Genomic DNA, 55,998 nt, shown 5'->3' with positions numbered 1-55,998 from the left:
TCAGGTCATGCGTCGCGCCCCCGGCCTCGACCTTCAGGGTCACGGTATCGCTTCCCCTGTCGACCGACACGATCCTGGCCCCGGTCAGGATTTTCATGCCCTGCTTTTCAAAGGCCTTGCGCGCCAGCCCGCTTATTTCCTCGTCCTCCACCGGCACGATGCGCTCGGCCACTTCCACGATGGTCACTTCGGAGCCCATGTTGCGATAGAAGGAGGCGAACTCCACCCCGATGGCGCCGGAACCGACCACGACCAGGCGTTTCGGCAGCGATGTCGGCACCATGGCCTCGCGATAGGACCAGATCAGCTTCTGGTCCGGCTCAAGCCCGGGCAGCACGCGCGCCCGCGCGCCCGTGGCGATGATGACATGCGGCGCCAGCACCGTCATGGCCTGTCCGCCCGTGGTCGGCGTGATTGTTACCTTGCGGTTGTCGCCATCGCGCCCGTCAAGGCGGGCAAAGCCGTTGATGACCGTGACCCTGTTCTTTTTGAGCAGGTGTCCCACCCCGGCCGAAAGCTGCGCCGATACGGCGCGTGAGCGTTTGACCACCTTTTCAAGGTCAAAGCGCACATTATCGGCGGCAAAGCCGAATTCCGTCAGGTTATGCAGCAGATGGTTGATTTCCGACGCGCGCAGCAGCGCCTTTGTCGGGATGCATCCCCAGTTCAGGCAGATGCCGCCCAGTTGCGCGGCCTCCACCACTGCGACTTTCAGGCCCAGCTGTCCCGCGCGGATCGCGCTGACATAACCGCCGGGACCGCCGCCAATGATGATGACGTCGAATTTGGTTCCATTCATGTCACGTCACCTCAGACCACGAGACTTAGCGGATTTTCCACGACGGAGCGGAAAACGGATACCCACTGCGCGGCAAGCGCGCCGTCCACCACGCGGTGATCCACCGACAGGGTGACCGTCATGACGGTCGCCGCGCGGATTTCACCATCGCGGACCACCGGACGTGCCTCCCCCGCGGCGATGGCGAGGATGGCCGCCTGTGGCGGGTTGATGATGGCCGAGAATGCCTTGACCCCCATCATCCCCATGTTGGAGATGGAGAAGGTACCCCCCTGGAATTCCTGTGGCTTGAGCTTGCCCGCCCGGGCGCGCTTGATCAGGTCGCGTGTCTCCGCGCTGATCTGGCCCAGGCTTTTCAGGTCGGCCTGCCGCACGATGGGCGTAATCAGCCCGTCGGGGATGGAGACGGCCATGGAGATGTCGATATCGTCATAGACAACCGTGACATCGTCGCCAAACGACACATTCACGTCCGGCACCCGGCGCAGCGTGACGGCCGCGGCCTTGATGAGCATGTCGTTGACCGAAATCTTGTACGCGCCGGCTCCTTCCGCAGGCGATGCCGCGTTGAGCTGTGACCGCAGGGCCAGAAGCGCATCCAGTTCCACATCCATTTCGACATAGAAATGTGGAATGGTCGATTTCGCCTCGCTCAGCCGACGCGCGATCACCTTGCGCATCGTCGAATTCGCAACCGTGTGATGCGCACTGTCGGCCGCGATCGGCGGGGTTGCGGCGGGGGGGGGCGTCGTGGGTTGCGCGGGGGCGGTTGCGGGGGCCGGCGCGGGCTGGCGTGCCGCCTCCTCCACATCTCGGCGGACGATGCGGCCGTTGGGACCGCTGCCCCTGAGGGTGGACAGGTCAATGCCCTTCTGGCTGGCGATGCGCCGCGCCAGGGGGGAGGCAAAGATGCGCTTCCCCTTCCCCTGCGAAGGTTCCGTCGATTTGCGGGGCGCCGCATGATCCGTCGTGGGGGGCGCAACGGTGGTGGCTGCCGCAGGTGCTTCTGGCCCTGAGGCGGCGGGCGGCGTGGCGGTAACCGCGTCCGGCACGGCCTCGCCCTGTGCGACCAGAATGGCGATCGGGGCGTTGACCTTGATGGCTTCCGTCCCTTCGGGCACGAGGATGCGCCCCATTATGCCTTCATCAACGGCCTCGACCTCCATCGTGGCCTTGTCGGTCTCGATTTCGGCGACGACATCGCCCGCGGCAACCGCCTCGCCTTCCTTTTTCAGCCAGCGCGCCAGCTTGCCTTCCGTCATGGTGGGGGACAGGGCCGGCATCAGGATATTTATGGACATCGCGTTGTTTCCTCAGACGATCTGGCGGACGGCATTGAGGATCCACTCGACATTCGGAAGTGCCAGTTTTTCGAGGTTGGCGGCGAAAGGCATCGGTACATCGGCCCCGGCCACGCGCACGGGTGGCGCGTCAAGATAATCGAACGCATGTTCGATGACCTGCATCGCGATTTCCGCCCCGATCCCGGCAAAGGGCCAGCCTTCCTCGACACAGACAAGGCGGCTGGTTTTCCGGACGCTGCTGACGATGGTTTCGGTATCGAGCGGGCGGATCGTGCGCAGGTTGATGACCTCCGCGCTGATGCCCTGTTCCGCCAGTTTCGCGGCGGCTTCCAGCGCCACGCCCACCATGATCGAGAAGGTGACGATGGTTACGTCCGTCCCTTCGCGTTCGATCCTGGCCTTACCGATCGGCAGGATGAATTCCTCGTCCACGGGACAGGGAAATTTCTGTCCATAGAGGATTTCGTTTTCAAGGAAGATGACCGGGTTGGGGTCACGGATCGCCGCGCGCAACAGGCCCTTGGCATCGGCGGCGGACCAGGGCGCGACAACTTTCAGGCCCGGCACATGTCCATACCAGCTTGCATAACACTGCGAATGCTGTGCGCCGACGCGTGCCGCCGCCCCGTTGGGGCCACGGAAAACGATGGGGCACGACATCTGGCCACCGGACATGTAACGGGTCTTGGCGGCGGAGTTGATGATCTGGTCAATGGCCTGCATGGCGAAATTCATCGTCATGAATTCCACGATCGGCTTCAGCCCCGTCAGGGCCGCGCCAACCGCCATGCCGGTAAAGCCCTGTTCGGTAATCGGGGTGTCGATGACCCGCTTTTCACCGAATTCATCCAAAAGGCCCTGTGAAACCTTGTAGGCGCCTTGGTACTGCGCGACTTCCTCGCCAATCAGGAAGACATCCTCGTCCCGGCGCAGTTCCGCGGCCATGGCATCGCGCAGGGCCTCGCGCACCGTAATTTCCTGTGTTTCACCCCAGTCCTTTTCCCCGACCGGCTGTGCCGCGGGCTGGGGCGGCGCTGCGGGGGCCGGCGTTGGCGCCGTCGCGACAGGTGCTGCTGGCGTTGCTGACGTGGACGGCGCGGGTTCGGCAGCCGGCGTGTCGATGGAATTACTTTCCTCATGCGGGGCCAGCAGGATGGCGATGGGGGTGTTGACGGCGATGTTCTCCGTCCCTTCGGGCACCAGGACCCGGCCGATGGTTCCCTCTTCCACCGCTTCGACTTCCATCGTGGCCTTGTCGGTTTCGATTTCGGCGATCACATCGCCGGGCGCCACGCTTTCCCCGGTATTTTTCAGCCAGCGGGCGAGCTTGCCTTCCGTCATCGTGGGAGACAGGGCAGGCATCAGTATCTGTATGGGCATCTCTGTTCAGCTTTCGACAAGCACATCGGTCCACAATTCGGACGGATCTGGTTCGGGGCTGGTCTGGGCGAAATCGCTGGCGTCCGTGACGATGGCCTTGACCTTCGCCTCGATGGATTTCAGTTCGTCTTCCGTCGTGCCCATCGCCAGCAGTTCCCGACGCACCCGGTCGATCGGGTCGTGGTTCTTGCGCATTTCGTCCACTTCGGAACGCTGGCGGTATTTTGCGGGATCGGACATGGAATGGCCGCGATAGCGATAGGTATCAACTTCCAGCAGCACCGGTCCCTTGCCCGCGCGGCAATGGGCGACGGCCTCGTGCGCGGCGCGGCGCACGGCCTCCACATCCATGCCATCGACGTGGAAACCGGGAATGCCCCAGGGTTCGCCATTGCGCCACAGTTCACGCGAGGCGGAGGCGCGTTCGACGCTCGTGCCCATGCCGTAACGGTTGTTTTCGATCACGAAGATGCAGGGCAGCTTGTGCAGCGCGGCGAGGTTGAAGCTTTCGTAAACCTGTCCCTGGTTGGACGCGCCTTCGCCGAAATAGGTGACCGCGACCTCGTCCGTGTTGCGGTATTTATTGGCAAAGGCCAGCCCGATACCCAGCGAGACCTGTGCGCCGACGATGCCATGACCGCCATAGAAATTCTTCTCGCGGGAGAACATGTGCATCGATCCCCCCTTGCCGTGGGAATATCCCCCCTCGCGTCCGGTCAGTTCCGCCATGACGCCGCGCGGGTTCATGCCGGCCGCCAGCATCTGCCCATGGTCGCGGTAGGAGGTGATGATCTTGTCACCGTCCTTGAGCTCCATCTGGATGCCGACCACGACAGCTTCCTGCCCTATGTAAAGGTGACAGAAACCGCCAATCAGTCCCATTCCATACAGCTGTCCGGCGCGTTCCTCGAAACGGCGGATCAGGACCATCTGGTAATAGGCCTCCTGAAGATCGGTCTGGGTCATGCCCTGACTGTTGCGACCGCCTATGTCGGAATCTTGTTTTTCACTCATTGAGCGTCCTTGCATTTTACATGACGTATCGACCGGGGACCGGACCGGATCAGGTGGTTGCCCGGATCAGGTCATTGCGCGGTAACCGGCTGTTGCGGTTCAGTTATCCGGATGGTGATGCTGCCCTTTCATAGGTTCCTGATGCACCGCCTGACTTGTGATGCAGGCAGATGTCACCGATTTCCATGTCACGATCGACAGCCTTGCACATGTCATAAAGTGTCAGCCCCGCGATACTAACGGCTGTCAGGGCTTCCATTTCCACGCCGGTCGGCCCGGTGGTCCGGACGCGTGCCGTAATCTCGATGCCGGACCTGTCGGATGCGGGCACAAGCTCCACCCTCACCGATGACAGCGCCAGCGGATGACACAGGGGGATCAGGTCCGATGTCCGTTTCGCTGCCATGATGCCTGCGATGCGCGCCGTCGCCAGCACGTCACCCTTGGGCGCCGTGCCCGAAAGGATCATGTCCAGCGTGGAGGCGCGCATGCGGATGCGCCCCCGCGCCACGGCCTCGCGACGGGTTTCGGCCTTGTCCGACACATCCACCATGATGGCGTTGCCCGTGGCGTCCAGATGGGAAAGACCGGCCTTCGTCATGCGGGCGTGGTTCCCAGCAGGGCATGCACCGCCTCTTCCAGGTTGTCGCTGCGCAGCAGGCTTTCACCGACCAGAAAGCCGCTTGCGCCCACGGCGTTCAGCTTCATGATGTCTTCATGCGTGCGGATCCCGCTTTCGGAGACGATGATACGATCAGGCGGCACCATCGGTGCAAGTTCCAGTGTGGTGTTCAGATCGGTCTTGAGCGTCTTGAGATTACGGTTGTTGATGCCGATCAGTGACGTATCAAGTGCCAGGGCGCGGTTCAGTTCATGCTCGTCATGCACTTCGACCAGTACATCCATATCAAGTCCGCGTGCGATATCGAGAAGTTCGGCTGCCTCGGCATCCGTCAGGATCGCCATGATCAGCAGGATGCAGTCCGCGCCGATCAGGCGGCTTTCATGGACCTGCCACGGATCGAGGATGAAATCCTTGCGCAGGATGGGCAGCTTGCACGCCTCCCGCACGCGGGTCAGATCTTCCGCGCTGCCATGGAAACACGACCCTTCCGTCAGGACCGAGATACAGGCCGCGCCCGCCTGTTCATACTGCTGGGCGATGACGGTGGGCTGATAGTCGGCACGCAGGATGCCCGCCGACGGGGACGCCTTCTTGATTTCGGCGATCAGGCCGATCTGGTGATCGGCGGTGCGCTGCTTGAGGGCCTGGCCGAACCCGCGCGGCGGGGTTGCGACCTCCCTGGCGCGGGCCGTGATTTCCTTCAGCGGCGTGATGGTTGCGCGTTGTGCGACATCTACCCGGGTACGGGCACAGATCCGGTCGAGCACATCGGGCAAATCATCGGCATCCAGGTCCGAGACAGAATCGGTCTGTTGCGGCATCATTGGCGTGTCGTTCATTTTTTACCCTGTGTTACTCTATTCTGGCCTGTCCGCCCGGTCTTCACGAACGGAGTGCAGCACGGCATGCGCCGCGCCATTGTCGAGAACGTTGGCGGCCAAGGCAACGTTCGCACGCAGGGCGACAATATCAATCCTGTCGTCCCGAATGATATTTCCACGTCCGGCGACATGCAGCGCCACCGCCGCATTGAACAGCACGGTATCGCGATAGGCACCATCCGCGCCCTGCAGCAGCGCGGCAAGGGCGCGGGCGTTATGTTCGGGGGAACCACCCGCAATGGCCTCGATCGGCGCGCAGGACAGGCCCGCGTCCGTCGGCGTCAGGACCAGATCGCGCACGACACCGCCGTCAAGGGCGCAGATCCGGTTTTCCCCCGCAAGGGTCAGTTCATCAACCCATCGGCCATCGCCACAGTTGCCGCTGACGCTCCAGACGCAGTGCGATCCTTCATCATGCAGGGTCTGGACAATCGGGCGCAGCCAGCGCGGATCGAATACGCCGATCATCTGCCGGCGTACCGCCCCCGGATTGCATAGCGGTCCCACCAGGTTGAAAATCGTCCTGAACCCCAGTTCCCGGCGCACGCCACCCACATGCCGCAGGGCAGGATGATGGTTGGGGGCGGCAAGGAACGCCACCCGCCGCGTCAGGACCTGCGTGCGGATATCGTCATGTTCCGTCGGGATGAGGACGCCGAGTTCCTGGAGCACGTCGGTCGCGCCGGAACGCGAGGACAATGCCCGGTTGCCATGCTTGACCACGGGAACGCCAAGCGCTGCCAGCACGAAGGCAACCGCAGTGGACACGTTGAAGGTACCAAGCCCGTCCCCGCCCGTGCCACAGACGTCGATGCATCCATCCGGAAGGTCGGCCACGCCGATCATGCGCGCCCTGATCGCCCTTACCGCCCCGCGCAGTTCGTCGGGCGTTTCGCCCTTCATGTGCAGGGCCGTGAGGAAGGAGGACAGGCGGATGTCGGAAAACTGCCCGTCCATGATCTGCCCGAAGACACATTCCGCCGCGTCATGGGACAGGTCATGTCCCGCCAGCAGGTCCTTCATCACGGTGCGGAAACTGCCAGCCACACGGGAGGACGGGCCTGAAGAATGTTCCATGGCGCGTCAGGCAGCCTTGCGGGGCGTGACGCCATTGCGCGCGATTGCCAGAAAATTGGACAGGATGTCATGCCCGTGTTCTGAGGCAATGCTTTCGGGATGGAACTGCACCCCGAATATCGGCAGGTCACGATGCCGCAGCCCCATGATCACGCCATCGGCCGTCCAGGCCGTGGGGACAAGCGTATCGGGCAACGTGTCGGGATCAACGGTCAGGCTGTGATAGCGCGTGGCGCGGAACGGGTCCGGCAGGCCCGCGAATATGTCTGTCCCGTTGTGCATGACGGGCGATACCTTGCCATGCATGGGCTGGGGCGCGCGTACGACCCTGCCCCCGAAAACCTGCCCGATCGACTGGTGCCCCAGGCAGACGCCAAACATCGGCACCTGTCCTGCCGCACGCGCGATCAGTTCGCAGCAGATCCCTGCCTCGTTCGGGGAACGTGGGCCGGGCGAAAACACGATGGCCTCCGGCTTCAGGGCCAGGGCCTCGTCAACGCTGATGGCATCGTTGCGCCGTACGTCGCAGCGTTCCCCAAGATCCCCCAGATAGTGGACAAGGTTGAAGGTAAAGCTGTCATAATTGTCGATCAGAAGGATCATGTCGATATCATGACCTTGTGGCGGGGCATGGTCAAATCCCTGTTCGGATGAACGGTAAAATAAATGTGTATATTTCCGTACAACATCTATTCATCCGTGTTTCCATCCCGGTCGCGCGTGGCAAAGCGGACCGCCTCCTCCGCCGCGCGGAACAGGGCGCGCGCCTTCTGGCGGGTTTCCTCGTATTCCGCTTCCGGCACGCTGTCGGCCACGACGCCACATCCGGCCTGCACATACATCTTCCCGTTCCTGACGACGGCCATGCGCAGGCCGATGCAGGTGTCCATCTGCCCTTCCGGCCCGAAATAGCCGATGCACCCGGCATAGGTCGCCCGTCGCGTGGGTTCGACCTCGTCAATGATTTCCATGGCCCGGATCTTGGGCGCGCCCGTCAGGGTGCCTGCGGGGAAACCCGCCATGAGGGCGTCAAGCCCCTCCAGCTCAGGGCGCAGCGTGCCCTCCACGTTGGAGGAGATATGCATGACGTGGCTGAACCGTTCGATGACGAACTGTTCCGTCACCCTGACCGAGCCGAGTTCGCACGCCTTTCCCACGTCATTGCGGCCAAGGTCGATCAGCATCAGATGTTCGGCCCGTTCCTTCGGGTCCGCCAGAAGATCCTGCTCCAGGGCAAGATCCTCGGCCGCCGTGCGTCCGCGTGGACGTGTCCCCGCCAGCGGGCGGACCGTCATCGTGCCATCGCGCAGGCGCACCAGGATTTCCGGCGAGGACCCCACGAGGCTGAACCCGTCGAGATCCAGATAAAACAGGAAGGGTGCGGGATTGATGCGGCGCAGGGCGCGATACAGCGCAAAGGGCGGCAGGGTGAAATCCGCCTCGAACCGCTGGCTGGGCACCACCTGGAACGCATCGCCGGCCGCGATGTAATCCTGGATGCGACGCACCATCGCGCAGAATTCGTCCCGCGTGAACGGGGATCGCGGGACCGGCGGCGCAAGCGGTGCCGCATGGCTCCGTGGCGCAGGCAGGGGCGTGGCCAGTGCGGCGCGCGCCTCCTGCAGCAGCTTCTGCCCCTTTTCCCGTATCGCCTCCGGCGACTGCGTGGCATCGGGCCGCAATGGCACGGCCAGCAGCAGTTCATCGCGCACGGTATCGAAAATGGCGAACAGGCCGGGCCGGATCATGATCCCTTCGGGCAGGTCCAGATCGTCGGGCGGAATGTCTGGCAGACGTTCGATCTGCCGGATCATGTCATAGCCCAGATAGCCGAAGACGCCGCCCGTCATGGGGGGCAGGTAATCCGGCAGTTCGATGCGGCTGGCATGAAGGATGTCGCGCAGGGAGTCCAGCGGGGGCCGGGACTGTGGCACGAATTCGTGCCGGTCGGCGGCCGGGTCGCTGCATATGCTGGCCCTGCCGTCATGGCAGCGCCAGATCAGGTCGGGAAGCAGCCCGATGACGGAATAGCGGCCCCGCGAAATCCCCCCCTCCACGCTTTCGAACAGGAAGGCATTGCGTCCGCCATTACCGCCCCCGTGCCGGGCGGCCAGTGACGACAGATGCAGGAACGCTGCAACCGGCGTCAGCAGGTCGGCGGGTTCGACCCGCCATGCGATCGTCGGTCGCCCCTGACGCAGGATCGCTAGCGCGTCCTCCCTGTCGGGGGCAGGCATGGCCTGAAACGAAGGAATGAACTGTGATGGGTCCGTGCTCACTGTCCTGCCTCTGGATTGCCCTTGCCGGAAACGGCCGACATGACCGCGTTGATGGCGCTTGGGTTGGGCTTGGGCTTTACCGTGGCCTGCAGGGCCATGGCATAGCTCATCTCCACATCATCGGCCACGGCCTGCGTCAGGCTGGCGCGGATACGGTCAAACAGCATGCGCTGCGTTGACGGATCGGGCCGCGAAATGTCCGTCAGGGTCGCGACGTAAAAGGCGCCATCGGCCTCGATCATCAGGCTCTGTCCCGGATGGTCAAGGCGGAATGCGATTTCCGCGACCTCGTGCGGGACATCGGGCGTATCATGGGTGCGCGAGAATTCGGCGCTGTGAACCAGATCGGCAATGGCGGGCTGGAGATGCGCCAGCCCTCCGCCATCCTGCGCCCGGTTGTAAAGGTCGGTGGCGGACTGGTCCGCGGCATGGCGCTGCGCATCCGCCATCCACGCATCGCGCACCTTGCCGGCGGACGCTTCATAGGACTGGGGCTGGGCTGGGGTGATGCCATCGACCATGACGGCGTACCACGTCCCTTCCGGCCCCTGGATCAGTTCGGGGCTGCCGCCCTTGGGCTGGGTGAAGATGCGTCCGGTGATGGCCTGCCTGACGGCGTCGCTGCCGGGGATAGGGGCAGGCGTGCCTTCTTGCGTCATGCCGTGGGCGTCGATGTTGCCGGACATGGCAGCTGCCCCGATGTCGGTCGGAATGGAATCCAGCCCGCCGCCGGCGATGGCGTCCTGAAGCTTCTGGACCCGATCGCCCATCTGCGCCTGCACCTGTTCGGCGACGGCCTGCGACTGCAGCGCGGGGCGCGCGGATTCAAAATCCGAAACATGCGCGGGCGTGACATGCGTGACGCGGAAGATCGCCCAGCCGCCATCGGTATGGACGGGGGGCTGGATCGCATCGGCCGGCGCCGCGAAAATCTTTCGTCCCAGATCCTGCGAAGGCACGGAGGCGATGCGGATGTCGTTCATTTCCACGCTGGCGCTGTCCCTGCCCGCGTCTTTCTGCATCGCATCCCAGTTCGCGCCCTGCTGCCATGTGTTCAGCAGTTCGCGGGCGCGGGCCTCGGTCGGGGCGGTGATGACCTGAACGGAGCGTGTCTCTGGCGTGTTGAACCGCTGTGACTGCTGTTCATACATATGACGCAGGTCGGCGTCCGGAATGGTGATTGAACGGGCCATCGTCTCGGGCGACAGCACCACGATTCGGGCATGCCGGTATTCCGGGGCCTGGAACAGCCACGGATGGTTGGCGTAAAAACGGTGCATCTGTGCGTCGGTGGGCGCGGCCGGCGTCTGCGATGCGAAGGGAACGCGCACGATGTCGACCCTGCGTGTCTGGGCCTCGAGGTCGAAGATGCGGCGCGTCAGGATGTCGGGCGCGGTCGCGCCGCTGCGAATCGGTTCCATCAGCGCCTTCGATGCCTGTTCCGCCCGGACAAGTTCGATCAGCCGCCCTTCCGTCATGCCGCTGTTGCGCAGCCTGTTGTTGAACAGGTCGCGGTCGAACTTGCCGTTCTTGTCCTGAAAGGCGGGAATGGCGAAGATTTCGGCGCGCACCGCGCTGTCGGGCACGAGCAGCCCGTGATTGCGCGCGGCCAGCGCCACTTCGGCCTGAAGGACAAGGCGCTGGAGGACCTGCTGAGCAATCTGTTCACGCGTGGTGGCGGGGATCTGTGATGGATCCTGCAGATGCATCTGCTGCGCGATCTGGGGCATTTCCGTGCGCAGCGCCTGTTCATAGGCGGGCACAAGGATGGGGTCTGGCCCAACGCGGGCCACGACATCGGCGCGTTCGGTGCCGATGTTCATCAGGACGTCGCCCACGCCCCATCCCACGAAAGTCAGGAAAAACAGCCCCACGACAATCCTGCCGACCCAGGAATCGACAAAAATACGGCACAAGAATGATAGCATGCAGACACCAGACCCAGACGAAAATCGGCAAGTAACGCAGCATGACCCATGCGCGCATGGCATGGATGGGCCACTTTTTCAGCAGCGGCACCATACGGCCCCCCCGGACATTTGACCAGAAGGCAGTTCGGCACGCCCCTGCCCCGCCGCATGGATGGCTTGCCATCCGTCGGGGGGGATGGTGTAGGCTGAAGGAAACAGGCTGCCGGTTCCCTGCGCCACCACGGGGTTGAGGATCGGTGGAATCGCAGTTTCAGTATGTGCATTACCGGAAAAAGCAGCAATGAAGCAGATAATCGTCGGCAACTGGAAAATGCATGGCATGACAGCCGACGCCGCCAAGGTGGCCGATGACATCGGCGCGGCCATGTCCGAGGACGTCTCCGGCGCGCAGGTGGTCGTCTGCCCGCCCTTCACGCAGCTTGCCCTGATCGGGCCGAAACTGCGCGAACATGGAATCGCGCTCGGCGCACAGGACTGCCATCAGGATCCCTGCGGGGCGCATACCGGTGACATCGCGGCCAGCATGCTGCGCGATCTGGGCGTCGAATACGTGATCCTGGGCCATTCCGAACGCAGGCGCGATCACAATGAACTCGACGAAATCGTGCGTGAAAAGGCGGTCGCGGCGGCGGCGGCCGGGCTGACCCCCATCGTGTGCGTGGGCGAAAATGCCGACCAGCGCGCGGCGGGAGATTCGCAGGAGACCGTGGGATGGCAGATCCAGGGATCCCTGCCGCAGGGTTTCACAGGGATCGTGGCCTATGAGCCGGTATGGGCGATCGGGTCGGGAACGGCGGCGTCCCAGCAGGATATCGCGGACATGACCCTGTTTATCCGCGAGGAACTGGTGCGGCAGTTCGGCGATGCTGGTAAAACCATAAAAATCCTTTATGGTGGGTCGGTCAACGGACGTAATGCCGCCGATATCCTGCCCATCGCCAATGTCGGTGGCGCGCTGGTCGGAAACGCCAGCCTGGCGGCGGATACGTTCATGCCGATCGTCCGCGCGGCGGTCGATATCTGATTTCATCCACCCCGTCCAAGGGGGGATAGCTGGGAACAAGTATGATCACGGTCCTTCTTTTGTTGCATCTGTTTGTCACGGTGGCACTGATCGGGACGATCCTGATCCAGCGCAGCGAGGGAGGCGGTCTTGGAATCGGAAGTTCCCAGGGGATGGGATCATTCATGTCTGGACGCGGCACCGCGACGCTGCTGACGCGTTCCACCGCGATCCTGGGCACCATTTTCATGGTGCTGTCGCTGACGCTGGCGATCATGAACCGTGGTGCCTCGTCCGGTGTGGGGCATGATATCCTTGCTCAGCCCCCTGCCCCTTCAGCTCCGGCTTCTTCGGCTCCGTCGGGTCATTGATCGCGTGACGGCCCGGTTCGCCCCATGTCGGGCGCCGGGCCGGATATTTTTTTGCCCATGATGCGTGATGGCGCCCATGATGGGCCTTTCATGTCGGGGCCAAGCAGTGTAGGAAGGCCTTCCATGACGCGGTTTGTATTCATCACCGGCGGCGTGGTGTCCTCCCTCGGCAAAGGCATTGCTTCTGCTGCCCTTGCCGCCCTCCTTCAGGCCCGTGGCTATCGGGTCCGGTTGCGCAAGCTCGATCCCTATCTCAATGTAGATCCCGGGACGATGAGTCCCTACCAGCACGGCGAGGTCTTCGTGACCGATGACGGTGCTGAGACCGATCTTGACTTGGGGCATTACGAGCGTTTTACCGGCGTGCCCGCGACCAAGGCCGACAATGCCACGACGGGCCAGATCTATTCCGATGTGATCGCGCGCGAACGGCGTGGCGAATATCTGGGCGCGACCGTGCAGGTCATTCCCCACATCACCAATGCGATCAAGGAAATGGTCGTCGCCGGGACCGAGGACGTTGATTTCGTCCTTGTCGAAATCGGTGGCACGGTGGGCGATATCGAAAGCCTGCCCTTCCTGGAATCCATCCGTCAGCTGCGCAACGATCTGGCGCCCGAACAGACGATGTTCATTCATCTGACGCTGCTGCCGTGGATCGCGGCGGCGGGTGAGCTCAAGACCAAGCCCACGCAGCATTCGGTCAAGGAACTGCAGAATGTCGGCATCCAGCCCCAGATGCTGGTCTGCCGTTCCGATCGCGAAATTCCGGCCAATGAGCGCCGCAAGATCGCCAGTTTCTGCAATGTGCGGCCAGAGGCGGTCATCGCGGCGCGCGATGTCGATACCATCTATGCCTGTCCCATTTCCTATCACGCGGAAGGCATGGATACGGAGGTGCTGCGTCATTTCGGCCTGCCCGCGGATGAGGAGCCGGACCTGTCGCGGTGGGAACATATCGTCGATGCCATCCGTCATCCCGAACGCGAAGTGACGATCACGGTCGTGGGCAAGTACACCGCCCTGCTCGACAGCTACAAATCCCTGATCGAGGCACTGCATCACGGGGGCATCGCCCATCGTGCTAAGGTCCGCCTGAACTGGGTCGAGGCCGAAGCGTTCGAAAAATCCGACGACAGCCTTCAGGCGCTGGCGCGGTCGGATGCCATCCTTGTGCCCGGTGGATTCGGGGAGCGCGGGTCCGAAGGCAAGATCCGCGCGGTGCGGTTCGCGCGTGAAAACAATATCCCGTTCCTGGGGATCTGTTTTGGCATGCAGATGGCGGTCATCGAATGCGCCCGCAACCTTGCCGGGCTGCCTGATGCCTCTTCGACCGAATTCGGTCCCACCGATGAACCGCTGGTCGGTCTGATGACGGAATGGGCGCGGGGCAACGAACTGCTGCGCCGGCGTGAAGGGGGCGAGCTTGGCGGGACGATGCGGCTTGGCTCCTACCCCGCCCATCTGGCGGAGGGATCGCGTGCCGCGGCCATCTATGGCAAGACGGATATCCGGGAGCGTCACCGCCATCGTTACGAGGTGAACGTTCATTACCGCGACCAGCTGGAAAAGACGGGACTGCGTTTTTCCGGCATGTCGCCCGACGGCATCCTGCCCGAAATCGTCGAATATCCCGATCATCCCTGGTTCATTGCGGTCCAGTACCATCCCGAACTGCTGTCGAAGCCGTTTGATCCGCACCCGCTGTTTTCAGGTCTGGTGGGCGCTGCGCTGGAACGCGGGGCACGCAAGTGAACCTGCAGCCCGAAAACCCGCAGGTGGATATCCGTGTCGGAGAGCTGGTGATTGGCAATGACAGGCCATTCGTCCTGATTGCCGGCCCCTGCCAGATCGAATCGGAGGCCCATGCGATGGAGACCGCCGATGCGATCCATGCCATCACGCATCGGCTGGGAATCGGGCTGATTTACAAAAGCTCGTTCGACAAGGCCAATCGCACCAGCCTGACGAGTGCGCGGGGAGTCGGGGCCGGCAAGGGTCTGGAAATCCTTGCCCGCGTGCGGGAGCGTTTCAGGATTCCCGTCCTGACCGATGTCCACCTTCCGGAGCAGTGCGCTCCCGCAGCCGAGGCGGTTGACGTCCTTCAGATTCCAGCATTCCTGTGCCGCCAGACCGACCTGCTTCTTGCTGCGGGGGAGACAGGGGCTGCCATCAATGTAAAAAAGGGGCAGTTCCTGGCGCCGTGGGACATGGCCCATGTCGCGGCCAAGATCGCCTCCACCGGCAACGAGCGCATCATGCTGTGCGAGCGTGGCACGTCGTTTGGCTACAACACGCTGGTCAATGACATGCGTGGCCTGCCGATCATGGCGCAGACCGGATTCCCGATTGTCTATGATGCGACCCATTCGGTGCAGCAGCCGGGCGGACTGGGAAGTTCATCGGGCGGTCAGCGGCAGTTCGCCCCAATCCTGAGCCGCGCTGCACTGGCGATCGGGGTCGCGGCCGTATTCATCGAAACGCACGAAGATCCGGACAATGCCCCCAGTGACGGGCCGAACATGATCCCGCTGTCGCAGATGGAGGCCCTGCTTGCCAATCTGCAGCGTTATGACCGTCTGACCAAGGAACGGGCCTGATCGCATCTGGCCCGGTTTATGTGAAAAGGCGGCCTGTCAGGCGGTGTATTTCCACGACAGCGCCATGACCGCGACCGCCAGCAGACAGACTTCCACCACGGTAATGACAATCCACTGCAGCGTCATGTAACCGCGTGGCATCGCCCCCCGGCGCCATGCCGCGCGCTCCACCGCCAGTGTGGCCGCGAATCCGGCCATAAGCATCATCAGTGCGGCCAGTTCATGAAACATTGCCACGCATAGCGAAAGCCAGCCGATCCCGGCAGGGACCGCGCCCAGCAGCAGCCGATAGCTGTTGATCTTTCCCGGCGTCTGGCCCGGAGTGATTATGGCGGGCGTATCCAGCGCCAGTCCCCAGTGAATGGCCCCCATGAAGGACAGCATCACCGCCGCGTAGCCGACGGTGACCTCCAGCATGCGGGGTGTCACCGTGGGGGAAAGGAAAATGATGGCGCAGGCACACCCGACAATGGGAATGAGGCTGGCGATGCCCATGACCATGGCCAGAAGGGGAAGACGTTTCACGACGGCATGCTCTCCTCGGTAGTTTGTATCTTATCGCACTCTGACATGTGACACGTCATATGTTTCTGGTATCGTTTCACGCACTGGGTATCGAGGGACGTCCGGTTTTTGATACCTCAATAAACTCTGGAAAAAGAGGAAACGAATAGCATGAGCGCCATTATCGACATCATCGCCCGCGAAATTCTCGACAGTCGCGGCAACCCGACCGTGGAAGTGGATGTGGAACTGGCCTCGGGCGCGAAGGGACGCGCGGCAGTGCCGTCCGGCGCGTCCACTGGCGCACATGAAGCGGTTGAGCTGCGCGATGGCGACAGGTCGCGTTTCGGCGGCAAGGGCGTGCTGAAGGCTGTCGGCAACGTTGAAAACGAGATCCTGGGTGCATTGCAGGGTGTCGAATCCAGCGATCAGGTTGCGATTGACGAGGCCATGATCGACCTGGACGGGACCCCGAACAAATCCCGTCTGGGCGCGAATGCCATCCTTGGCGTTTCCCTGGCGGTAGCCAAGGCGACGGCGGAGGAACTGCAGGTTCCGTTCTATCGGTATGTGGGGGGCGTTTATGCCCGCACGCTGCCGGTGCCGATGATGAACATCATCAATGGCGGGCAGCATGCGGACAATCCCATCGACATCCAGGAATTCATGATCCAGCCGATTGGCGCCCCGACCGTGACCGACGCGATCCGGATGGGATCGGAAATCTTCGCGCAGCTTAAAAAGAGCCTGTCGGGCGCCGGATACAACACCAATGTCGGTGACGAAGGCGGGTTCGCCCCTGCCCTGAAATCAGCGGACGAGGCCTTGGGATTCATCAGTCGCGCGGTGGAGGCGGCAGGCTACCGTCTGGGGGATGACATCACGTTCGCCCTCGATTGCGCCGCGACCGAATTCTATCACGATGGCCGCTATGACCTTAAGGGCGAAGGCAAGTCGCTGGATGCCGGTGGCATGATCGCCTATCTGGCCGACCTTGCCGCGCGTTATCCCATCATTTCCATCGAGGACGGCCTGGCTGAGGATGACTGGGAAGGATGGGCGGAACTGACCGCCAATCTGGGGGGAAAGCTGCAGCTGGTGGGTGATGACCTGTTCGTCACCAATCCCGATCGCCTGCGGCGCGGGATCAAGGCGGGGGTCGCCAATTCCCTGCTGGTGAAGGTCAACCAGATCGGCACCCTTAGCGAGACGCTGGAAGCCGCCCAAATGGCGCAGCATGCCGGTTATACCGCCGTCATGAGCCATCGTTCGGGGGAGACGGAGGATTCCACCATTGCCGATCTGGCGGTGGCGACGAACTGCGGGCAGATCAAGACGGGGTCCCTGTCGCGTTCCGACCGGACGGCAAAATATAACCAGCTGATCCGAATCGAAAACGAACTGGCAACCGCGGCCCGCTATGCCGGGCGGACAATCCTCAAGGGACACTGAAAGCGCCCGGGCATCGGCGACGTTCGTGGGCGGAAAGCTCTCGCGCGACGTCGCCGGTATCGGAAAAACACGGACACAGGGTCGTAATGCAGATCGGCAAGATTATCAGACGGGTCATGGGAAGCACCCTTCCCCCTGCCCTTTTCATCGGGCTTACGGCCTATTTCGGCTGGAACGTCATGCGTGGCGAACACGGGCTGCACAGTTACGCCGCGCAGCTTCGCCTGCTTGACGAGGCAAACAGCGCCCAGCGCGACGCCTATGCCGAACAGCAGGTCTGGCTGCGCCGCGTGCGCGGGATCAAGGAAAATACCCTTGACCGGGACCTGCTCGATGAACGGGCGCGTTCCATGCAGAACCTCGCCCGGCAGGATGAAATCGTGGTCCCCTATGGCCCGCATGACCGGCTGTACTGAGGTCGCGGGTCGGTGACGTATCCTGCCGTCCATGAAAAAACCCGGTCCAACCGAATGGACCGGGTTTTTTCATGCCGAATCAAATCGGGTCGTTATTTGATTTTCGCTTCACGGAAAGTCACGTGCTTGCGGGCAACGGGATCGTACTTGCGCATTTCCATCTTGCCGGTCTGGGCACGGGCGTTTTTCTTCGTGACGTAGAAATAGCCGGTATCCGCCGTGGAAACGAGCTTGATCTGAATGGTGTTGGTCTTTGCCATGATATCCTCAGCACTGCTCCGCCGCTGCTGGAACACTTGGGTGCAGCAGTGGTTCAAGTTTGGCGGAAAATGCGCATACAAGAGGCTGAGGTCAAGCTTTTAGTCCCGATATTCGTCTTCAAAATCCCCTTGATCCCCAAAAAAAGGAATATGCCCCGCCATGTTGAGCGTTTCAGAAGCCCGCGAACGTATCCTGCAGGGACTTCGTCCCACCGCGCCAGAGGTGGTTTCCCTTTCCTGTGGTGGCGGGCGCGTGACCGCGTTGCCCGTGATGGCGCGACTGGACAATCCGCCTGCCGATGTCTCCTCGATGGACGGATACGCGGTGCGGGCCGCCGATCTGTCCGCCACGGGCGTGACGTTGCGCCTGATCGGGGAAAGCCCGGCGGGCCATCCCTTTGACGGGACGGTGGGCGCGGGGGAATGTGTGCGTATCTATACCGGCAGCATCGTGCCCGATGGCGCGGATGCGATCGTGATCCAGGAAAATGCGACACAGCATGACGATGTCGTAACCACGTCGCAGACGGCTGCCGCAGGCCTGTATGTTCGCCGGAAGGGGCAGGATTTTGCCCGGGGGCATGAAATCATTCCCGCAGGCCGCCGTCTGGACGCGCGCGCCATTGGCGTGGCGGCGGCGGCCAACCATCCGTGGGTTACGGTGCATCGTCGCCCGCGTGTCGGCATCGTGGCGACCGGTGACGAACTCTGCCTGCCGGGGGATCCGATCGGGCCGGGCATGATCGCCAATTCCAATACCCTGATGCTGGCGACGCTGGTGCGCGCGGCAGGCGCGGAGCCTGTCATGATGCCGGGTGCCCGCGACAGGATGGAGGACCTGCTCGCCCTGTCGCACATGCTGGACGGGCTGGACATGCTGGTGACCATCGGCGGTGCTAGCGTGGGACGGTACGACCTTGTGCAGGAAGGGCTGAAGCGCATCGGCATGGAGCCTGATTTCTGGAAAATCGCCATGCGGCCGGGCAAGCCGCTGATGCATGGCCGCCTGAACGGCATGCCGCTGATCGGGGTGCCGGGCAATCCGGTGGCGGCCTTCGTGTGTGGAACGTTATTTGTCGTCCCTGCGTTGCAGCGCCTTGCGGGAGAGCAGGATGTGGGTCCGGAGATCGATGTCGCCATCCTTGGGGAGGATGTCGAGGCCAATGACCGGCGTGAAAGCTATCTGCGCGCGCGGTTGCAACGTGACAGTACCGGCAGGCTGACCGCCCTGCCCTTTTCGCGGCAGGATTCCGCCATGCTGCATCTGCTGACGGAAAGCCAGGCCCTGGTCATCCGTGATCCGCTGGCCCCGGCCGCCCGGAAGGGCGACATGTGCAGGATCATCCGTCTGAACATCCGTTGAGATGTTGACCTGAGCATGGGAACTAACATAGAACGGCGAAAGATACTTTCTGGTTTTGTTCCTTAAGGGCGGGAGACGGCATTCATGCTGACGCGCAAACAACATGAACTCCTGCTCTATATCGACAGGCACCTCAAGCAGACCGGGTTTTCCCCTTCTTTCGACGAAATGAAGGATGCGCTGGGGCTGCGGTCGAAATCAGGAATCCACCGCCTGATTTCGGCGCTGGAGGAACGGGGGTTCGTGCGGCGCAAGCATCATCGCGCCCGCGCGCTGGAGGTGGTGCAGATTCCACAGATCATCTCCGACGATGCCGCATCACGGGCGGAGGACGCCTTTTCCCCCACCGTGATCCGGGGCAATTTCACCCCGATCCTTCCCGCGGCGGAGGTCGCCGCCACCGTGGAGGCCGTCCGCCTGCCGTTCCTGGGGCGGATCGCGGCCGGACAGGCGATCGAGGCCATTGCCGATGCCACCCGTCTGATTGACGTGCCTGCGGGCCTGATCGGGACTGGCACCTATTACGCGCTGGAAGTATGCGGCGATTCGATGATCGACGCAGGAATATTCGACGGCGATACGGTGATCGTGCGGCAGGACTGCAATCCGGAAAACGGACAGATCGTTGTCGCCCTGATCGAAGGACACGAGGTCACCCTCAAGCGCCTGCGTCGCAAGGGCAGCACGATTGCGCTGGAACCGGCCAATGCCCGTTATGAAACGCGCATCATCCCTGCAGACAAGGTTGCGATTCAGGGGTGTCTTGCGGGCCTGATCCGCCGGTACTGAACGCACATGCGTCCTTCCAGTCCGGGACCATGCGGGCCAGTTGTTCCACGGTATCGCTGCTGACGACGTCAAGGGTGGGGAATTCGGCCAGGATGCGCACCTGCCCATGGCGTTCTATGGCGCTGCGGGCATATGGATTGTCCGGGCCATTAAGGATTACCCCCATGACCGGGATATCACGCTGTCGCAGGACGGCGAGGCTGAGCAGCGTGTGATTGATCGTGCCCAGCGTGCTGCGCGCCACCAGCACCACCGGCAGGCGCAGCCGTTCCATCAGGTCCAGCATCAGGAAGCCTGCGCTGATCGGAACCATGACGCCCCCCGCCCCTTCGACGATCATGGGGCGGCTGGATTCATCCCTGGGCAGCACGATCAGGTCGGGATCAATGACCTTGCCTTCGCAGGCGGCGGCATCTTCGGGCGAGAGCGAGGCCGCATAGACACCTGCAGGCGGATGCAGCCGGTCCGGCGAAAGGGCGGCGAGTGTCGCGACGCTGGTGGTATCCGCTGGTTCGTCCGCGATGCCGCTTTGCAGCGGTTTCCAGTAGGAGGCATGCCACGCCCTTGCCAGAACAGCCGACACCACGGTCTTGCCAACGCCCGTGTCGGTGCCGGTCACGAAGACCCCTGACTGGCTGGCGCGACAAAACATCCCGAATGCGACATTGTAATTGGCGCTGAATACCGCATCGCGACGCGCTGCCTGCAGAACGTGGCGCAGGCTGGCCGGTGTGTGACCGGGACGCGGAGTTCCCGCCCCGATGGCTCGCAGTTCCCGGACAAACGACAGGGCGGAGCGCGGCAGGTCCACGATGGTTTCGCATGTCCATGTTCCCCTGCCCGACAGGGGCCATTCCCGCTCCAGTGTCTGCAGGTCAGGATGTTCGGGCATGGGACATTCAAGGTTCAGGAGCGCGTAATAACCCCGCCACTGCGTGAAGCTGCCGCTGCACAGGGTCGTAAACGCCATCGTCCCGTCGGGGGCCAGCAGGGAAGAAAGCGTTTGCATGGCCAGCCTGCGGTCTGAAAACCACTGCATCGCCATGCTGGAACAGATCAGGTCAAAAGGCCCATCCAGATCAGGTTTTTCGGCATCCATGACATGGAAGGCAAGATGCGGACCCTCGTGCAGTTTTGCCCGGGCGCGGCGTATCATGTCCGGTGCGATATCGGTCGCCACGATTTTCGCGGTCGGAAAAAGTGCCCGCAGCCGCTGGGTCAGGAAACCCGTTCCACAGCCGACCTCCAGAATACGGCGAGGTCCCGACCGCGCAGACGTGCTGGCGATCTGCTGTGCCAGACGGTCTGCGACGATGCGCTGCACGCGCGCCGCGCTGTCATAGCCGGAGGCGGCGTTGAAACTGCGGGCGATGCGATGTTTGCGGATGGAGGTCACGGCAGGGTGCGTTTCATCATGCGGTCAATCGTGTGCAGACAGGCGGGAACATGTGTCAACGGCAATAGATGCCCCCCCTCCACCCAGTCAATGGAGGTTCCCTGCGCAAGGGAGCCCTGGGTCAGCCCGGGTGGCGCGATCGGGTCTAGCGTCCCGGCAAGGCAGCACAGCGGAAAGCGCGGCGGGCATATGGCCTGACGCGCATCCAGATCCTGCAGTTGCTGCAATCCCGCCGCCAGCCTTTCCGGCTGAGGGGTTCCGGGCAGGGGTAAATCCGTCCCGGCCCGTCGCCTGAAATCCTCGACCGTGGCATGAGGCGCCGATTTCAGCGCACGCATCATGCGCGTCAGGATGCGCGGGGCGACCCCTTCGGGAAAATCGGCGGCAGCGGCAAAGCGTGCGAAACCATTGAGCAGCACCATGCCCCTGCACTGTTCCGGCGCCTGATCCAGCAGCCATAGCGCGCCAAGGGAATGACCGATCGCGATGAATGGTCCGTCGGGCAGTTCGACATGGCGTTCATTGGAAAAATAGCCAAAATCGAGATTTATGCAGGCCCTGCCCGTCAGTTGTCGCTGGATCGGGGTCCAGATTTCCGGCCCGAACGCCCATCCATGCATAAAGACAAGGGGGATTTCGGATGGGGTCATGCGACGACCTCTGCTGTGGCCGTGGCAAGGGCGGCGATAAGCCGGTCGATCATGGTCCTGTCATGCGCGGCGCTCAGCGCAAGGCGGATACGGCTTGCATTGGGTGGAACGGAAGGCGGCCGTATGGGAACGCCAAGTATGCCCTCACGCTCCAGAATGGCCGCAAACGCCATTGTCCGACCGATATCCCCGATTTCAACCGGAATGATCTGGGTTGACGAAGTGCCGGTCGAAAGGCCCATTTGCCGGATTGCCTGACGCACCTGTCGGGCATTGTCATGCAGATGCTGGCGCTGTGCCTCCATGCCGGGCACCAGTTCCAGCGCGGCGTCGATGGCGCCCAGATTGGCGGGTGGCAGCGCGGTCGTATAGACAAAGCCGGAACAGCAGTTGACGAGCCAGTCGCACATGGCGCGTGACCCCGCGACATAGGCGCCAAAACTGCCCAGCGCCTTGCTGAAAGTTCCCATGACAAGGTCAATGCCGTCCGTCAGGCCCGACAGTCCCTGCCCCTGCGGGCCCAGCACGCCGGTTGCATGGGCCTCGTCAAGGTAAAGAAAGGCCCCGTGCCGTTCAGCCAGCGTGCGCAGGCCCGCGACATCGACACGATCGCCATCCATGCTGAAAACGCTTTCCGTCACGATGAAACGCATGCCGGGCTGGTTCCGGCGACTTTCCAGCAGGGCCGACAGATGTTCAAGATCGTTATGACGGAAACGGATCTGCCGTATTCCTGCGGCCTGGCATCCATGATGTAGGCTGGCATGGTTCAGCCGGTCGGTAAAAACCAGTGGGGCCTCCCCCGTCCGTGTCATGGCCAGACGGCACAGCGCCGACAGGACGGAGGCATTCGCCTGCCAGCCGGAGGCAAACAGCAGCGCTGCCTGCGTTTTCTTGAAGGCGGCCAGTCGTGCCTCGACCTGCTGGTGGGCCGGGGTCGTGCCGCTGACCAGACGTGATGCGCCGCTGCCGCCGCCCCATTGGCGTGCCCATGCGCAGGCGCGTTCGATGACCAGGGGATGGTGCGCAAGGCCGAGATAGTCGTTGGATGAAAAATCCAGCAGCACCCGTCCATCGCGCACAATGGTCACGGCGTCGCGGCGTTCGACATTCCGCATGACCCGGCGTGTGCCATTACGCTCCAGTTCGGTAAGCGCCGTCTGGAAAAAAGTATCAAAACGCGCCATGAAGCGTCCTCTTCTGCCGGTGCCTGCGGCGTCGGCCAATCATGCCTGTCCCAATATCACGGAGAACCCGCATGCGTGGACCCCAATGGATGGATAACGGGATGTCGCATATCTGGCTGCCCTATACCCAGATGAAAACGGTCCTGCCGCCCCTGCCCGCCGTCAGTACCTCGGGCTGTGACATCCATCTGGCGGACGGGCGCGTGCTGACTGATGGCATCGCCTCGTGGTGGACGGCATGTCACGGTTATAATCATCCCCATATCTGCGACGCGGTCAGCGCACAGCTGTCGCGCATGCCCCATGTCATGTTCGGCGGTCTGGTCCATGAACCGGCCCTGACACTGGCGACGCGTCTGGCAGGAATGCTGCCGGGGGATCTGGAACGGGTATTTTTTACGGATTCCGGTTCCGTCGCGGTGGAGGTCGCCATCAAGATCGCGATCCAGTACTGGATCAACCGTGGCGTATCGGGCCGCAATCGGCTGCTGGCGTTCAGGGGCGGGTATCACGGCGATACCCTGGCCACGATGGCGGTCTGTGACCCCGAAGAGGGGATGCATGCGCTTTTCAACGGCGTCCTGCCCCAGCATTACATCGTGGATCTGCCGCGTGATCAGATGACATTGCAGCGCCTCGAATCGCGCCTGTCGGAATCGGGGGACGAGATCGCGGCGATCCTGGTCGAACCCCTGATACAGGGCGCGGGCGGGATGCTGTTTCACGATCCCATGGTGCTGCGTCATTTGCGGACTCTGGCGGACAGATACGGCATCCTGTTGATTTTTGATGAAATTTTCACGGGATTCGGCCGCACGGGCACCATGTTCGCGTGTCAGCAGGCCGATGTCGTGCCGGATATCATGACCCTGTCAAAGGCATTGACCGCCGGCACGATGCCGCTGGCCGCGACAGTGACGCGCACCCATGTGTTCGAGGCCTTCCTGTCGGACAATCCGCTGCATGCGCTGATGCATGGACCGACATTCATGGCAAATCCCCTCGCCTGTGCCTGCGCCAATGCTTCGCTCGATCTGTTCGAGACGCAGCCCCGCCTGCAGCAGGTCCGGCAGATCGGTGCCCAGATGGCGCATGAACTTGCCGCCTGCCGTCATCTGCCCAATGTGCGTGACGTGCGCGTCATGGGGGCGGTCGGCGTCGTGGAGCTGGAGACGATTGCCGACATGAACCGTCTCAAGGCCGCGCTGATCGCACTTGGGGTATGGATACGTCCTTTCCGGACGATCATTTACCTGACCCCCTCCTTTACCATACGGCCTGACGAGCTTTCGCGCCTGACCGACGCCATCCGCCGTGTCATCGCGCAGGGGGCAGCAGGCAAGGAGGCGGCAAGCTAGGCAGTCAGCACATGGGCGGCATATGAAATCCGATCTCCACTAGGTCCCGTATGCTGAATCTGGTATGAAGAGGGCATGACGTTTTTTCAACATCGTTCCTGGCGCGTGACTAACCATGACAGCAAGCGACAGATTGTGCTGAAAATCCTGTCTGATGGAAAAGCGCGTTCGGTCAAGGAAATAGGCGACATGTTTCCGGAAATGGGAACATATCATGCCCGTCTGGCGCTTCAGGCGCTCAGGAATCAGGGGCTCGTCAGCGTGGATGACGATCCTGAATCGGGGCGTAGGCGCAAGGTCTGGAAACTGGTGACGCCGGATGGGTCCGACCCCACCGGAACATCGACCGGATGATCCCTTCCCTCATGTGACCGCAAAAGGACCACATGAGGAAACGGGCCATGTATTCACGAACTGGTCGAGGCGAGTTCTTCGGTATTATTCGCAGCAGGCGCCGTATNTGCTGTTGCTGTTGCTGTTGCTGTTGCTGTTGCTGTTGCTGTTGCTGTTGCTGCGGGAGCGGGTGCGGCTCTTTTCCGCGGGCCTGGGTTCCGGCCTGGTATTCTCGGCGACGGATTCGCCGTTTTCTTCCTCGTCGCTGTCGGTATCGGACTCCGCAGATGCCTGCGACGGCGTATTGTTCTGGCGCTGCTGGCGGGAGGCGGCCTGGCGCTCCTGACGTTCCTGCTGGCTCTGCTGCGCGGCCTGCGTCATCGCGTTGAGGATGCGGAAGTAATGTTCAGCATGCTGAAAATATGCTTCCGCCATGACGCGGTCGCCGGATCCGCTGGCATCGCGGCCAAGCTGGAGATATTTTTCAAAAAGCTGTTGTGCTGTTCCCCGCACGCGCAGGTCGGGCCCGTTACTGTCAAAGACATGATTACGGTTCAGCGGTATCTGACCGTTATTATGGCGTGACCCTCCGCCGTTGCTGCCGCCAGAACGGTGGTGACGGCCTCGCATGCGTTTTATGTTCATAAGCTGCGCAGCACTTTCATGTTAACGGTCACCCGCAGGGAACCTGACCGTAGGGACGCCTTCATGCCCCTGCCTGTTATAAATAATGAATGGCCGACATGGCTGTCGAACCCCGATCCCGTGGTCCGCCTTTCGGGACAACAGGACAGATCATGATCTGCCACCGGATTACATACAATCGGGATCGTCCGCTTTCCGGGCAAGCAGGAAACAATGTAATGCTTCCTGTCCCGGTATGCAGGGCCAATATAGCCTGCAAATCCTTGCCCGCCAAACTATTTTTTCGCCACTTCTCCATGGGGCCGCAGGACCAGTGCGCGCCCGATTCCGCCAAGATCCGCCCGAATGGACAGCACCTCCATCCCCGCCTCGCGCGCCAGCGCGGGCACGCTGTGTTCCTGCCCGATGCCAAGCTCGATGATCGCTATCCCCTGTTCCGACAGAAGCCGTGGCAGGCACTGCATCAACAGGCGATAGGATGCCAGTCCGTCCGCGCCACCATCAAGCGCGCGATGCGGTTCGTAATCGCGCACGTCAGGCATCAGCCCGCCAAGATCGGCGTGGGGAATGTATGGCGGATTGCTGAGCACGACATCGAACCGGCCCATGATCGCCTGCGCCCAGTCGCCGCATATGATGTCGCATCGCCCCGACAGTCCAAGCTGGCGTGCATTGCGCGTGGCAAGTTGCGCTGCATCGGGGGAAAGGTCCACGCCCACGCCCCATGCGTGCTGATATTCCTGCAACGCCGCCAGCAGCAGGCATCCGGTCCCGGTGCCCAGATCAAGGATGCGGCGCACCCTGTCATGGTCGGGACGCAGTTCCAGCAGTGCCTCGATCAGGGTCTCGGTATCCGCGCGTGGCACCAGCGTCGCGGCAGAAACCTCAAGCGTCATGGACCAGAAACCGGCGTTCCCGGTGAGATAGGAAAGTGGCTCGTGACTGGCGCGCCGTTCGACCAGGGCTTCGAACCGCCGCACCTGTCCGGCTTCCACATGGTCATGCGTCAGAAGCCCGCTCAGGTCCGTGTGCAGCACATGCGCCAGCAGCAGCCGGGCCTCGCGACGGGGAGAGTCGATGCCGGCCTGCGACAGGCGGCGTGCCGCGAGATGCAGGATGTCCCTTGAATTATGGATGCCCGGCAGATCATTCTCTTTCATTGGAACCTGTTTCCATCATAATCTGCCCCCATGAAATGCGTTGTCAGTATTCTGGGTGGCGCTGTCGTGGGTGCCCTGGGGCTCGCCACGATGGTATCGCCCGCCTTCGCGGGGACATTCGATGTCACGGATGGCTGCGCGTCGGATGAAATTTCCGAGGTCTCGCGCCTTTACGTGGACGAGCGTCTGGTGACGACATTCCGCCTCGACCCGCGCCATGCCGAACATACCGTCAGCATCGAAACGGCATCCGGGCGGATCAACCACAGCTATGCCCTGTGTGGGGAAATCACGATCCGCCTTCCTTCCGGCAAGACCGAAACGCACGAGGTCAGCGGCGAAGGCGTGCTGCATGCGCCTGACGGGCATCATCTGGTCGCGCTGGGGGCCAACAATTTCACCGAGTTCTATCTGGATGACCCCGACGACCCTGACGTGGTGGAACATCATCCCGGCCGCAGTTCACTGTGCGCCGCGCCCACGTCCTGATCCGGGATCATTCCTCGTCAAGGGCCAGCAGCGCCGCCTGTTCCTCCTGCGTCAGGGCGTCGACGAATTCATCCAGTTCGCCTGCCATGACCTTGTCTATCTTGTACAGTGTCAGGCCGATACGGTGATCGGTCACGCGCCCCTGGGGGAAGTTGTAGGTGCGGATACGTTCCGACCTGTCCCCCGTTCCGACCTGTGAGCGACGATCGGCGGCGCGGCTTTCATGGGCGGCGGCGCGGTTGCGTTCATACAGGCGCGCGCGCAGGATTTTCATCGCCTTCGCCCGGTTCTTGTGCTGGCTTTTTTCTTCCTGCATCGCCACCACGATGCCGCTTGGCATATGGGTGATGCGGACCGCGCTTTCCGTTTTGTTGACGTGCTGCCCCCCTGCGCCGGACGCGCGATAGACATCAATGCGCAGGTCGCCATCATTGATTTCGACGTCCACCTCCTCCGCTTCCGGCAGGACGGCAACGGTGACCGTGGACGTATGGATGCGGCCCTGGCTTTCGGTCGCGGGCACGCGCTGGACGCGATGGACGCCTGATTCATATTTCAGGCGGGCGAAGACGCCACGGCCCGTGATATTGGCAATCCCCTCGCGCAGGCCGCCGAGTTCCGATTCATCGTATTCGAGAACTTCAAACCGCCAGCCCCGCTGGTCGGCGTAACGCTGATAGGCCCCGAACAGCTCCCCCGCGAAAAGGGCGGCCTCGTCCCCGCCGGCCGCCGGACGGATTTCAAGGATGGCGCTGCGTTCATCGGCCTCGTCACGGGGCAGCATCGCGATACGGATTTCCTGCTCAAGCGCGGGAATGCGCCTGCGCAGGTCTTCCACTTCGCTTTCCGCCAGGGCGCGCATTTCCGGGTCCGTCAGAAGTGCCTCGGTCTCCGTCAGGGCCTTCTGGGTCGCACGCAGGGCATTGACCTTGCTGACGATGGGATCAAGCTCGGCGAATTCACGCGATGCCTGGCCGAACTCCGCGCCGGACAGTCCTTCGGCAAGCTGCGCCTGCAGTTCCTCGCTGCGGGCGACGATCCGGTCAAGTCGTTCGTCGAACCTTGTCACCCTTACGCGCCCCTGGACAGGCCGTGCAGGAAGGCGGTGATCTGGTCCATCCCGACTTCCGTCTGCTCTCCCCTGTCGAGATCCTTGACCTGTGCCACGCCGCGCGCCACTTCATCCTCGCCAATGACGATGGCATGCGTCGCGTTCAGGCGATTTGCCCGTTCCATCCGGCGTTTGGTGTTGCCACGATAGGAAGTTTCCGCACGGATGCCCGCCCCCCGCAGCGCCTGAAGCACGGTCAGGCCCGCGGTGACGGCGTCATCGCCCACGGGCACCACGACGACCGGACGGGGGGCCGCGGGTGCTTCGTCAAGCAGCATCGACAGACGCTCGATCCCGCCGGCCCAGCCGATGGCTGGCGTTTTCGGGCCGCCCATTTCGGACACCAGCCCGTCATAGCGTCCACCCGCCAGCACGGTCCCCTGCGTTCCCAGCCGGTTGGTCACGAATTCGAAGGCGGTATGGCTGTAATAATCCAGCCCACGGACAATGCGGGGATTTTCGCTGAACGGAACCCCGAGGATATCGAGCGTCTTGCGCAGGTCATCCCAGAATGTCTGGGCCAGCGGGGTGAGATAGCCGGAGATCATCGGCGCGTCTTCCACGACCACGCGATCCTGTGGCGCCTTGCTGTCGAGGATACGCAGCGGGTTGCGTTCCAGCCGGCTGAGGCTTTCGGTGGAAAGTTCGTCGCGCCGTTCGGTGAAATAGGCGATCAGCGCGTCGCGCCATGCCGTCCGGCTTTCGATATCGCCCAGCGTATTGAGTTCCAGCACGGTGTCGCGGGCAATGCCCAGCGCCTGAAGGATATCGTGCCCCATCGCGATGACTTCGGCATCCGCCAACGGTTCGGCAGGCCCGAGAAGTTCCGCCCCGATCTGGTGAAACTGGCGATAGCGTCCCTTTTGCGGGCGTTCATAGCGGAACATTGGCCCCGCGTAGAAGACCTTCTGCGGCAGCGACTGCGTCAGGCCATTGGTCACCAGCGCGCGGCAGACGCTTGCCGTTCCCTCCGGCCGCAGGGTCAGTGATTCACCGCCCCGGTCCTCGAAGGTATACATTTCCTTGGAAACGACATCGGATGTATCCCCCAATGTCCGCATGAACACGCGGGTATCTTCGAAAATCGGGGTTGCCCATTCGTCAAAACCGTAAAGTCCGGTAATGCGACGGGCCGTTTCGATGACATGCGCGAAACGGCGCTGCGATTCCCCGATAAGATCGTGGGTTCCGCGGACGGGCTGTAAACTGCTCACTGTCAAATTCCTGGTTGAACGACATCGCAGCCGTCACGTCCCTCGTCGCGCGACGACACCCATGCCGGTAGGGAAAGACAGGCAGGAACCCACCAGTGGCAGGCCCCTTCCCTATCGCAATCAGCTCGCGGGCGTCAGTTCCGCCGCGCGGGCCTTGTCTTCTTCCGCCTTGCGGGCATCTTCCTCGGCCTGCATGGCCTTGGCCTTCTGCTCCACCAGCTCGACGATATGATCGACCATGTCGCCTGCCGGCATCGTATGGTCCTGACGGCCGGCGGAATAGACCATGTGCCGTCCCGCGCCACCGCCGGTTACGCCAAGGTCGGTCATCAGGGCCTCACCCGGTCCATTGACCACGCAGCCGATGATCGACAGCGTCAGGGGGGTCTTGATATGCGCGAGGCGGTCTTCCAGCGTCTGGACGGTCTGGATCACGTTGAAGCCCTGCCGCGCGCAGGACGGGCAGGAAATGATCTTCACGCCGCGATGGCGCAGGCCCAGCGACTTGAGGATATCCCATCCGACCAGCACTTCTTCTTCCGGCTCCGCCGAAAGGGAGACGCGCATGGTGTCGCCCACGCCAGACCACAGCAGGTTGCCCAGGCCGATCGACGACTTGACGGTGCCCGCGCGCTTGCTGCCGGCTTCGGTGATGCCGATATGCAATGGATGGTCGCATACGTCGGCAAGCTGCTGGTAGGCGGCGACGGCAAGGAAGACGTCCGAGGCCTTCACGCTGATCTTGAATTCATGGAAATCATGATCTTCAAGGATCTTGGCATGTTCCAGCGCGCTTTCGACCAGCGCGTCGGGATTGGGTTCGCCGTATTTTTCCAGAAGGTGCTTTTCCAGCGACCCGGCATTCACGCCGATACGGATGGAACAGTTGTAATCCTTCGCCGCGTTGACCACGTCGCGCACGCGTTCGGCGCTGCCGATGTTGCCCGGATTGATGCGCAGGCAGGCCGCCCCCGCCTTTGCCGCCTCGATGGCGCGCTTGTAGTGGAAATGGATGTCCGCGACGATGGGAACGTTCACTTCGCGCACGATTTCCGCCAGCGCGGTGGTGCTTTCCTCATCCGGGCAGGACACGCGCACGATATCGACGCCCGCCAGTTCGGCGCGGCGGATCTGCGCGATCGTGGCCTCCGCATCCGTGGTGAGGGTATTGGTCATGGTCTGCACCGAAATCGGCGCGTCTCCGCCCACCGGAACCTTGCCCACGTGGATCTGCCGCGACTTGCGACGTTCGATATGCTGATATGGACGATAGCTGCTCATTCTCTGCCCTCCATGCGAGGCGGGGACGCACATCCCGACCTGTCGTGTGTTGCCGCGACAGGTCGCGATGAAGTCCTGTTTTCAGATCCGGCGACGGATAGTATGTCGTTTTCACGCCATGCCTTTGCCGACCATATTACTCCGCTTTGTCGGTTTGTGGGAGTGGGGGAAGCGTATTATTCCCCCCGCCCGGCGTATTGGCTGGCGGTAATGGTGGCATCGGGGCCGATGTCGCGGCGGCGGCAGGCGCTGCGGGCGCGGGCCGTGGCGTCGGGGATGCCTGGGTGATGTTGCCGCTGCTGATGGCCTGCGCATCAAGGATGATGTTGCGACGCACCTCGCCATTACGGCCCAAGGGCGGGGAGACCACGCCATTCGCACTCAGCGTCAGGCCGCCCGCGTTGCCGACCGTCAGGACAAGGTCATGGCTGTCCGCCGGGACCTGCCATGTCTCCCCACTGCCGAGGGTATGGTCATAGATGACCCCTCCGCCCTGCTTGCGCACCTGCACCCATGTCGGTGCCGAGGCATTGAGCGTGATCTGGTTGGCCGGCGTGGCGGCGGGCTGCTCGCCACCCTCAGGCGTTCCGGCATCCTGATGCGCGGTAAGCGCGCTCTTGTCCTCGCCCATCTTTTCCACCGGACCGGAAACGGGCTTCGGCTGGGGGGCGTCGGCAGGCGGCCCGGACGGGGCAAGCGCGGTGATGCTGTTCTGTTCCTGCTGCGGCAGGGGCTGCGGTGGGTTGGGCGGCAGTTCACCCGGCGCGGGCAGGACGGAGGCGATCTGCGGCGACGCGGTGCCCTGCGTGGAAATGCCGGGCAGGTCCGTGCGGGTATTGATGACGGGACGGTCGGACGAGGCCGTCAGGCGGTACCATCCCACATACGCGCCAACCAGGATGACGATCCCGCTGAGCAGGATCACGCCAAGGGGCAGGCTTTTTTCAGGAAGCGGCACCGGAAACGACAGCTCCGGCTTGCGGTCGAACGCCCCGCGCGTTTCCATCTTGAACCGCTGGATCAGCGTTTCGGGCGGCAGGCCCAGCGCCTTGGCATAGGTCCGCAGGAAACCGATGGCATAGGCACTTCCGGGCAGTCCCTGCGGCCGTCCCTCCTCCAGCGCCTCCAGATACGGCAGGCGGATCCGCAGCCACGATGCGACGTCCGGCAGGCTCCAGCCCAGCTGTTCGCGTCGGGTACGCAGTTCCTGTCCCACGTTGAGGGGGATTTCACTGGCGGCCACCGGCGTGGCCGCGTCACCACTGTTGGGGGTCTTCTGGCGGAACATGCGCGTGCCCTCGCTCATTCGCGATGCATCCTGTCTTCCTGGCGGATCAGGGCATCGACGGCCTGATTGACCAGTTCATCAATAATCTCGCGCACCGACTGTTCGCTGCTGATCATGCCCACTGACTGTCCCGCCATGACCGAACCGTTTTCGACGTCGCCATCGATGACGGCGCGACGCAGGGAGCCGGCCCAGAAATGTTCGATGTCCAGCTGCGCCTCTTCTTTCGTCAGTTCCCCGGACTGGAAGCGTCTGAGGGTTTCGGCCTGATGGCGCAGGAAGCGTCGGCTGCCCTCGTTGAACAGGCCGCGGACGGGAATGACCGGGAAACGTTCATCCAGCTGGACCGAGGTCACTGCGTCGCGGGCATTGGCGCGGATGAAGGCCTTCTTGAAACGTTCATGCGCGATACTGTCGGTGGAGGCCGCGAAACGGGTGCCCAGCTGCGCGCCTGCGGCCCCCTGTTCCAGATAGGACACGATGGCGTCGCCACGGCCGAGGCCCCCCGCCACGAAAACGGGAATGTTGCGGATGAACGGCAGGACCTCCTGCGCCAGAACGGTCAGGGAGACGGGGCCGACATGCCCGCCCGCTTCCGATCCCTCGATCACCAGCGCGTCCACGCCCATGCGCACAAGACGCTTGGCCAGCACGAAGGCGGGTGCGAAGGCGATGACCCTCGCACCCCCATCCTTGATGGCGCGGATCACGGGGCCCGACGGGATGCCACCCGCCAGGACCACATGCCCGACGCCTGCGTCCAGACAGACCCGTACGAGGTCATCAAGCTGCGGATGCATGGTGATCAGGTTCACGCCGAAGGGACGGCGCGTCAGCGCCTGCGTCGCGGCGATTTCTTCCGCCAGCCGCGCGGGTTCCATTGCGCCGCAGGCCAGCACGCCAAAGCCCCCGGCATTGGAAATGGCGGAAACCAGATGGCGTTCGCTGATCCATGACATGGCGCCGCCCAGAATGGCGACGTCCGTGCCAAGAAAGCTGGTGCCCGCAGCCCAGAGGCGGTCAAGGCGTGCGCGCGCCGCCTGGCGACGGGGATCGGCGGACGTGGGTGCGATTGGATCTGTATGGGTCATTTCAGGCAGCATCGAGGCCATAGGCGGCATGAAGGGCGCGGACCGCCAGTTCCGTATATTCGGCCGCGATCAGGACCGATACCTTGATCTCGCTCGTGGAAATGACCTGAACGTTGATGTTGCGTTCCGACAGGGTGCGGAACATCGTGTTCGCGACCCCGGTGTGCGAGCGCATGCCAACGCCCACCACGCTGATTTTCACGACGTCGTCGTCGGTGGCAAGCTCACCATAATGGATGACGTCGCGTGCCTCCTCCAGCGCCTTGGTGGCCCGTGCGAAATCGGTCTTGCCCACGGTGAACGTGATGTTCGTCATGCCGTCGTCGCCCGTGCTCTGGACGATCATGTCCACGTTCACGTTCGCTTCCGTCAGCGGCCCGAAGACGGCGGCAGCGATGCCGGGGCGGTCCGGAACCCGTCGCACCGAAATCTTTGCCTCGTCACGGGAATAGGCAATCCCGGCCACCAGTTCCTTTTCCACGATTTCGTCCTCATCCACGACTATTGAACCGGGCAGGTGCCCTTCCGATGGCGCGGGGCCATCCGTAAAACTGGACAGAACCTGCACGCGGACCCGCTTTTTCATCGCCAGTTCCACGCTGCGGGTCTGCAGGACCTTTGCACCTACGGACGCAAGTTCAAGCATCTCCTCATAGGTGATTTTATCGAGCTTGCGTGCTTTGGCAACGATGCGCGGATCAGTCGTATAGATTCCATCCACATCGGTATAGATATCGCATCTGTCCGCATGCAGCGCCGCCGCCAGCGCCACGGCGGAGGTATCGGACCCCCCCCGCCCCAGCGTCGTGATGCGGCCGGCCGGATCGACGCCCTGGAAGCCCGCGATCACCGGGACCTGCCCTGCCGCCATCGAGGCGATCAGCGCCTGTCCGTCGATCGATTCGATACGGGCCTTGCCATGTGCGTCATCGGTAAGGAGCGGGATCTGCCACCCCAGCCATGAGCGCGCATTGATGCCCAGCGCCTGCAGCGCGATCGCGAGCAGGCCGCTGGTGACCTGTTCCCCGGTGGAGACGACCGAATCATATTCGCGCGGGTCATGCAGCGCGGAGAGTTCCTCGCAATACCTGACAAGCTGGTTGGTTACCCCTGACATGGCCGAAACGACGACCGCGACCTCGCACCCGGCATTGACCTGTTTGCGAACCTTTTCCGCAACGGCGCGAATTCGTTCCAGGTTGGCCACGGATGTGCCACCGAATTTCATAACGATCCGCGGTACGGTAGTGGACATTGCAACAAGGTCTCCGCTGTGGGTCAGGATTCGTGCATCCGGGCCATTATCACAGATGGGCGGTCCGGGGCATTGCGGTTATATGCAAGCCGCGTCACATACATCCCCCCCGCCTCTGCGTCCAGCACGAGACAGTCACAGGAAAGGCGTTGCACCATGCAGCTTCACGATTCGTCAGCCCCGGAGCCAGGTTCGGTCTCCCCGTCCGAGATCGCGCGTTTCAGCGAACTGGCTGACCGGTGGTGGGATCCGGCGGGTCCGATGCGCCCCCTGCACGCCATGAACGAACTGCGTATCGGATGGTCGCTGGCCCATCTTCCTCCACCCCTTGACGGGCATGGGGTGGCGCGCAGGCTGCTGGATATCGGCTGTGGCGCCGGCCTTGCGAGCGAGGCGTTCGCCCGGGCCGGATTCGATGTGACGGGGCTGGATGCATCCAGTGCCGCGATTACCGCGGGCCGGCAGCACCTGCGTCACCATCCCCTGCCCGAAGGGAGCCGACCGCTGTCCTATCGTTGCGGCAGCGCGGAGGACCTGTGTGCCGAAGGCGCGCGGTTCGATGCGATTTCCGCGCTGGAGGTCATCGAGCATGTTACTGATCCGGCTGCATTTTTGCAGATGCTGGCGACAATGCTGAATCCGGGCGGCACGATCATCGTTTCGACCATGAACCGCACCCTGCGTTCGCTGGCGATGGCCAAGATCGGGGCGGAATACGTCCTGCGCCTGCTGCCGGTCGGCACCCATGAATGGCGTAAATTCATCACGCCGTCCGAACTGGGGGGATATGCGGTGCAGGCGGGACTGCGGGTCGCCGATATCGCCGGCATGGTGCCGGGCCTTGGCGGCTGGCGCGAAAGCCGTGACCTCGGCGTCAATTACATCGCGCAGCTTGTGCGCGACTGACCGCCGGATTGTGCCCGGGTCTGCCTGTCCCGTCGGGCAGGCCCGAGTGCATCCGGCTTCCCGCCTGAACGGAGGGAAGCCGTATCACAAGGGTCAGATCGTATTGAGGAAGGCAAAGGTGGTGGGACTGCCGACGGGGGTGAAATTCCACGTAAACTGCAGTTCACCTGTTGCCGCATTGACACGGAACGACGTGACGGAATCGCTGCGCTGGTTGGCGCAGAACAGGAACGATCCCGTGGGGTCGAACATCATCGAACGCCCGTAATCCGCATGCATCCAGATTTCGTCGACCAGATTGAGCGTCCCGTCATCATTGACGTGGAAACTGGCCAGTGAATCACCCAGACGATTGGAGACATAAAGATACCGACCGTTGGGCGACAGCAGGATGCCCGCCGCAAGACTGCTGCCACGGAAATGCGGCGTTACGGTGCTTACGGTCTGCTGTGGGACGATTTCACCCGTCTGGGCATTGAAGGTGGCCGCGACCACCTTTGAATCCTGCTCGCCCAGGATGTAGATCATGGTCCCCTTCTCGTTGAAGGCGAAATGACGGGGGGCGGAACCGGGGGTCATGTTGATGAACGGTGCCTTCGCGTCCGGGACCAGGCGCCCCGTATGCAGGTCCAGCGTCCAGACATAGACACGGTCCAGCCCGGCGTCGCATGCCAGCACGAATCGTCCGCTGGGGTCGGATGCGACCATGTGCACATGGGATCCGGAATGGTCGCTGACCGCGAAATTGCCCGGCGGGTTGTCGCTGGCGCGATCAGGCATCCGCGGGCCGGTGTTCTTGACCACGTCGGTCGGATCGCCCAGCCCCCCGTCGGGACGGATGGGCAGGATGCCGACGCTGCCGCCCATGTAATTGGCGACCATGACGTACTTGCCCGAATGATGGATGCTCAGATGGGCGGGAATGGCCCCGCCAGAGCGCATGACATTGATCTTGGTCAGTTCGCCGCTCTTGCGGTTGACCGAAAACGCGGTCACGCACCCTTCGTGATTGGCGTTGAAATCGTCGATTTCGCTCAATGCGTAGAGGTAGCGCGAATCCTGCGAGATGACGAGGAAGGAAGGGCTGGCGATATCGACATAGGTCATCAGTGGCGACAGGCTGCCATTGTCGGTGTTCATTTCGAACACTGAAATCCCCTGACCGTTGCCGCTGCCGCCTGGTGGGCCATGCTGCGTATATCCGCCGATGTAACAGATGGTCCGCGAATGTGGCGGCTGCGGCAGTTCGGCGGCCGCCCTGCGTGACAGGGCGGGTGCCCCTGCCATGGCCAGTCCCGCGATAACGGCACGACGGGTAAGATTGGACTTCATCGAATTTTAAATATCCCCAGCACAGGTTTTAAAAATGGTCCATTCAGGGCAGGCGGCATTCCGGCCCGATCTTGCCGGTAAAGCGGGTCCAGGTTTCCGTTTCACCAAACAGTGGAACCGCCACGAACCCCCGCAGTTTCAGCGCACCCGATGATGAAACCCAGATTCGCGCGTGATAGACGTGACCGCTGTCGGGATCAAGGATATGGCCGTTCCAGTGTCCGGCATCCTGCTGATCGGGGGTAAAGCCGGTCAGCATCCGCAGTCCGCATTCCGAATGTCCGGCATGGTCCTTTGGCACTTCCTTCGTATAGCTCAGCCCCACCAGGTCGCCGCAGATTTCGGAGCCGCATTTCATGATGCGGAAAACGCCGTCATGATCCTTGGTTTCCCATTCCCCAAGAATTTCCGCCGTGTCCGATGATGGCGCGGCGTCAGCGGGCGGGATCGCGCAGGCCAGTCCTGCTCCCAGTGCCAGCACCAGCAGCGTCCGGCCGGCAATGCCGGACATCGCGCGCGCCGTGATGCGCCTGACGGTGTGGGACTGACCGATCTGTCCGGTCACTCCTGTCGTTTCGCACATGAATCCCTCCCCTTGGTCGTGCGCCGCGTAACATGCCTGGATACGAAGCGAGAGCGTTGTCCGTCTCAGCTGTCGGCAGGTCTGACCCAGGGGATGGCCAGCACCTCTACCCCCTCGTCATCCAGCATTTCACGTTCATCTTTGGTCATGGTGCCATAAATTCCCGCGGGCTGCTTTTCCCCACGATGCATTTTCAGCGCCTCCTGCGCAAACCGCTCCCCAGCATTCACGCAATGCTCTTCGATGACACCGCGTATTTTTTGCAACAGAGCCATCGCCACATCGGGTAATGATCCGTCGTCACCCTGCGGCGCGGCGGCCGTCGCGGGTACCGTGGCAGGCGTTGCGTCCGTGTTCGTGCGGCGGATGGCAGGCGCCATCAGGGCGCGGGTGACTTTCGCGCCGCCGCATTGCGGACATGACAGCAATCCCAGTTCAGCCTGACGTTCGAAGCTGCCGCTATCTGGAAACCATCCTTCGAATTCATGCTCTCCCTCGCATCGCAGGCGGTAGAGAATCATGTGACGTCTTCCCTGTCCGAAGCGGTGTGGTCAGCCTGCGCCAAGCAGTAGGTCAAGTTTCCCCGCACGGTCGAGCGCCATTATGTCATCACATCCGCCGATGAATTTTCCATCCACGAAAACCTGCGGCATCGTCGTGTGTCCCCCCGAACGCTCGACGGCCGTCTTGCGGGCCTGCGTGCCATGCAGGGCCGTTATTTCCTCGAACGGAACGCCTTTCGATTGCAGGAGGCGGACGGCGCGCACGCAATAGGGGCAGCCGGGCTGGGTATATATCTCGATTTCAGGCATGGGAAGCTTTCAGCTGAGGGATCAATCCCGTGTCTACAACAGGTTGGGGACATAATGCCATGTCGCGCCGATGGGGGGTAATGAAACCGTATGCGTTATGGATGTACTTCCCCCGATGGGCAGACCCGGGCGGCGCACAGCACGTCAATGCGCGTGGCCCCACAGGCACGCAGTACCCTGACGCAGGTGCCGAGCGTGCTGCCCGTGGTCATGACATCGTCCACCATGACGACATGTTTTCCCCGCACCCCGGACGCCCTGTGCGGGCGAAGGGCGATCGCCCCGGCAAGGACCTCCTGCCTTTCGGCACGGCTCAGCCGTCCCAGCGGGCGGGTATGGCGAATCCTGCGCAGGGCATCCGGCCAGTGTACGCAGCCCCCCATGCGCGCCAGTTCGTGGGCAAGAAGCGCCGACTGGTTGTACCGCCTCCTGAACAGCCGCCAACGATGCAGCGGAACCGGGACCACGATGGTGTCAGCGTCCAGCACGTCACGACCGGCCTGATACATGTAACGTGCAAGAAGTGCCGCGTTTTCGGTCCGGTCCCCATATTTGAGGCCGAGGATCAGGCGACGCGACCCTTCGTCATAAACCAGCGGCGCGCGCCCTTCGTCCCACGGCGGGGGATTCTGCAGGCATTCGGCGCAAAGCCTGTCCGTTCCGGCTGCGGCTTCGGATGTGAAAGGCCCCCCGCATTTGCGGCATGATGGGCGGCCGATCAGATGAAGTCTGCCAAAGCAGTCGGGGCAGACATGTCCGGCCTGTTCCACCTCCGCGCCACAGGACAGGCAATGTGGCGGCAGGATCAGGTCCAGCGCCGCGCGGGCGGCATGGCGCAGGCGAGGCATGAGGAAGCTGGAGGCACGGGACATGAGGGACCGGACGTTCACGTGATGGTGTTCTTGGCAGATGATAGCGGATGGCCCACATCAGTGTCATGGAGACGCCGGTAATTTTTGATCGCCATGTCGTACGACTGCATCGGGATCGCGCATCCGCAGGGATGGAGCGTGTGCGACCGATCCTGAGCGCTGCGGCGGAGCGGCTTCTGGACCGGCTGGACGATACGACCCATCGGTTTTCGCATGCGCTCGATATCGGCGGACGTGGCGTCGTCGCCCCGTTGTTGCGCGCGCGGGGGATGGAGGTGATCGCCACCGATATCTCCCCTGCCCTGTGCGCCGGTGAAAGCGGCCCGAGTGTCTGCATGGACGAGGAATGGCTGCCGTTCGGCGCGGGAACGTTCGACCTTGTCGTCGCCAACCTGTCGCTGCACTGGGTCAACGACCTGCCGGGAACGCTGGCGCAGATCCGCAATATCCTGCGACCGGACGGGCTGTTCCTGGCGTCCATGCCAATCCTGCCGACCCTTGCGGAACTGCGGCAGGCATTGACGGCTGCGGAACATGACCTTCTGGGCGGGGCGTCGGTGCGCGTGTCGCCTTTCCCCGGCCTGCGCGATTGTGCCGCACTGCTGCAGCGTGCCGGATTCGCATTGCCTGTGGCCGATTCGGATGTTCTTGAACTGGCCTATCGTTCTCCATTCGCCCTGCTGCGGGACCTGCGCGACGCGGGCGAGACCAATGCACTGGCCCAGCGGCATCGTGCCTGCCCGCCCGCCAGTCTGTTTCCCGCCGCGCTGGCGCGTCTGCCGCGTGACGAAGATGGCAATGTGGCGATGCCGTTGCACATGGCGGTCATGACCGGGTGGGCGCCGGCGGAAACCCAGCCCCGTCCCCTTCGCCCCGGGCAGTTTACGACCCCGCTGGAGGACGCCCTGCGTCACGGGGAACAATGAAAACCTAGCCCCCGGTCACGCTCATGTGCCGTGCGATGCGGGCAGGGTCGTCGGCGGGACGGTCGAGCATGAAATCATGCCCTTTGGGCTTGCGCCTGATCGCGGACTGGACCAGCCGGATGATCCCCGCATCATCCATTCCGGCACGCAGGGGACCGCGCAGGTCGCTTGCCCCCTCATGCCCCAGACAGGAGTAAAGCTGGCCCGTGCAGGACAGGCGCACCCGGTTGCAGCTTTCGCAGAAATTATGGCTCATGGGCGTGATGAAGCCGATTTTCTGTCCCGTCTCGGCCACGCGCGCGTAACGCGCCGGACCACCAGTACGATAGGTCAGCGGTTCCAGCGTCCAGCGGCGCTGAAGGTCGGCGCGCACGCGATCAAGGGGCAGATAGCGGTTCTGCCGGTCATCGCCGGTTTCGCCCATCGGCATGGTCTCGATCAGGCACAGATCCGCCCCGATCTGTCCGCACCATGCGACCATGTCATCGAATTCGTCGTCATTCAGGCCCGCCATGGCGACGGTATTGATGCGGATTTTCAGGCCTGCCTTTCGCGCGGCGCGAATACCGTCGAGCGTTTTTTCCAGTTTTCCACGTCGCGTGATGGTCCGGAAACGCTCCGCATCCAGTGAATCCATGCTCACATTGATGCGCCGCACCCCGGCTGCGTAAAGCGGTTCGGCAAATTCACCCAGCCGACTGCCGTTGGTGGTCAATGTCAGTTCATCGAGATGGGCTTCATCCTGCGGGCGTTTCAGCCACTCCCCCATCGCGGCGAAGAAGGACATGACATCGCGACGGACCAGGGGCTCCCCCCCCGTGATGCGCAGCCGCCGGACCCCATTATGGATAAACGCCCCGCAGATACGTTCCAGTTCATCAAAGGACAGGATTTCAGGCTTGGGCAGGAAGGTCATTTCCTCCGCCATGCAATACAGGCACCGCATGTCGCATCGATCCGTGACCGAGGCACGCAGATAGGTCACTGCCCGGCCAAAGGAATCAAGAAAAGGGCGATTCATGAGGCGTTCCAATCAGTCCAGCACCGTCAGTTGCACGACCATGGCGTCAATGGCGACTTTTCCGGCATGGGAGAACATGACCACCACCCGACGTCCCGTGGCGGACTGCACCTGTCCCCTGCCCCATTCCGGATGGTCGGGGTGGGAGACATACTGGCCCGGTACCAGGAATGAGCAGAAAGGCGAGGATGCCGTCATGAGGTAGATAAACCCGATCGGAACTTACGGTACCATATTGGACCAATTTGGGCCTTTTAAACCCGTTGACGGCAGGTTCAATAAAAAAACGCCCTGATGTCACGTCAGGACGGTGATCGGAAATCGGGCTGCCGTTCCGGTCAATGCCGGGTGTTGGTGCCATGAAAGTCAGGCGCGTCCACCCCTGATTTTACCAGCTGGGCCGTGAGTTCGGCCTGCAGCCGCGACAGTCCCGTTCGGGTGCCGCTTTCGATACGTGCCACCAGCATCGCCTGCGTGTTGGAGGCGCGCAACAGCCACCAGCCATCGTCGGTGGTGACGCGGACACCATCAATCAGCGACACGCGCGCCCCGCTTTCGCGCAGGCGTTTCGCGACTTCCGCGATGACATCGAATTTGCGCGTGTCGGCACAGTCAAATCGCAGTTCCGGCGTGCTGAACATATGCGGCAGCGCGCGGCGCACATTCGAAAGTGGACCGGACAGGCGCGCGACGATGCCAAGCAGGCGGACCGCCGCATACAGCGCATCGTCAAAACCATACCATCTGTCGGCAAAAAAAATATGGCCGGACATTTCCCCCGCCAGTACGGCGCCGGTTTCAGCCATCTTCGCCTTGATGAGGGAATGGCCCGATCCCCACATCACTGAGCGGCCACCCGCCTGATCCACGGCGTCAAAGAGAACCTGGCTGGCCTTTACATCGGCAATGACCGTAGCACCCGCATGGTCGCGCAGGACATCACGCGCCAGCACCGCCAGAAGCTGATCGGCCCACAGGACCTGTCCGGTATTGTCGACGACGCCGATCCGGTCCGCATCCCCATCAAAGGCGATGCCGAGGTCGGCATTGTTTTCCTTCACGGCCGCGATCAGCTGCTGCAGGTTCTGGATAATGGTCGGATCTGGGTGATGGGCGGGGAAATGGCCGTCAATTTCGCCATTCAGGACAATATGCGCGCCCGGCAGTTTCCGGACCAGCAGCGACAGGGCTTCCCCCGCCGCGCCATGGCCGTTATCCCAGACAACGCGAAGCTGGCGCTCGCCCCCGTCCCAGTCCTGAACAAGACGTTCGACATAGCGGGGCGCGATATCAATCGTCCGGACGCTGCCTGTCGCCTCCGCCACCACGTCACCTGTTTCGGCCAGATGACCCAGTTCGCGAATCTGCCCGCCAAAAAAAGGCCTGTTGGCGAGCATCATCTTGAAACCATTATGATCCGGCGGATTATGGCTTCCGGTGACCATGATCGCGCCATCGGCCTTCAGCATCATCGAGGCGAAATACAGCATCGGCGTCGGGCCGCGACCCATGCGGATCACGTCCATCCCCGAGGTCCGCGCCCCTTTCACCACCGCCGCCTCGAGGTCGGGCGAGGACAGTCGTCCGTCATACCCGACCACGAGTGTGGAGCCGCCATTTCTGGCGATGATGCTGCCAAGGGTACGCCCGATGGCATGGGCGTCATCTGTCGTCAGGGTCTTCCCGACAATCCCGCGGATGTCATATTCCCGCAGGCTTGTCGGGTCGAAGCGATGACAGAACGCCATGGGGCAGGATTATTTACCCTGATAGGACTTGAGGAACGCGCGCACATCGCCCGCCAGATCCTCACGCTCCAGTGAGAACGCGATCTGCGCTTCGAGGAAGCCGATCTTGTTGCCGCAGTCGAAGCGACGGCCTTCATAGCGGTAGCCATGGAACGGCACGTGGCCGATCATCTTCGCCATGGCATCGGTCAGCTGTACTTCACCGCCCGCGCCCTTTTCGAGCTTGGCGAGGTGGGGCAGCACGTCAGCCGTCAGGATATAGCGGCCGATGATCGACAGGTTGGACGGGGCGTCTTCGGGCTTCGGCTTTTCAACCAGTCCCTTGACCTCCACCAGCCTGCCATCGTCATGGCCAACGTCGAGAATGCCGTACTGGTCGGTCTTTTCACGCGGCACTTCGCTGACGGCCACGACGTTGCCGCCCGTGCGGTTGTACACATCGACCAGCTGCTTGAGGCAGGAGGTCTTGCTCTGCACCACGTCGTCGGGCAGCAGGATGGCGAACGGGTCGTTGCCGATGAAGCTGCGGGCGCACCAGATGGCATGGCCAAGGCCAAGCGGTTCCTGCTGACGGACGGATGTCATCGAGCCCGGCGTGACGCGGGTCGGTTCTAGGGCCTTCAGCGCGGAGGTCTTGTGACGGGCCTTCAGCGTGGTTTCGAGCTCAAATGCAATGTCGAAATAATCAATCAGCGAATCCTTGCCACGGCTGGACACCAGGCAGAATTCCTCGATGCCGGCTTCGCGGGCTTCGTCAATCGCGTACTGGATCAGCGGCCTGTCGACGACCGGCAGCATCTCCTTGGGGACCGATTTCGTTGCTGGCAAGAAACGTGTTCCCATTCCCGCAACAGGAAGGACGGCTTTTTTCAAGGGTTTGATCACAAAATTCACCTTAATTTATAAATAACCTCGGACTTCCCATTCCCTGCCCTCCTGAATTCCAGAACAAATCGGCAATAACGGGCCTCAGGGATGTCGCGCCATCCGCATCTTTAAAACGCGGATTCCCGCAACAACATGACCTAAATCAACCAGTTTGGTCTAGAATGTAATCGCACCCCTCCAAGACACGATTTGTAACGTGTCCGGGACGGTCTCCCGCGCGTGATATGTCATCCCTGTCGTGCGGGCATGACGTGTTGGGCAGTCGCGCGGCATCGTTAAGGCTTATGGGCATATGAATCCACGATTGTGCCAATTTTATGGCGACGGTCGCGCCGGGCGCGAATCAGGACGCACGCGCGGCAACAGGCACGGGAAAAATACCTGCCTGTGCGCGTCTGTTTTCTGTCTTTATCATCGGGAAATAATGGTGCGGCCAAGAAGACTCGAACTTCCACGGGGTTTCCCCCACAAGCACCTCAAGCTTGCGCGTCTACCATTCCGCCATGGCCGCATACATTTCCTCGGTTATCGGCTAAGCGATACCGAAGCAATGAAGGCCGTATAACCGATGGGAGACGAACGGGCAATGACTGAAAACAAGATTTTATGGGAAATCGCACACCAGCAGGTCCCCTATCCGGACGCCCTGGCGCGGATGGAACGCGACGCGCGCGCCATCCGCGCGGGGGGGCAGGCGGAACATGTCTGGCTGCTTGAACATCCCCCCACCTATACGGCCGGAACCTCCGCAAGGCCGGAGGATCTGTTCAACCCGTCGGGATACCCGACATGGCCCGCCGGTCGCGGGGGGCAGTGGACCTATCACGGTCCGGGGCAGCGCGTATGTTACGTCATGCTGGACCTGACCCGCCCGCATGGCCCGGTGCCCGCCCGCGACGTGCGGGCCTATGTCCACGCGCTGGAGGAATGGCTGATCGCAACGTTGCGCCGTTTTGACGTAACCGGGGAACGTCGGGAGGGACGCGTGGGCGTCTGGGTGGTGGATCCGGTGACCGGGGCGGAGGAGAAGATCGCGGCGATCGGCGTGCGCGTCTCACGCTGGGTCAGCTGGCACGGAGTCGCGATCAATGTCGATCCCGACCTGTCGGATTTCGGGGGGATCGTGCCGTGCGGCATCCGTGAACATGGCGTGACCAGCCTTCGCAGGCTGGGCCACGAAGTCTTCATGGCGGATGTGGACCGCGCCCTGCGCGAAAGCTGGACCGAATGCTTCGGCAGCGTGCCGGTGGAAGGGGAGTATCTCGAGGCATGATCCCCGTGGCGGGGTGCGTCCTTTTCGATGTTCCCTCCCCGCCTGTTCCCCTTCGTGTCCTATTTCGTCGTGCTCAGGGAAAACAGGTCATCGGGCCACGCCGGTCCGGCATGCACGTCATCGAGGTCGAGGCGGATATGCTGACGTTCGACATCGGTCATCTCGATGGCGATCAGGCTCAGCGTGCCTGCAATGTCGGAAAACCCAAGGGTCAGCAGCCCCTGCGACGGACTGTCGGAACGCGCCATGGAAAGCTGGAGGCTGTTGGCCCCATGCTGGACGGAGGTGACGACGATCTGTCCATCCAGATGCACCGGCTGCTGCAGCAGCAGGCCCAGCGGCTGGTGGCCCAGCGACATGCGCGTCACGGAATCGCGCCTTGGGTCGATAAAGACAAGATGGCCGTTCGCCGCCGTCAGCTTCATCGCCGCCGGCGTCGCGTAATCGAGGCGCAGCCTGCCGGGATCGTAGTACAGCCTTCCATCCCCCTTCCCGCCATCGGGCCATGTCTGGACAAAGTGCGCCCCCAGGCCGTGCGTGTCGTTGAGATAGTGTTCGACGCGCGTGATTTCGTCCTTCTGGCTCAGCGTGGCCTTGTCCGGCACGGCCTGGCACGCCGCGAGCATCATCAGGAGGCCGCCGGCCATAAGGCGGCGGACATGGAACGGGAATGCCGGCTTCATTGTATCGCCATCCGCGCATGTTCCGCCGGGGTGCGCAACGTCAGTGACAGGGCGTGCATGCCACCCGCGAATTCCGCGGCCAGCAGTTCATGCACGAGGCGTGAGCGCTGCACCCGGCTCATGTCGGAAAACGCATCGCTGATCACGAGTACATTATAGTGACTTTCCCCCGCCTGCACGCCGTTGTCGCGTATCCCGACATGATGGGCGTGGCGCGCGCTGTCGTCGTGGACCCGCAATTCCACGGGGGAGAGATGGTCACGAAGGCATGTCTCGATTCGGGCGGCGCGTCCCGCGATCCGGTCTGTCATTGGCTGCTCCCTTTGGTCCATGGCAACACATCGCACATCTTCGCTCTTGCACGAAGCATGAACGGACGCACATAACGGGAATGATGAAGAGAAGGAATACACGCCCCAGGGCCTTTGACCCCGACCCGGATGCGCCGGCGCGCTGCTGTGACATGGCCGGCTGCACCGAGGCCGCGGGCTATCGCGCCCCGCGCTCGCGCGATGCGCTGAACCAGTATTTCTGGTTCTGCCTGGAGCATGTGCGCGAGTACAACGCGCGCTGGGATTATTACAAGGGAATGTCACCCGGACAGATCGAGGCGCATATCCGGGCCGACGTTTCGTGGAACCGGCCTTCATGGCGCCTAGGACAGGCCAATGGCGCCCGCGCCTTCGATGAGGAGGAACTGCTTGATCCGCTCGAACTCCTCAAGAACAGCGCGCGTGCCCGCGCGAAACGCGCACGCGAACGTGACGTGCGCCATGCCGCGCCGGATGAGCTGAAATATCCGCTCAGCGTTCTTGACCTCGGGTGGCCCATTTCCATGGAAGAGCTCAAGACGCGCTACAAGGCGCTTGCCCGGCAGCATCATCCCGATGCCAATGGCGGCGACCGCGCGGCAGAGGAACGGCTGAAGGGGATCAATGTTGCCTATACGGCCATACGCGCCCATCTCGTCGCGATGCCGAGGGATGACTTCGCCCGTTCGGCCTAGATTTAGGCGGTGGCTGATTGCGTGTGCCCTTCCTATACTCCCGCGCAGGCTTTCCAGTTGTGCCGGGCGCGCGGCGTATGATGGCGGAGGCACCAGAATATGACGGATACGATATCGATGAATGAACTCGCAGAGCTGACGACCGTGAATGTCAATGCGGAGGGAGAACCGCTTCCGTCGATTTCCGCCATTTCCGCGCCTGATCGAAAGGTGTCGGCGCGTGAGGTTTTCGGAATCGACAGCGACATGGAAATTCCCGCATTTTCGGTCCGCACCGATCATGTGCCGGAAATCGATCCGACCTATCAGTTCGATCATGACACCACGCTGGCCATCCTTGCCGGCTTTGCGTTCAACCGTCGCGTCATGGTCCAGGGATATCACGGCACGGGCAAGTCGTCGCATATCGAGCAGGTGGCGGCCCGCCTGAACTGGCCCAGCGTGCGCATCAACCTCGACAGTCATATTTCGCGCATCGACCTGATTGGCAAGGATGCGATCGTCCTGAAGGATGGCAAGCAGATCACGGAATTCCGCGAAGGGCTGCTGCCGTGGGGACTGCAGAATCCCTGCGCGCTGGTCTTTGACGAATATGATGCGGGGCGGCCGGATGTCATGTTCGTCATCCAGCGCGTGCTGGAGGTCGAAGGCCACCTGACGCTGCTGGACCAGAACCGGGTGATCCGTCCCAACCCGTTCTTTCGCCTGTTCGCGACGGCCAATACCGTCGGGCTTGGCGATACCACCGGGCTGTATCACGGCACGCAGCAGATCAATCAGGGACAGATGGATCGCTGGAACATCGTCACGACCCTAAATTACCTGTCCCATGCGCAGGAAAGCGCCATCGTCATGGCCAAGATGGGGATCGACCCGAAAAAGGACGCGCAGGGACGCAAGCGGGTCGAGACGATGGTGGCCCTTGCCGATCTGACGCGCTCCGGGTTCATCGCGGGCGACATCTCCACCGTCATGTCGCCGCGCACGGTCATCAGCTGGGCCGAGAATTATCGTATTTTCAACGATCTGGCCTTTGCTTTCCGCCTGACCTTCCTCAACAAGTGTGACGAGGCGGAACGCCCGACGGTGGCGGAATATTACCAGCGCTGCTTCAATGCCGATCCCATGCCGGCACGGACGCGATAAGGCGGCGCGTGACGATCATGCAGCAGGGATGTGATGGACGGCATGCGTGAAAAGACCCCCCCTTCCCGCTCTGCCGAGCGTTCGGCGGAGCGGACCGCGCGGGCCGAACGTTTCAAGCGCGCGACAGTCGGAACCGTTCGCGCCGTGGGCGGGAACGCCGCGACCGAGGTGATGTTCCTCAACGGGCCTGTTCCACCTGGCGTCTCCGTCGTGGGGACGCAGGTGCGCCTGCCGCAGCCTGCCCCCGGCATGTCGGAGGAGGATATGGCCCGCCTGCGTGGCGTGGCTGATGCGGCGGCGCTGCGTGTGCGCCACCATGACGAAGCCGTGCATGCCACCATCCAGCCCGAAGCAGGCGAAGCCCGCGACATCTACGATGCGCTGGAACAGGCGCGCGTTGAAAGTGTCGGCGCGCGTCACATGGCGGGAATGGCCGCCAACCTTCAGGCCCGTCTGGCGCAGGAATGCCGTGACATGGGGCTGGATGACGCGCATGCGGGGCGCCAGATTCCCACGCCGCTTGCCTTCGGGCTGCTGGCGCGGGCGCACATGACGGGCCAGCCAGTTCCCGCCCCCGTGAAAGATATCATGCGCAGGTGGGAGGACGCGCTTCCGGCTCCGGTGCGTGACGCGCTGGCCGCGATGGTCGCGCGGCAGGACAGCCAGGTGGAGTTTGCCCGCGCCGCCCGCCAGCTGCTGGTCGCATGCGACCTGATCGAGCAGGAAACCGATCCGCAGGCCGAGGATGACGAAGGCGCCGCCTCGGCCCAGTCAGATGAAAATGATCCTTCCGACACGCCGGAGGAGCCTGATCCGCAGGAACAGGACAATCCGGTGGAGGAAGAGGATCCGGGCCTTCAGATGCAGATGTCGCAGGGCACCGGCACGGGGGAAGACGATCAGGATAACGGCGATCAGGGGGGCGCTGCCTCGGGATCGGAAGAGGCGGGCGGCCCCGCGCAGGATGGCGACGAGGCGCCGGACGACGGACAGCCGGCCTATCATGCCTATACCACCGCCTATGACGAGGAAGTCGGGGCGGAGGATCTGTGTGATTCGGAGGAACTGTTCTGTCTGCGCCAGACGCTGGACCAGCAGCTGGTCAGCATGCAGGGTGTGGTGTCAAAGCTTGCCAACCGGCTGCAGCGTCGCCTGATGGCCCAGCAGACGCGGGCGTGGGAATTCGACCTGGAGGAAGGCATCCTTGATGCAGGCCGCCTGTCGCGGGTCGTGGTCAATCCCATGCTGTCGCTGTCCTACAAACATGAACGCGATACCGATTTCCGCGATACGGTGGTGACGCTTCTGATCGACAATTCCGGATCGATGCGGGGGCGGCCGATTTCCGTTGCGGCGATGTGCGGCGATATCCTGGCGCGGACGCTGGAACGCTGTGCGGTGAAGGTGGAGGTCCTTGGCTTTACCACCCGCGCATGGAAGGGCGGGCGCAGCCGTGAACAGTGGGTTACCGCGGGCAAGCCCGCCAATCCGGGGCGCCTGAATGACCTGCGGCATATTGTCTATAAGGCCGCCGACATGCCCTGGCGGCGAGCGCGCAGGAATCTGGGCCTTATGCTGCGCGAAGGGCTGCTGAAGGAAAATATCGATGGCGAGGCCCTGTTATGGGCACAGCGGCGGCTGCGCGCGCGGTCGGAAAGTCGCAAGATCCTGATGGTGATTTCCGATGGTGCCCCGGTTGATGACAGTACCCTGTCGGTCAATCCCGGATCCTATCTGGAAACCCACCTTCGGGAAGTCATCTCCCAGATTGAAACACGCAGCCCCATCGAACTGCTGGCCATCGGGATCGGTCATGACGTGACCCGCTATTACCGCCGCGCCGTCACCATTACCGACCCCGAGGAACTGGGCGGCACGATGATGCAGAAACTCTCCGAACTCTTTACAGAAGAAAAATCGAAGGGGCGCGGCTAGAGAGGCCCGCCCCCTTCCCCTCTGGTTCTACGCCTGTTTTTCCCGCGCAAGGCGTTCATCCGCAAGTTCCAGAAGCTTCGCCAGCATGCGATCGACGTCCGCCTCCACCGTGCGATGGTTGACGATCGCGGCGCGAACGGCCTTCCTACCGGATATGACGGTGGTCGAAGGTGCCGCAACGCCGCTTTCATGCAGGTCCTTGACGATTTCGCTGTTGAAGTGGTCAAGGTCGTCCACGGGGGCAAGAACCCGGAAACACACGATGTTCAGCGTGACGGGCGCCAGCAGTTCGGTGCGCGGGTTTTCTTCCACCCGTCGGGCAAGGTGACGGGCGATGGCGCAGCATTGCGCAACCATTTCGCCCATCCGCTCCGTGCCATAGGTGCCAAGCGTCATCCATACCTTCAGCGCACGGAAACCGCGCGACAGGTCGGGACCCAGGTCACAGAACCACGGACCATTGGTCGCAAGGCCACGATCCTCACGCGCGAGATAGCTGCGCGACTGGGCGAAGGCTGCCGCCTGCAGGCCGGGATCGCGCACCAGAATACAGCCCGCGTCGTACTGGACCTGCGCCCATTTGTGGAAATCGAACGCGATGCTGTCGGCCCGTTCCATGCCCCGGACCATCGGGCGCAGTTCCGGCGACAGGGCCGCCAGCGCGCCAAAGGCCCCATCGACGTGAAACCATATCTTTTCGTGCGCGGCGATATCGGCCAGCTGCTCCAGATCATCGATCGCCCCCGTATCGACGGTGCCGGCGGTGCCAATGATCATGAAAGGTTCGTAACCGGCCGCCCGATCCCGCGCGATGGCCTTTTGCAGTTCCGGCAGGACCATGCGGTTGTTGTGGTCCACCGGGATGATCCGAAGGGAATCGGACCCCAGCCCCGTCAGGTCAAACGCACGGGAGACGCAGCCATGCGCGCTGGAGGCGGCGTATCCCGTCAGGCGACGCGTTCCCACCCCGGCATGGCGCATGGACAGGCCATCGGGCACCGCGCGGCTGGCGGTGATGACGGCGATCATGTTTGCCATGGACGATCCCGTGACCAGCAGGCCGGAACAGTCGGTGGGAAAGCCGAAGATCTGCGCGGCCCAGCGAATGACCTCGCGTTCGACCTCGATGGGGGCGTGGTCGCGACCGCCACAGTTCGCGTTCAGCCCGCCAGACAGCAGCTCCGCCAGCATCCCGATGGCGGTGCCCCCGCCATGGACCCACCCCATGAATCCCGGATGAACGTTGCCGGTGGCATAGGGGACCACCAGTTTTTGGAAACGTTCATACAGTTCCTCCGGCGCGCTGGGCGCAACCGGCAGTCCGGTGCGCAGTTCCTGCCGCAGTTCGGGCGGCATGGGCCGCCAGACCGGCTCTTCACGCAGGTGGCTCAGGTGGTCGATCATGTCGTCCAGCATCCGGTGCCCCAGATGACGCAGCGCGTCCCAGTTGTCGGGATCCAGTCCAGTCATGATGCGTTCGTCCACCCTGATTTATGTAATGGCATGTCGGATAAGTCATACGGCATGAAACCGCATGTGTCATAACCCCCCTGCGTTCCAACGGCGAGAGGCAAAACGCGGCGTCAGGGCGTCATGCCTTCGTGGGGTCATGTCTGGTGCGCGATGTCGCGGGCCTTGGCGTCCGGGGCGCTGCGTGCGTAACGGCGGGCAAGGGTTGCGCATACGAAAAGCTGGAGCTGGTGATAGATCATCAGCGGCAGCACGATGATCCCCACCATCGGCCCGGCAAACAGGACATTTGCCATCGGCACCCCGGATGCGAGGGTCTTTTTCGACCCGCAGAACACGATGGCGACCTCGTCACGGCGGGAAAAGCCGAGAAGCCGGCTGCCGAAGGTCGTCAGCACGAGCACGAGGAAAAGCAGGATGCTGTCTGCCAGCAGGATATAGCCGATCTGCAGTGGCGGCACGCGATGCCACAGCCCCTGCGTCACGGCCTCGCTGAAGGCGGTATAGACGACGATCAGGATCGAGCCCCGGTCACTCAGCGATACGAGCTGCCTGTAGCGGTGGACCCACGGTCCGATCCATGGCTGGGCCATCTGACCCAGCATGAACGGCAGCAGCAGCTGCAGCATGATGGAGGTGACGCCCCCCTGTGTCGCCGCGGAGTGGTGGACGACCAGCCCGGTCAGGATGGGGGTGATGAAGATGCCCAGAATATTGGACATGGTGGCCGAACAGATGGCGGCCGCGACATTCCCCTGCCCGATCGAGGTAAAGGCGATCGAGGACTGGACCGTGGATGGAAGGCAGCACAGGAACAGCAGGCCGGTCCACGTATCGGCGCTCAGGGCCTGGGGAAACAGGGCATGGAATCCTGTTCCGATCACCGGGAAGGCCACGAAGGTGCAGGTCAGTATCGCCAGATGGATACGCCAGTTGATCATGCCCTCAATGATCGCGCGGCGCGACAGGCGCGCGCCCTGAAAGAAGAACATCAGGCCGATGACAAAGACCGCCAGATCCTGAAAAAATTTTACCCCATTGCCCGTACAGGGAAAAACGGTAGCAATGATGATCGTGACAATCAGACAGAGCAGGAACGTGTCGATCTTGCGAAACATGGAGCGTGAAACTTCTGATGACAAAAAGGCATCTGGCGTTTTGTGCCGGGGACGGATTGCATAATGGACGTATCCAAGCCAGTTTACGCATCACAATGAAGAAACTCCTTCTCCCGCTCCTCTTGGGGACATTCGCCCCCGTGTTCGCCTGTTCCGCATCTTCGGCATGGGCGACATCCCTGCCGGCGGAATGTGCCGTCTCCACCGCCACCACCACCCAGCCACACGGCGCAGGCAGCCTCATGTCGCGTGGCTATGACCTGCGGCTGGTGGGGGAGCACGCCCATCAGGAACTCCAGGCGGGCGATATCATCGTCAGCGGGAACGGACTGGATGCCGGCTCCCTGCAGGATCTGGAGGACGCGGCGTCGCTGGTGATGGTGGCGAGCCTGTCGGGGCATCATTCGGATCACTGTCCCAATGCCTATTTCCTGCAGGCCGTGGCCCCGGTCCTTGACGGGGTGCAGTCCGGCAAGAGCTATGACCTGGTGTGGGACAATGGCGTCATGTCCACCGGCACGGTCCACCTTTCCTTCCGGCGTGCCCATCTGCGTCTGACCGGCGGCAGTACCCCCGATGCGCAGGCGGTCATGACGCTGGAAACGCAGGGGGTGAATATCAATGGCAGCAAGAATCATCTGCTGGAGGCCACGATGCCCCAGCAGGCCTCGGCGTCCGCGTCGATGCCGGTTTCCTCGATGGGGCCGCTTGCGGCGGCCATCGTGGGACATGCCGCCGAAAGCGTCGCGGTGCCGGTGGAACTGACATCCGTCAAGGCCGTGCGCGATACGATGCAGATTTCCGGCAATGGCAAGGCGACCCTGACAGGCAATGCCGACGCATCCGCCGGCGAAGGGCATATCGCGGTCCAGCATCTGGACGATATCATCGCCACCCTGCGTGACAGCGGACAGACGAAAGCAAGTGCCGCGCTGGTACTGGCAAAGCTGTTTGGTCATCGGGGTACCAATGGCACGTCATGGGACGTGAACTGGGACGCCGGTGTCCTGACGGTCAATCATATTCCGCTGCCCATTCACTGACATCACGGCAGCAATTCACGCTGGTTTCTGAATCCATGGGCAACCATGTGTTTCGGAAATCAGGGCGTGCGTTCTATCCCTTCTGTAATATCCACTCATCCGCAGCGTCCGTTGCGTGAATACCTGGTACATGGACGCGGATGCCCTGAAGCATCCTGAATGGCCATTCGTGGAAAGGTCTCAGGCTCCCTCTTTTGGGTCGCAAGCGTCATTTCGGTGGGACGAGAGCCGATGGCAGACTGTTTGCACAGAGAGACCATACCATATCGTTATCGGATTGGCATTGTGTGGCCTGATCCATCGGTATGCGCCGGGGGCCGGAGAAACGTTTATAGACCGATTCGTTTATGAAGAAGACGCGACATCGCTGAACGGTAATTCCAGAATCTGACGGACGATCATGCGGATGAATACATGATGCTGGATGATACCATCGCGTGGGCGCGTCGGTACAGTTACTTGTAAAAAAGGGATAGGGACCGATCCATCGGAAGTTCCCGGTGGTCAGGCCAAAAAAATCCAGACGGCTGTTAATTTCGTACATATGGTTGCCGCGCCCTCCCTGCTCCCGACAGAAAAGTGGACGACATTGGAATGGGGATTGTGCCGGGATGAAGTTTCATCCGAAGTCTTCACGGCTGAATGGCTGATAAGAGACTGTTTGAAAAGATCGGCCTGATAATACCCTGAAATCATAAAAGTTTTTGGTGAAGCTTTTTGCAAAAAGCTTCGAAGAACGTCGCCTTTTTGAGAGAAGGCAATACCCAAAAAAATTTTGTCGTTTTTATCAAAGGGTTGTTTTTGAACAGTCTCTAAGTCCATGGTGCGGATCTGTTCAGCAGAACGCTCGAAGCTCGGGAATTACTTTGAATATTCCCACAGGAAAAATACCGCAGGCATGGATAGCCAGTTTTCTTTACAGGAAGCGAACGTTACCGGACCCGTTCTGGGAAGGCATGAGCAGTTCAGGGGGATCGGTGCGCGTCATGTTGCCGAAATCAACCTGCTTTGCGGCAGCAAGACTTCCCCTCACCACCATCGGTCCTGACTGATGGCATGTCCGAAACAGGAGATGGCCTCATGTGGCATGTGAAGATAACGTTGCAGTAATAGTCTGGCATAATTGCGGAAATAAAAATCAGGAAAGTCGGTCTATTGTCTGATAGCTGAAAAAGGATCAGGCCCGGTTATTGAAACCGGGCCTGTCCCCTGTCAGATCAATGCATCAGGCGGCGACGGATTCCTGAACCTCGTCTTCCGCAACATTCTGCGTCCAGGTCGGCAGGCTACCGGCCGAGGTGATGGACAGCATAACGGTTCCGTCCATTCCGTCGAGAAGAGCAGTCGGAAGGTTGGCGTTTCCATCGGTCCAGCGGGAACCGGTTTCTTCAAAAACATGGAAACCGTCGGACAGGCAGGGATCGTTCATCGCGATATTACGCTCGGCCGAGAAACCATCGGACAGCGTAATTTTACTGATATAGACACCAAGCTTCCGATTGTCGGCATTGATCCCAAGGAAACCCGGCACATTTGACGTGGAGAGGATCCGGATGGAATGCGCATCGGCCGGCACAAGGAATTTCGCAACCGCACCACGGACGTGCGGCGAGACAATCTTGCCATCTACATCAAGGCGAATTCCACTCAGCAGATCGTACGACTGCGTCCAGCCCAGGGTTTCCGCGCGACGCGCGATCTGTGCGCGAACGGCCTCCACGATCACGCCATTATCGTAAAACGGCGCGCAATAATCAGACAGCATCCGCGCGGCATCATCCGGATTGGCGGCCAGATCGACAGTTTCCGTATTGGCAAAGAAAGAACGGTTGCCAACATTAATGAAGCTTTCCGCACCCACGCCATTCGCGATGACGATGCCATGTTCTTCAAGTTCGATGTGGTAATACGTGACGGATTTCACATCGAGCTGACGGATGGTCGAGCCGTTGAGAAGGCTTTTGGCGGGAACCAGAACCGTGCCGACCACGTCGAACGCCATGGCATGACCGGGGGAGACGATCAGATCAGCGAAAGGCAGGCCAGGCCCAAAGGCATTGGCGGAAATCTGGATCGGCAGGCCGTCCAGATTGGCGTTGGCGCCGACAAACCGCATCAGGCGATGGCCGACCCAGGTAATTGCCTTTTGTTCACCCGTCGCCGTCAGGACAAGATCACCAACGGACAGGGATTCGATGGGGCGGTCCCCATCGGCCGTACGGATCAGCGCGCCTTTGGTAAAGCATGCGATGGCTGTATTAAATGTAGCAGTTCCATTATCGGTAAGGACTGTAGACGGGTATTGTCCATTCGACAGCTGAGCTATCTGTGTATTGGACAGCAGCATAGGACTTCCATTTGAATCATGGAATAATATCTGCCCGTTTGATTGATACCCCGACTGTGTTAAAAGGAACTCCTGCGTACTCGTCGTGCCACCATTTCCATCAGGGACCACATTACTTACAGTCACCTGTCCAGGCATGTTCGTGCTTTGAAAAACGAGCGTTCCATTTTCTCCTGTCGTGCCCGTATAGATCTCGCCCATATCAGATGCAGGAGTAACGGTATCAGACGTTCCATCCGAAGATGGGAATTCTTCAGCGAGAAAAAACTGGTTGGATTGGGAAATCGTATAATCGTTAAATGTTACATAGTTGGTCATCAAGTATATTCCTTAGGCTCAGGACCCATTGATATGAGTGTCAGGATGTGATTCAGGCTCGTTGA

The 55,998-nt window shown here is 62.1% G+C and carries 56 protein-coding genes and 1 tRNA gene (1 of these 57 only partly in view); 18 read left to right on the top strand and 39 right to left on the bottom strand.

All coding sequences use genetic code 11. The annotated features are described in order from the left end of the window. From lpdA to NJLHNGOC_RS12895, 10 genes are all read right to left on the bottom strand, one after another. Positions 1-799 carry the 5' portion of a dihydrolipoyl dehydrogenase gene (lpdA, locus tag NJLHNGOC_RS12940; protein ID WP_113596736.1) on the bottom strand. Its footprint begins 614 nt before the window's first position, so only the first 799 of its 1,413 coding nucleotides appear in the window; the start codon lies at positions 797-799; the stop codon falls past the left edge of the window. An 11-nt stretch (positions 800-810) separates the two neighbouring features. Next, positions 811-2,100 (bottom strand): pyruvate dehydrogenase complex dihydrolipoamide acetyltransferase, encoded by a 1,290-nt coding sequence (locus NJLHNGOC_RS12935; protein WP_113596735.1) that lies wholly within the window; start codon positions 2,098-2,100, stop codon positions 811-813. 12 nt (positions 2,101-2,112) lie between these two features. Next, on the bottom strand, positions 2,113-3,483 hold the full coding sequence (locus NJLHNGOC_RS12930) for a pyruvate dehydrogenase complex E1 component subunit beta (RefSeq protein ID WP_113596734.1): 1,371 nt from the start codon (positions 3,481-3,483) through the stop codon (positions 2,113-2,115). A gap of 6 nt (positions 3,484-3,489) precedes the next feature. Continuing rightward, positions 3,490-4,449, bottom strand: a complete 960-nt coding sequence (gene pdhA, locus NJLHNGOC_RS12925) for a pyruvate dehydrogenase (acetyl-transferring) E1 component subunit alpha (RefSeq protein WP_239021529.1) — start codon at positions 4,447-4,449, stop codon at positions 3,490-3,492. A gap of 151 nt (positions 4,450-4,600) precedes the next feature. Further along, positions 4,601-5,098 carry a cyclic pyranopterin monophosphate synthase MoaC gene (gene moaC / locus NJLHNGOC_RS12920; protein WP_110529256.1) on the bottom strand — a complete coding sequence of 166 codons (498 nt, stop codon included), beginning with the start codon at positions 5,096-5,098 and terminating at the stop codon, positions 4,601-4,603. Then, positions 5,095-5,946 (bottom strand): indole-3-glycerol phosphate synthase TrpC, encoded by an 852-nt coding sequence (gene trpC / locus NJLHNGOC_RS12915; RefSeq protein ID WP_113596732.1) that lies wholly within the window; start codon positions 5,944-5,946, stop codon positions 5,095-5,097. The genes moaC and trpC overlap by 4 nt, the downstream gene beginning before the upstream one ends. Before the next feature lie 33 nt (positions 5,947-5,979). After that, positions 5,980-7,080: an anthranilate phosphoribosyltransferase gene (trpD, locus tag NJLHNGOC_RS12910; protein ID WP_113596731.1), complete on the bottom strand. Its 1,101-nt coding sequence runs from the start codon at positions 7,078-7,080 to the stop codon at positions 5,980-5,982. 6 nt (positions 7,081-7,086) lie between these two features. Beyond that, entirely contained in the window at positions 7,087-7,683 is a 597-nt protein-coding gene (locus NJLHNGOC_RS12905; RefSeq protein WP_113596730.1) for an anthranilate synthase component II, read from the bottom strand. 86 nt (positions 7,684-7,769) lie between these two features. Further along, entirely contained in the window at positions 7,770-9,317 is a 1,548-nt protein-coding gene (trpE, locus tag NJLHNGOC_RS12900) for an anthranilate synthase component I (RefSeq protein WP_113596763.1), read from the bottom strand. A gap of 38 nt (positions 9,318-9,355) precedes the next feature. Beyond that, on the bottom strand, positions 9,356-11,287 hold the full coding sequence (locus NJLHNGOC_RS12895) for a peptidylprolyl isomerase (protein ID WP_113596729.1): 1,932 nt from the start codon (positions 11,285-11,287) through the stop codon (positions 9,356-9,358). A gap of 283 nt (positions 11,288-11,570) precedes the next feature. On the opposite strand from NJLHNGOC_RS12895, the gene tpiA reads away from it, so the two are divergent. From tpiA to kdsA, 4 genes are all read left to right on the top strand, one after another. Continuing rightward, positions 11,571-12,314, top strand: a complete 744-nt coding sequence (tpiA, locus tag NJLHNGOC_RS12890) for a triose-phosphate isomerase (RefSeq protein WP_113596728.1) — start codon at positions 11,571-11,573, stop codon at positions 12,312-12,314. Positions 12,315-12,355: 41 nt separating this feature from the next. After that, entirely contained in the window at positions 12,356-12,664 is a 309-nt protein-coding gene (gene secG, locus NJLHNGOC_RS12885) for a preprotein translocase subunit SecG (protein ID WP_113596727.1), read from the top strand. Positions 12,665-12,787: 123 nt separating this feature from the next. After that, complete coding sequence (locus tag NJLHNGOC_RS12880; protein ID WP_113596762.1) at positions 12,788-14,419, top strand: CTP synthase; 1,632 nt, start codon at positions 12,788-12,790, stop codon at positions 14,417-14,419. 2 nt (positions 14,420-14,421) lie between these two features. Further along, positions 14,422-15,264: a 3-deoxy-8-phosphooctulonate synthase gene (gene kdsA, locus NJLHNGOC_RS12875; protein WP_113596761.1), complete on the top strand. Its 843-nt coding sequence runs from the start codon at positions 14,422-14,424 to the stop codon at positions 15,262-15,264. A gap of 36 nt (positions 15,265-15,300) precedes the next feature. Here kdsA and NJLHNGOC_RS12870 read toward each other — a convergent pair whose 3' ends face one another. Next, complete coding sequence (locus tag NJLHNGOC_RS12870) at positions 15,301-15,789, bottom strand: DUF3429 domain-containing protein (protein WP_113596726.1); 489 nt, start codon at positions 15,787-15,789, stop codon at positions 15,301-15,303. A 150-nt stretch (positions 15,790-15,939) separates the two neighbouring features. Between NJLHNGOC_RS12870 and eno the strand changes: the two genes are divergently transcribed. Beyond that, a complete protein-coding gene (eno, locus tag NJLHNGOC_RS12865) occupies positions 15,940-17,220 on the top strand; it encodes a phosphopyruvate hydratase (RefSeq protein ID WP_113596725.1) in 1,281 nt (426 codons plus the stop codon). Between the two features lie 86 nt (positions 17,221-17,306). Further along, a complete protein-coding gene (locus NJLHNGOC_RS12860) occupies positions 17,307-17,636 on the top strand; it encodes an FtsB family cell division protein (protein WP_113596724.1) in 330 nt (109 codons plus the stop codon). A gap of 92 nt (positions 17,637-17,728) precedes the next feature. On the opposite strand, the gene rpmG is transcribed toward NJLHNGOC_RS12860, so the two are convergent. After that, positions 17,729-17,896 (bottom strand): 50S ribosomal protein L33, encoded by a 168-nt coding sequence (rpmG, locus tag NJLHNGOC_RS12855; RefSeq protein ID WP_025813389.1) that lies wholly within the window; start codon positions 17,894-17,896, stop codon positions 17,729-17,731. 160 nt (positions 17,897-18,056) lie between these two features. Between rpmG and NJLHNGOC_RS12850 the strand changes: the two genes are divergently transcribed. Both NJLHNGOC_RS12850 and lexA read left to right on the top strand, forming a co-directional pair. Next, on the top strand, positions 18,057-19,259 hold the full coding sequence (locus tag NJLHNGOC_RS12850) for a molybdopterin molybdotransferase MoeA (RefSeq protein ID WP_113596723.1): 1,203 nt from the start codon (positions 18,057-18,059) through the stop codon (positions 19,257-19,259). Between the two features lie 84 nt (positions 19,260-19,343). Continuing rightward, positions 19,344-20,048: a transcriptional repressor LexA gene (gene lexA / locus NJLHNGOC_RS12845; protein WP_113596722.1), complete on the top strand. Its 705-nt coding sequence runs from the start codon at positions 19,344-19,346 to the stop codon at positions 20,046-20,048. On the opposite strand, the gene bioD is transcribed toward lexA, so the two are convergent. From bioD to NJLHNGOC_RS12830, 3 genes are read right to left on the bottom strand one after another with little or no spacing between them, the layout of a single operon-like run. Then, positions 19,987-21,444, bottom strand: coding sequence for a dethiobiotin synthase (bioD, locus tag NJLHNGOC_RS12840; RefSeq protein ID WP_113596721.1), 1,458 nt, complete (start codon positions 21,442-21,444; stop codon positions 19,987-19,989). The genes lexA and bioD overlap by 62 nt on opposite strands. Next, entirely contained in the window at positions 21,441-22,094 is a 654-nt protein-coding gene (locus NJLHNGOC_RS12835) for an alpha/beta fold hydrolase (RefSeq protein WP_113596720.1), read from the bottom strand. The genes bioD and NJLHNGOC_RS12835 overlap by 4 nt, the downstream gene beginning before the upstream one ends. Continuing rightward, a complete protein-coding gene (locus tag NJLHNGOC_RS12830) occupies positions 22,091-23,281 on the bottom strand; it encodes an aminotransferase class I/II-fold pyridoxal phosphate-dependent enzyme (RefSeq protein WP_113596719.1) in 1,191 nt (396 codons plus the stop codon). Before NJLHNGOC_RS12830 ends, NJLHNGOC_RS12835 begins: the two co-directional genes overlap by 4 nt. A gap of 71 nt (positions 23,282-23,352) precedes the next feature. Here NJLHNGOC_RS12830 and NJLHNGOC_RS12825 point away from each other — a divergent pair, with 71 nt between their 5' ends. Both NJLHNGOC_RS12825 and NJLHNGOC_RS12820 read left to right on the top strand, forming a co-directional pair. Beyond that, complete coding sequence (locus NJLHNGOC_RS12825) at positions 23,353-24,639, top strand: adenosylmethionine--8-amino-7-oxononanoate transaminase (protein WP_113596718.1); 1,287 nt, start codon at positions 23,353-23,355, stop codon at positions 24,637-24,639. 75 nt (positions 24,640-24,714) lie between these two features. Beyond that, a complete protein-coding gene (locus tag NJLHNGOC_RS12820; RefSeq protein WP_113596717.1) occupies positions 24,715-24,993 on the top strand; it encodes a hypothetical protein in 279 nt (92 codons plus the stop codon). An 84-nt stretch (positions 24,994-25,077) separates the two neighbouring features. Here the strand turns inward: NJLHNGOC_RS12820 and NJLHNGOC_RS16175 are convergent, their stop codons facing one another. Then, positions 25,078-25,617 (bottom strand): DUF4167 domain-containing protein, encoded by a 540-nt coding sequence (locus NJLHNGOC_RS16175; RefSeq protein WP_206059794.1) that lies wholly within the window; start codon positions 25,615-25,617, stop codon positions 25,078-25,080. 275 nt (positions 25,618-25,892) lie between these two features. Further along, on the bottom strand, positions 25,893-26,777 hold the full coding sequence (gene prmC / locus NJLHNGOC_RS12810) for a peptide chain release factor N(5)-glutamine methyltransferase (protein WP_113596716.1): 885 nt from the start codon (positions 26,775-26,777) through the stop codon (positions 25,893-25,895). A gap of 90 nt (positions 26,778-26,867) precedes the next feature. Here prmC and NJLHNGOC_RS12805 point away from each other — a divergent pair, with 90 nt between their 5' ends. Continuing rightward, positions 26,868-27,266 (top strand): hypothetical protein, encoded by a 399-nt coding sequence (locus NJLHNGOC_RS12805; protein WP_408890918.1) that lies wholly within the window; start codon positions 26,868-26,870, stop codon positions 27,264-27,266. A 7-nt stretch (positions 27,267-27,273) separates the two neighbouring features. Here NJLHNGOC_RS12805 and prfA read toward each other — a convergent pair whose 3' ends face one another. From prfA to NJLHNGOC_RS12775, 6 genes are all read right to left on the bottom strand, one after another. Then, entirely contained in the window at positions 27,274-28,335 is a 1,062-nt protein-coding gene (gene prfA / locus NJLHNGOC_RS12800) for a peptide chain release factor 1 (RefSeq protein ID WP_113596714.1), read from the bottom strand. A gap of 2 nt (positions 28,336-28,337) precedes the next feature. Beyond that, positions 28,338-29,591, bottom strand: coding sequence for a histidine--tRNA ligase (gene hisS / locus NJLHNGOC_RS12795; RefSeq protein ID WP_113596713.1), 1,254 nt, complete (start codon positions 29,589-29,591; stop codon positions 28,338-28,340). Positions 29,592-29,711: 120 nt separating this feature from the next. Next, complete coding sequence (gene ispG, locus NJLHNGOC_RS12790) at positions 29,712-30,872, bottom strand: flavodoxin-dependent (E)-4-hydroxy-3-methylbut-2-enyl-diphosphate synthase (protein WP_113596712.1); 1,161 nt, start codon at positions 30,870-30,872, stop codon at positions 29,712-29,714. Positions 30,873-31,008: 136 nt separating this feature from the next. Beyond that, the gene (locus NJLHNGOC_RS12785; RefSeq protein ID WP_113596711.1) at positions 31,009-32,178 is read right to left on the bottom strand and encodes a helix-turn-helix domain-containing protein; all 1,170 of its coding nucleotides are present in this window, start codon (positions 32,176-32,178) and stop codon (positions 31,009-31,011) included. Next, complete coding sequence (locus NJLHNGOC_RS12780) at positions 32,175-33,251, bottom strand: NAD(P)H-dependent flavin oxidoreductase (RefSeq protein ID WP_408890905.1); 1,077 nt, start codon at positions 33,249-33,251, stop codon at positions 32,175-32,177. Before NJLHNGOC_RS12780 ends, NJLHNGOC_RS12785 begins: the two co-directional genes overlap by 4 nt. Position 33,252: 1 nt before the next feature. Then, positions 33,253-34,506: an aspartate kinase gene (locus NJLHNGOC_RS12775; RefSeq protein ID WP_113596710.1), complete on the bottom strand. Its 1,254-nt coding sequence runs from the start codon at positions 34,504-34,506 to the stop codon at positions 33,253-33,255. Positions 34,507-34,662: 156 nt separating this feature from the next. Between NJLHNGOC_RS12775 and ubiG the strand changes: the two genes are divergently transcribed. Beyond that, positions 34,663-35,412: a bifunctional 2-polyprenyl-6-hydroxyphenol methylase/3-demethylubiquinol 3-O-methyltransferase UbiG gene (gene ubiG / locus NJLHNGOC_RS12770; protein WP_113596709.1), complete on the top strand. Its 750-nt coding sequence runs from the start codon at positions 34,663-34,665 to the stop codon at positions 35,410-35,412. Between the two features lie 93 nt (positions 35,413-35,505). Here the strand turns inward: ubiG and NJLHNGOC_RS12765 are convergent, their stop codons facing one another. The 5 genes from NJLHNGOC_RS12765 to NJLHNGOC_RS12745 form a co-directional block, all read right to left on the bottom strand. Further along, positions 35,506-36,744: a lactonase family protein gene (locus NJLHNGOC_RS12765; protein WP_113596708.1), complete on the bottom strand. Its 1,239-nt coding sequence runs from the start codon at positions 36,742-36,744 to the stop codon at positions 35,506-35,508. A 43-nt stretch (positions 36,745-36,787) separates the two neighbouring features. After that, positions 36,788-37,327, bottom strand: coding sequence for a DUF2147 domain-containing protein (locus NJLHNGOC_RS12760; RefSeq protein WP_239021525.1), 540 nt, complete (start codon positions 37,325-37,327; stop codon positions 36,788-36,790). 65 nt (positions 37,328-37,392) lie between these two features. Next, a complete protein-coding gene (locus NJLHNGOC_RS12755) occupies positions 37,393-37,848 on the bottom strand; it encodes a DUF1178 family protein (protein ID WP_113596707.1) in 456 nt (151 codons plus the stop codon). A 30-nt stretch (positions 37,849-37,878) separates the two neighbouring features. Continuing rightward, positions 37,879-38,139, bottom strand: coding sequence for a glutaredoxin 3 (gene grxC, locus NJLHNGOC_RS12750; protein WP_113596706.1), 261 nt, complete (start codon positions 38,137-38,139; stop codon positions 37,879-37,881). A gap of 95 nt (positions 38,140-38,234) precedes the next feature. Then, positions 38,235-39,011 carry a ComF family protein gene (locus NJLHNGOC_RS12745; protein ID WP_239021524.1) on the bottom strand — a complete coding sequence of 259 codons (777 nt, stop codon included), beginning with the start codon at positions 39,009-39,011 and terminating at the stop codon, positions 38,235-38,237. A gap of 47 nt (positions 39,012-39,058) precedes the next feature. Here NJLHNGOC_RS12745 and NJLHNGOC_RS12740 point away from each other — a divergent pair, with 47 nt between their 5' ends. Continuing rightward, complete coding sequence (locus NJLHNGOC_RS12740) at positions 39,059-39,937, top strand: methyltransferase domain-containing protein (protein WP_113596705.1); 879 nt, start codon at positions 39,059-39,061, stop codon at positions 39,935-39,937. A gap of 4 nt (positions 39,938-39,941) precedes the next feature. Here NJLHNGOC_RS12740 and moaA read toward each other — a convergent pair whose 3' ends face one another. From moaA to NJLHNGOC_RS12715, 5 genes are all read right to left on the bottom strand, one after another. Then, positions 39,942-40,958 (bottom strand): GTP 3',8-cyclase MoaA, encoded by a 1,017-nt coding sequence (moaA, locus tag NJLHNGOC_RS12735; protein ID WP_113596757.1) that lies wholly within the window; start codon positions 40,956-40,958, stop codon positions 39,942-39,944. A 12-nt stretch (positions 40,959-40,970) separates the two neighbouring features. Then, positions 40,971-41,156 (bottom strand): DUF3553 domain-containing protein, encoded by a 186-nt coding sequence (locus tag NJLHNGOC_RS12730; protein ID WP_113596704.1) that lies wholly within the window; start codon positions 41,154-41,156, stop codon positions 40,971-40,973. Positions 41,157-41,296: 140 nt separating this feature from the next. Beyond that, complete coding sequence (pgmG, locus tag NJLHNGOC_RS12725) at positions 41,297-42,706, bottom strand: phosphoglucomutase/phosphomannomutase PgmG (protein ID WP_113596703.1); 1,410 nt, start codon at positions 42,704-42,706, stop codon at positions 41,297-41,299. Between the two features lie 9 nt (positions 42,707-42,715). Continuing rightward, positions 42,716-43,591, bottom strand: a complete 876-nt coding sequence (galU, locus tag NJLHNGOC_RS12720; RefSeq protein ID WP_113596756.1) for a UTP--glucose-1-phosphate uridylyltransferase GalU — start codon at positions 43,589-43,591, stop codon at positions 42,716-42,718. A gap of 428 nt (positions 43,592-44,019) precedes the next feature. After that, a tRNA-Leu gene (locus NJLHNGOC_RS12715) sits at positions 44,020-44,105 on the bottom strand. A gap of 57 nt (positions 44,106-44,162) precedes the next feature. Between NJLHNGOC_RS12715 and lipB the strand changes: the two genes are divergently transcribed. Then, positions 44,163-44,867, top strand: coding sequence for a lipoyl(octanoyl) transferase LipB (gene lipB, locus NJLHNGOC_RS12710; protein WP_113596702.1), 705 nt, complete (start codon positions 44,163-44,165; stop codon positions 44,865-44,867). A 59-nt stretch (positions 44,868-44,926) separates the two neighbouring features. Here lipB and NJLHNGOC_RS12705 read toward each other — a convergent pair whose 3' ends face one another. After that, on the bottom strand, positions 44,927-45,550 hold the full coding sequence (locus tag NJLHNGOC_RS12705; protein WP_110529152.1) for a LolA family protein: 624 nt from the start codon (positions 45,548-45,550) through the stop codon (positions 44,927-44,929). Continuing rightward, positions 45,547-45,861, bottom strand: coding sequence for a BolA family protein (locus NJLHNGOC_RS12700; RefSeq protein ID WP_206059793.1), 315 nt, complete (start codon positions 45,859-45,861; stop codon positions 45,547-45,549). The genes NJLHNGOC_RS12705 and NJLHNGOC_RS12700 overlap by 4 nt, the downstream gene beginning before the upstream one ends. A gap of 80 nt (positions 45,862-45,941) precedes the next feature. Here NJLHNGOC_RS12700 and NJLHNGOC_RS12695 point away from each other — a divergent pair, with 80 nt between their 5' ends. The 3 genes from NJLHNGOC_RS12695 to cobT all read left to right on the top strand — a co-directional run bounded on the left by NJLHNGOC_RS12695 (position 45,942) and on the right by cobT (position 49,637). Next, positions 45,942-46,556: a J domain-containing protein gene (locus NJLHNGOC_RS12695; RefSeq protein ID WP_110529146.1), complete on the top strand. Its 615-nt coding sequence runs from the start codon at positions 45,942-45,944 to the stop codon at positions 46,554-46,556. Positions 46,557-46,673: 117 nt separating this feature from the next. Continuing rightward, positions 46,674-47,702 carry a cobaltochelatase subunit CobS gene (gene cobS / locus NJLHNGOC_RS12690; protein WP_113596755.1) on the top strand — a complete coding sequence of 343 codons (1,029 nt, stop codon included), beginning with the start codon at positions 46,674-46,676 and terminating at the stop codon, positions 47,700-47,702. A gap of 42 nt (positions 47,703-47,744) precedes the next feature. Beyond that, on the top strand, positions 47,745-49,637 hold the full coding sequence (gene cobT, locus NJLHNGOC_RS12685) for a cobaltochelatase subunit CobT (protein ID WP_113596754.1): 1,893 nt from the start codon (positions 47,745-47,747) through the stop codon (positions 49,635-49,637). 27 nt (positions 49,638-49,664) lie between these two features. Here the strand turns inward: cobT and NJLHNGOC_RS12680 are convergent, their stop codons facing one another. Both NJLHNGOC_RS12680 and NJLHNGOC_RS12675 read right to left on the bottom strand, forming a co-directional pair. Further along, complete coding sequence (locus NJLHNGOC_RS12680) at positions 49,665-51,107, bottom strand: pyridoxal phosphate-dependent decarboxylase family protein (RefSeq protein WP_113596753.1); 1,443 nt, start codon at positions 51,105-51,107, stop codon at positions 49,665-49,667. Between the two features lie 137 nt (positions 51,108-51,244). Beyond that, positions 51,245-52,225 (bottom strand): bile acid:sodium symporter family protein, encoded by a 981-nt coding sequence (locus NJLHNGOC_RS12675; RefSeq protein ID WP_113596700.1) that lies wholly within the window; start codon positions 52,223-52,225, stop codon positions 51,245-51,247. 95 nt (positions 52,226-52,320) lie between these two features. Between NJLHNGOC_RS12675 and NJLHNGOC_RS12670 the strand changes: the two genes are divergently transcribed. Beyond that, a complete protein-coding gene (locus tag NJLHNGOC_RS12670) occupies positions 52,321-53,268 on the top strand; it encodes a hypothetical protein (protein ID WP_113596699.1) in 948 nt (315 codons plus the stop codon). Between the two features lie 504 nt (positions 53,269-53,772). Here the strand turns inward: NJLHNGOC_RS12670 and NJLHNGOC_RS16030 are convergent. Next, the gene (locus tag NJLHNGOC_RS16030) at positions 53,773-54,090 is read right to left on the bottom strand and encodes a hypothetical protein (RefSeq protein WP_165837937.1); all 318 of its coding nucleotides are present in this window, start codon (positions 54,088-54,090) and stop codon (positions 53,773-53,775) included. 403 nt (positions 54,091-54,493) lie between these two features. After that, positions 54,494-55,933, bottom strand: coding sequence for a Hint domain-containing protein (locus NJLHNGOC_RS12660; RefSeq protein WP_113596697.1), 1,440 nt, complete (start codon positions 55,931-55,933; stop codon positions 54,494-54,496). Between the last annotated feature and the right edge of the window lie 65 nt (positions 55,934-55,998).

The sequence above is a fragment of the Novacetimonas cocois genome (assembly GCF_003311635.1).
In the GTDB taxonomy this organism is placed as follows: domain Bacteria; phylum Pseudomonadota; class Alphaproteobacteria; order Acetobacterales; family Acetobacteraceae; genus Novacetimonas; species Novacetimonas cocois.
This window is presented reverse-complemented; position numbering and strand designations above follow the sequence as displayed.

Bases quoted from the DNA above. Each gene is read 5' to 3' on its own strand.
- NJLHNGOC_RS12935 (WP_113596735.1), bottom strand. From the start codon at position 2,100: ATGTCCATAAATATCCTGATGCCGGCCCTGTCCCCCACCATGACGGAA.
- NJLHNGOC_RS12930 (WP_113596734.1), bottom strand. From the start codon at position 3,483: ATGCCCATACAGATACTGATGCCTGCCCTGTCTCCCACGATGACGGAA.
- pdhA (WP_239021529.1), bottom strand. From the start codon at position 4,449: ATGACCCAGACCGATCTTCAGGAGGCCTATTACCAGATGGTCCTGATC.
- moaC (WP_110529256.1), bottom strand. From the start codon at position 5,098: ATGACGAAGGCCGGTCTTTCCCATCTGGACGCCACGGGCAACGCCATC.
- trpC (WP_113596732.1), bottom strand. From the start codon at position 5,946: ATGATGCCGCAACAGACCGATTCTGTCTCGGACCTGGATGCCGATGAT.
- trpD (WP_113596731.1), bottom strand. From the start codon at position 7,080: ATGGAACATTCTTCAGGCCCGTCCTCCCGTGTGGCTGGCAGTTTCCGC.
- NJLHNGOC_RS12905 (WP_113596730.1), bottom strand. From the start codon at position 7,683: ATGATCCTTCTGATCGACAATTATGACAGCTTTACCTTCAACCTTGTC.
- trpE (WP_113596763.1), bottom strand. From the start codon at position 9,317: ATGCCTGCCCCCGACAGGGAGGACGCGCTAGCGATCCTGCGTCAGGGG.
- NJLHNGOC_RS12895 (WP_113596729.1), bottom strand. From the start codon at position 11,287: ATGCTATCATTCTTGTGCCGTATTTTTGTCGATTCCTGGGTCGGCAGG.
- tpiA (WP_113596728.1), top strand. From the start codon at position 11,571: ATGAAGCAGATAATCGTCGGCAACTGGAAAATGCATGGCATGACAGCC.
- secG (WP_113596727.1), top strand. From the start codon at position 12,356: ATGATCACGGTCCTTCTTTTGTTGCATCTGTTTGTCACGGTGGCACTG.
- NJLHNGOC_RS12880 (WP_113596762.1), top strand. From the start codon at position 12,788: ATGACGCGGTTTGTATTCATCACCGGCGGCGTGGTGTCCTCCCTCGGC.
- eno (WP_113596725.1), top strand. From the start codon at position 15,940: ATGAGCGCCATTATCGACATCATCGCCCGCGAAATTCTCGACAGTCGC.
- NJLHNGOC_RS12860 (WP_113596724.1), top strand. From the start codon at position 17,307: ATGCAGATCGGCAAGATTATCAGACGGGTCATGGGAAGCACCCTTCCC.
- rpmG (WP_025813389.1), bottom strand. From the start codon at position 17,896: ATGGCAAAGACCAACACCATTCAGATCAAGCTCGTTTCCACGGCGGAT.
- NJLHNGOC_RS12850 (WP_113596723.1), top strand. From the start codon at position 18,057: ATGTTGAGCGTTTCAGAAGCCCGCGAACGTATCCTGCAGGGACTTCGT.
- lexA (WP_113596722.1), top strand. From the start codon at position 19,344: ATGCTGACGCGCAAACAACATGAACTCCTGCTCTATATCGACAGGCAC.
- NJLHNGOC_RS12835 (WP_113596720.1), bottom strand. From the start codon at position 22,094: ATGACCCCATCCGAAATCCCCCTTGTCTTTATGCATGGATGGGCGTTC.
- NJLHNGOC_RS12830 (WP_113596719.1), bottom strand. From the start codon at position 23,281: ATGGCGCGTTTTGATACTTTTTTCCAGACGGCGCTTACCGAACTGGAG.
- NJLHNGOC_RS12825 (WP_113596718.1), top strand. From the start codon at position 23,353: ATGCGTGGACCCCAATGGATGGATAACGGGATGTCGCATATCTGGCTG.
- NJLHNGOC_RS12820 (WP_113596717.1), top strand. From the start codon at position 24,715: ATGACGTTTTTTCAACATCGTTCCTGGCGCGTGACTAACCATGACAGC.
- prmC (WP_113596716.1), bottom strand. From the start codon at position 26,777: ATGAAAGAGAATGATCTGCCGGGCATCCATAATTCAAGGGACATCCTG.
- NJLHNGOC_RS12805 (WP_408890918.1), top strand. From the start codon at position 26,868: ATGGTATCGCCCGCCTTCGCGGGGACATTCGATGTCACGGATGGCTGC.
- ispG (WP_113596712.1), bottom strand. From the start codon at position 30,872: ATGAGCAGCTATCGTCCATATCAGCATATCGAACGTCGCAAGTCGCGG.
- NJLHNGOC_RS12785 (WP_113596711.1), bottom strand. From the start codon at position 32,178: ATGAGCGAGGGCACGCGCATGTTCCGCCAGAAGACCCCCAACAGTGGT.
- NJLHNGOC_RS12780 (WP_408890905.1), bottom strand. From the start codon at position 33,251: ATGACCCATACAGATCCAATCGCACCCACGTCCGCCGATCCCCGTCGC.
- NJLHNGOC_RS12775 (WP_113596710.1), bottom strand. From the start codon at position 34,506: ATGTCCACTACCGTACCGCGGATCGTTATGAAATTCGGTGGCACATCC.
- ubiG (WP_113596709.1), top strand. From the start codon at position 34,663: ATGCAGCTTCACGATTCGTCAGCCCCGGAGCCAGGTTCGGTCTCCCCG.
- NJLHNGOC_RS12765 (WP_113596708.1), bottom strand. From the start codon at position 36,744: ATGAAGTCCAATCTTACCCGTCGTGCCGTTATCGCGGGACTGGCCATG.
- NJLHNGOC_RS12760 (WP_239021525.1), bottom strand. From the start codon at position 37,327: ATGTGCGAAACGACAGGAGTGACCGGACAGATCGGTCAGTCCCACACC.
- NJLHNGOC_RS12755 (WP_113596707.1), bottom strand. From the start codon at position 37,848: ATGATTCTCTACCGCCTGCGATGCGAGGGAGAGCATGAATTCGAAGGA.
- grxC (WP_113596706.1), bottom strand. From the start codon at position 38,139: ATGCCTGAAATCGAGATATATACCCAGCCCGGCTGCCCCTATTGCGTG.
- NJLHNGOC_RS12745 (WP_239021524.1), bottom strand. From the start codon at position 39,011: ATGTCCCGTGCCTCCAGCTTCCTCATGCCTCGCCTGCGCCATGCCGCC.
- NJLHNGOC_RS12740 (WP_113596705.1), top strand. From the start codon at position 39,059: ATGGCCCACATCAGTGTCATGGAGACGCCGGTAATTTTTGATCGCCAT.
- moaA (WP_113596757.1), bottom strand. From the start codon at position 40,958: ATGAATCGCCCTTTTCTTGATTCCTTTGGCCGGGCAGTGACCTATCTG.
- NJLHNGOC_RS12730 (WP_113596704.1), bottom strand. From the start codon at position 41,156: ATGACGGCATCCTCGCCTTTCTGCTCATTCCTGGTACCGGGCCAGTAT.
- pgmG (WP_113596703.1), bottom strand. From the start codon at position 42,706: ATGGCGTTCTGTCATCGCTTCGACCCGACAAGCCTGCGGGAATATGAC.
- lipB (WP_113596702.1), top strand. From the start codon at position 44,163: ATGGGAGACGAACGGGCAATGACTGAAAACAAGATTTTATGGGAAATC.
- NJLHNGOC_RS12705 (WP_110529152.1), bottom strand. From the start codon at position 45,550: ATGAAGCCGGCATTCCCGTTCCATGTCCGCCGCCTTATGGCCGGCGGC.
- NJLHNGOC_RS12700 (WP_206059793.1), bottom strand. From the start codon at position 45,861: ATGACAGACCGGATCGCGGGACGCGCCGCCCGAATCGAGACATGCCTT.
- NJLHNGOC_RS12695 (WP_110529146.1), top strand. From the start codon at position 45,942: ATGATGAAGAGAAGGAATACACGCCCCAGGGCCTTTGACCCCGACCCG.
- cobS (WP_113596755.1), top strand. From the start codon at position 46,674: ATGAATGAACTCGCAGAGCTGACGACCGTGAATGTCAATGCGGAGGGA.
- cobT (WP_113596754.1), top strand. From the start codon at position 47,745: ATGCGTGAAAAGACCCCCCCTTCCCGCTCTGCCGAGCGTTCGGCGGAG.
- NJLHNGOC_RS12680 (WP_113596753.1), bottom strand. From the start codon at position 51,107: ATGACTGGACTGGATCCCGACAACTGGGACGCGCTGCGTCATCTGGGG.
- NJLHNGOC_RS12675 (WP_113596700.1), bottom strand. From the start codon at position 52,225: ATGTTTCGCAAGATCGACACGTTCCTGCTCTGTCTGATTGTCACGATC.
- NJLHNGOC_RS12670 (WP_113596699.1), top strand. From the start codon at position 52,321: ATGAAGAAACTCCTTCTCCCGCTCCTCTTGGGGACATTCGCCCCCGTG.
- NJLHNGOC_RS16030 (WP_165837937.1), bottom strand. From the start codon at position 54,090: ATGGACTTAGAGACTGTTCAAAAACAACCCTTTGATAAAAACGACAAA.
- NJLHNGOC_RS12660 (WP_113596697.1), bottom strand. From the start codon at position 55,933: ATGACCAACTATGTAACATTTAACGATTATACGATTTCCCAATCCAAC.